The organism is Microbacterium sp. CCNWLW134 (assembly GCF_037083565.1).
Taxonomy (GTDB): Bacteria; Actinomycetota; Actinomycetes; order Actinomycetales; family Microbacteriaceae; genus Microbacterium.
Window position 1 is genome coordinate 1 of the sequence record NZ_JBAOJU010000003.1, and the last position, 56004, is coordinate 56004.

Annotated in this window: 59 protein-coding genes (1 of these 59 only partly in view); 33 read left to right on the top strand and 26 right to left on the bottom strand. The window is 70.2% G+C overall.

Going from position 1 to position 56004, the window contains the following annotated elements:
* The 3 genes from V6S02_RS16245 to V6S02_RS16255 all read left to right on the top strand — a co-directional run.
* Nucleotides 1-783 (top strand): HNH endonuclease signature motif containing protein (locus tag V6S02_RS16245; RefSeq protein ID WP_336401684.1); only part of this gene is annotated, 783 nt, incomplete at its 5' end.
* A 48-nt stretch (nucleotides 784-831) separates the two neighbouring features.
* Nucleotides 832-1734, top strand: a complete 903-nt coding sequence (locus V6S02_RS16250) for a hypothetical protein (RefSeq protein ID WP_336401685.1) — start codon at nucleotides 832-834, stop codon at nucleotides 1732-1734.
* Between the two features lie 118 nt (nucleotides 1735-1852).
* Nucleotides 1853-2965, top strand: coding sequence for a 5-methyltetrahydropteroyltriglutamate--homocysteine S-methyltransferase (locus V6S02_RS16255; RefSeq protein ID WP_336401686.1), 1113 nt, complete (start codon nucleotides 1853-1855; stop codon nucleotides 2963-2965).
* A 12-nt stretch (nucleotides 2966-2977) separates the two neighbouring features.
* On the opposite strand, the gene V6S02_RS16260 is transcribed toward V6S02_RS16255, so the two are convergent.
* From V6S02_RS16260 to V6S02_RS16275, 4 genes are read right to left on the bottom strand one after another with little or no spacing between them, the layout of a single operon-like run.
* A complete protein-coding gene (locus V6S02_RS16260; RefSeq protein WP_336401687.1) occupies nucleotides 2978-3985 on the bottom strand; it encodes a VOC family protein in 1008 nt (335 codons plus the stop codon).
* A gap of 33 nt (nucleotides 3986-4018) precedes the next feature.
* Nucleotides 4019-5095 carry a PrpF domain-containing protein gene (locus V6S02_RS16265; protein ID WP_336401688.1) on the bottom strand — a complete coding sequence of 359 codons (1077 nt, stop codon included), beginning with the start codon at nucleotides 5093-5095 and terminating at the stop codon, nucleotides 4019-4021.
* The gene (locus V6S02_RS16270; protein ID WP_336401689.1) at nucleotides 5082-5795 is read right to left on the bottom strand and encodes a 4-carboxy-4-hydroxy-2-oxoadipate aldolase/oxaloacetate decarboxylase; all 714 of its coding nucleotides are present in this window, start codon (nucleotides 5793-5795) and stop codon (nucleotides 5082-5084) included. The genes V6S02_RS16265 and V6S02_RS16270 overlap by 14 nt, the downstream gene beginning before the upstream one ends.
* Nucleotides 5792-6547 (bottom strand): PIG-L deacetylase family protein, encoded by a 756-nt coding sequence (locus V6S02_RS16275; RefSeq protein WP_336401690.1) that lies wholly within the window; start codon nucleotides 6545-6547, stop codon nucleotides 5792-5794. The genes V6S02_RS16270 and V6S02_RS16275 overlap by 4 nt, the downstream gene beginning before the upstream one ends.
* 143 nt (nucleotides 6548-6690) lie before the next feature.
* On the opposite strand from V6S02_RS16275, the gene ligM (V6S02_RS16280) reads away from it, so the two are divergent.
* On the top strand, nucleotides 6691-8097 hold the full coding sequence (ligM, locus tag V6S02_RS16280) for a vanillate/3-O-methylgallate O-demethylase (RefSeq protein ID WP_336401691.1): 1407 nt from the start codon (nucleotides 6691-6693) through the stop codon (nucleotides 8095-8097).
* Between the two features lie 126 nt (nucleotides 8098-8223).
* Here the strand turns inward: ligM (V6S02_RS16280) and V6S02_RS16285 are convergent, their stop codons facing one another.
* Both V6S02_RS16285 and V6S02_RS16290 read right to left on the bottom strand, forming a co-directional pair.
* A complete protein-coding gene (locus V6S02_RS16285) occupies nucleotides 8224-9015 on the bottom strand; it encodes an NAD(P)-binding domain-containing protein (RefSeq protein ID WP_336401692.1) in 792 nt (263 codons plus the stop codon).
* The gene (locus tag V6S02_RS16290; protein ID WP_336401693.1) at nucleotides 9008-9889 is read right to left on the bottom strand and encodes an IclR family transcriptional regulator; all 882 of its coding nucleotides are present in this window, start codon (nucleotides 9887-9889) and stop codon (nucleotides 9008-9010) included. The genes V6S02_RS16285 and V6S02_RS16290 overlap by 8 nt, the downstream gene beginning before the upstream one ends.
* A gap of 65 nt (nucleotides 9890-9954) precedes the next feature.
* Here V6S02_RS16290 and V6S02_RS16295 point away from each other — a divergent pair, with 65 nt between their 5' ends.
* A complete protein-coding gene (locus V6S02_RS16295; protein WP_336401694.1) occupies nucleotides 9955-10584 on the top strand; it encodes a hypothetical protein in 630 nt (209 codons plus the stop codon).
* A gap of 48 nt (nucleotides 10585-10632) precedes the next feature.
* Nucleotides 10633-11169, top strand: a complete 537-nt coding sequence (locus V6S02_RS16300; protein WP_336401695.1) for a hypothetical protein — start codon at nucleotides 10633-10635, stop codon at nucleotides 11167-11169.
* Between the two features lie 54 nt (nucleotides 11170-11223).
* Here the strand turns inward: V6S02_RS16300 and V6S02_RS16305 are convergent, their stop codons facing one another.
* Both V6S02_RS16305 and V6S02_RS16310 read right to left on the bottom strand, forming a co-directional pair.
* The gene (locus V6S02_RS16305; RefSeq protein ID WP_336401696.1) at nucleotides 11224-11670 is read right to left on the bottom strand and encodes a DUF6069 family protein; all 447 of its coding nucleotides are present in this window, start codon (nucleotides 11668-11670) and stop codon (nucleotides 11224-11226) included.
* Between the two features lie 176 nt (nucleotides 11671-11846).
* The gene (locus tag V6S02_RS16310) at nucleotides 11847-13214 is read right to left on the bottom strand and encodes an aminomethyl transferase family protein (RefSeq protein WP_336401697.1); all 1368 of its coding nucleotides are present in this window, start codon (nucleotides 13212-13214) and stop codon (nucleotides 11847-11849) included.
* Nucleotides 13215-13469: 255 nt separating this feature from the next.
* Here V6S02_RS16310 and V6S02_RS16315 point away from each other — a divergent pair, with 255 nt between their 5' ends.
* Genes V6S02_RS16315 through V6S02_RS16335 form a run of 5 tightly spaced genes read left to right on the top strand, consistent with a single transcriptional unit; the run spans nucleotide 13470 to nucleotide 18167 of the window.
* Nucleotides 13470-14249 (top strand): ABC transporter ATP-binding protein, encoded by a 780-nt coding sequence (locus V6S02_RS16315; protein ID WP_141936496.1) that lies wholly within the window; start codon nucleotides 13470-13472, stop codon nucleotides 14247-14249.
* Nucleotides 14236-14946, top strand: coding sequence for an ABC transporter ATP-binding protein (locus V6S02_RS16320; RefSeq protein ID WP_141936498.1), 711 nt, complete (start codon nucleotides 14236-14238; stop codon nucleotides 14944-14946). Before V6S02_RS16315 ends, V6S02_RS16320 begins: the two co-directional genes overlap by 14 nt.
* A 1-nt stretch (nucleotide 14947) precedes the next feature.
* Nucleotides 14948-15829, top strand: coding sequence for a branched-chain amino acid ABC transporter permease (locus V6S02_RS16325; RefSeq protein WP_141936500.1), 882 nt, complete (start codon nucleotides 14948-14950; stop codon nucleotides 15827-15829).
* The gene (locus V6S02_RS16330; RefSeq protein ID WP_336401698.1) at nucleotides 15829-16887 is read left to right on the top strand and encodes a branched-chain amino acid ABC transporter permease; all 1059 of its coding nucleotides are present in this window, start codon (nucleotides 15829-15831) and stop codon (nucleotides 16885-16887) included. Before V6S02_RS16325 ends, V6S02_RS16330 begins: the two co-directional genes overlap by 1 nt.
* A complete protein-coding gene (locus tag V6S02_RS16335; protein ID WP_336401699.1) occupies nucleotides 16884-18167 on the top strand; it encodes an ABC transporter substrate-binding protein in 1284 nt (427 codons plus the stop codon). The genes V6S02_RS16330 and V6S02_RS16335 overlap by 4 nt, the downstream gene beginning before the upstream one ends.
* A 191-nt stretch (nucleotides 18168-18358) precedes the next feature.
* Here the strand turns inward: V6S02_RS16335 and V6S02_RS16340 are convergent, their stop codons facing one another.
* The 5 genes from V6S02_RS16340 to V6S02_RS16360 form a co-directional block, all read right to left on the bottom strand.
* A complete protein-coding gene (locus V6S02_RS16340; protein ID WP_336401700.1) occupies nucleotides 18359-19012 on the bottom strand; it encodes a GntR family transcriptional regulator in 654 nt (217 codons plus the stop codon).
* Between the two features lie 157 nt (nucleotides 19013-19169).
* Nucleotides 19170-19748, bottom strand: a complete 579-nt coding sequence (locus tag V6S02_RS16345) for a PadR family transcriptional regulator (protein ID WP_336401701.1) — start codon at nucleotides 19746-19748, stop codon at nucleotides 19170-19172.
* Nucleotides 19749-19828: 80 nt separating this feature from the next.
* Nucleotides 19829-21238, bottom strand: a complete 1410-nt coding sequence (ligM, locus tag V6S02_RS16350; RefSeq protein WP_336401702.1) for a vanillate/3-O-methylgallate O-demethylase — start codon at nucleotides 21236-21238, stop codon at nucleotides 19829-19831.
* Between the two features lie 24 nt (nucleotides 21239-21262).
* Nucleotides 21263-22147 (bottom strand): formyltetrahydrofolate deformylase, encoded by an 885-nt coding sequence (gene purU / locus V6S02_RS16355; RefSeq protein ID WP_336401703.1) that lies wholly within the window; start codon nucleotides 22145-22147, stop codon nucleotides 21263-21265.
* Between the two features lie 10 nt (nucleotides 22148-22157).
* A complete protein-coding gene (locus tag V6S02_RS16360; protein ID WP_336401800.1) occupies nucleotides 22158-22964 on the bottom strand; it encodes a methylenetetrahydrofolate reductase in 807 nt (268 codons plus the stop codon).
* 320 nt (nucleotides 22965-23284) lie between these two features.
* On the opposite strand from V6S02_RS16360, the gene V6S02_RS16365 reads away from it, so the two are divergent.
* The 5 genes from V6S02_RS16365 to V6S02_RS16385 all read left to right on the top strand — a co-directional run bounded on the left by V6S02_RS16365 (nucleotide 23285) and on the right by V6S02_RS16385 (nucleotide 27697).
* Complete coding sequence (locus V6S02_RS16365; protein ID WP_336401704.1) at nucleotides 23285-24283, top strand: ABC transporter substrate-binding protein; 999 nt, start codon at nucleotides 23285-23287, stop codon at nucleotides 24281-24283.
* A gap of 67 nt (nucleotides 24284-24350) precedes the next feature.
* On the top strand, nucleotides 24351-25223 hold the full coding sequence (locus V6S02_RS16370; protein WP_336401705.1) for an ABC transporter permease: 873 nt from the start codon (nucleotides 24351-24353) through the stop codon (nucleotides 25221-25223).
* Entirely contained in the window at nucleotides 25220-26044 is an 825-nt protein-coding gene (locus tag V6S02_RS16375) for an ABC transporter permease (protein WP_336401706.1), read from the top strand. Before V6S02_RS16370 ends, V6S02_RS16375 begins: the two co-directional genes overlap by 4 nt.
* Complete coding sequence (locus V6S02_RS16380) at nucleotides 26037-26861, top strand: ABC transporter ATP-binding protein (protein WP_336401707.1); 825 nt, start codon at nucleotides 26037-26039, stop codon at nucleotides 26859-26861. Before V6S02_RS16375 ends, V6S02_RS16380 begins: the two co-directional genes overlap by 8 nt.
* On the top strand, nucleotides 26858-27697 hold the full coding sequence (locus tag V6S02_RS16385) for a PaaX family transcriptional regulator (protein ID WP_336401708.1): 840 nt from the start codon (nucleotides 26858-26860) through the stop codon (nucleotides 27695-27697). The genes V6S02_RS16380 and V6S02_RS16385 overlap by 4 nt, the downstream gene beginning before the upstream one ends.
* 15 nt (nucleotides 27698-27712) lie before the next feature.
* On the opposite strand, the gene V6S02_RS16390 is transcribed toward V6S02_RS16385, so the two are convergent.
* The 12 genes from V6S02_RS16390 to V6S02_RS16445 form a co-directional block, all read right to left on the bottom strand.
* Entirely contained in the window at nucleotides 27713-28369 is a 657-nt protein-coding gene (locus tag V6S02_RS16390; protein ID WP_336401709.1) for a dihydrofolate reductase family protein, read from the bottom strand.
* Nucleotides 28370-28453: 84 nt separating this feature from the next.
* Nucleotides 28454-30007 carry an acyl-CoA synthetase gene (locus tag V6S02_RS16395; protein ID WP_336401710.1) on the bottom strand — a complete coding sequence of 518 codons (1554 nt, stop codon included), beginning with the start codon at nucleotides 30005-30007 and terminating at the stop codon, nucleotides 28454-28456.
* A gap of 48 nt (nucleotides 30008-30055) precedes the next feature.
* Nucleotides 30056-30508, bottom strand: a complete 453-nt coding sequence (locus V6S02_RS16400; RefSeq protein WP_141936525.1) for a MaoC family dehydratase — start codon at nucleotides 30506-30508, stop codon at nucleotides 30056-30058.
* 24 nt (nucleotides 30509-30532) lie between these two features.
* Nucleotides 30533-31726: an acyl-CoA dehydrogenase family protein gene (locus V6S02_RS16405; RefSeq protein WP_336401711.1), complete on the bottom strand. Its 1194-nt coding sequence runs from the start codon at nucleotides 31724-31726 to the stop codon at nucleotides 30533-30535.
* 1 nt (nucleotide 31727) lies between these two features.
* On the bottom strand, nucleotides 31728-32612 hold the full coding sequence (locus V6S02_RS16410) for an amidohydrolase family protein (protein WP_336401712.1): 885 nt from the start codon (nucleotides 32610-32612) through the stop codon (nucleotides 31728-31730).
* A gap of 30 nt (nucleotides 32613-32642) precedes the next feature.
* Complete coding sequence (locus V6S02_RS16415; RefSeq protein ID WP_336401713.1) at nucleotides 32643-33557, bottom strand: SDR family oxidoreductase; 915 nt, start codon at nucleotides 33555-33557, stop codon at nucleotides 32643-32645.
* Nucleotides 33558-33631: 74 nt separating this feature from the next.
* The gene (locus V6S02_RS16420; protein ID WP_336401714.1) at nucleotides 33632-35035 is read right to left on the bottom strand and encodes an NAD(P)/FAD-dependent oxidoreductase; all 1404 of its coding nucleotides are present in this window, start codon (nucleotides 35033-35035) and stop codon (nucleotides 33632-33634) included.
* A gap of 100 nt (nucleotides 35036-35135) precedes the next feature.
* Complete coding sequence (locus V6S02_RS16425; protein ID WP_336401715.1) at nucleotides 35136-35597, bottom strand: MarR family winged helix-turn-helix transcriptional regulator; 462 nt, start codon at nucleotides 35595-35597, stop codon at nucleotides 35136-35138.
* 52 nt (nucleotides 35598-35649) lie between these two features.
* A complete protein-coding gene (locus V6S02_RS16430; RefSeq protein WP_336401716.1) occupies nucleotides 35650-36870 on the bottom strand; it encodes an MFS transporter in 1221 nt (406 codons plus the stop codon).
* 202 nt (nucleotides 36871-37072) lie between these two features.
* The gene (locus V6S02_RS16435; protein ID WP_336401717.1) at nucleotides 37073-38257 is read right to left on the bottom strand and encodes a 4-hydroxybenzoate 3-monooxygenase; all 1185 of its coding nucleotides are present in this window, start codon (nucleotides 38255-38257) and stop codon (nucleotides 37073-37075) included.
* Nucleotides 38258-38371: 114 nt separating this feature from the next.
* Nucleotides 38372-39130, bottom strand: coding sequence for an IclR family transcriptional regulator (locus V6S02_RS16440; protein WP_336401718.1), 759 nt, complete (start codon nucleotides 39128-39130; stop codon nucleotides 38372-38374).
* Between the two features lie 43 nt (nucleotides 39131-39173).
* Nucleotides 39174-39629 (bottom strand): hypothetical protein, encoded by a 456-nt coding sequence (locus tag V6S02_RS16445; protein WP_336401719.1) that lies wholly within the window; start codon nucleotides 39627-39629, stop codon nucleotides 39174-39176.
* A 116-nt stretch (nucleotides 39630-39745) separates the two neighbouring features.
* On the opposite strand from V6S02_RS16445, the gene V6S02_RS16450 reads away from it, so the two are divergent.
* The 17 genes from V6S02_RS16450 (at nucleotide 39746) to V6S02_RS16530 (ending at nucleotide 55652) form a co-directional block, all read left to right on the top strand.
* Entirely contained in the window at nucleotides 39746-40531 is a 786-nt protein-coding gene (locus V6S02_RS16450; protein WP_336401720.1) for an IclR family transcriptional regulator, read from the top strand.
* 88 nt (nucleotides 40532-40619) lie between these two features.
* On the top strand, nucleotides 40620-41447 hold the full coding sequence (gene pcaH / locus V6S02_RS16455; protein ID WP_336401721.1) for a protocatechuate 3,4-dioxygenase subunit beta: 828 nt from the start codon (nucleotides 40620-40622) through the stop codon (nucleotides 41445-41447).
* The gene (gene pcaG, locus V6S02_RS16460; protein ID WP_336401722.1) at nucleotides 41447-42028 is read left to right on the top strand and encodes a protocatechuate 3,4-dioxygenase subunit alpha; all 582 of its coding nucleotides are present in this window, start codon (nucleotides 41447-41449) and stop codon (nucleotides 42026-42028) included. The genes pcaH and pcaG overlap by 1 nt, the downstream gene beginning before the upstream one ends.
* A gap of 19 nt (nucleotides 42029-42047) precedes the next feature.
* Nucleotides 42048-43415, top strand: coding sequence for a lyase family protein (locus V6S02_RS16465; RefSeq protein WP_336401723.1), 1368 nt, complete (start codon nucleotides 42048-42050; stop codon nucleotides 43413-43415).
* On the top strand, nucleotides 43412-44197 hold the full coding sequence (locus V6S02_RS16470) for an alpha/beta fold hydrolase (protein ID WP_336401724.1): 786 nt from the start codon (nucleotides 43412-43414) through the stop codon (nucleotides 44195-44197). Before V6S02_RS16465 ends, V6S02_RS16470 begins: the two co-directional genes overlap by 4 nt.
* Nucleotides 44184-44585, top strand: a complete 402-nt coding sequence (gene pcaC, locus V6S02_RS16475) for a 4-carboxymuconolactone decarboxylase (RefSeq protein ID WP_336401726.1) — start codon at nucleotides 44184-44186, stop codon at nucleotides 44583-44585. The genes V6S02_RS16470 and pcaC overlap by 14 nt, the downstream gene beginning before the upstream one ends.
* 7 nt (nucleotides 44586-44592) lie before the next feature.
* Complete coding sequence (locus tag V6S02_RS16480; RefSeq protein ID WP_336401727.1) at nucleotides 44593-45609, top strand: acyl-CoA thioesterase; 1017 nt, start codon at nucleotides 44593-44595, stop codon at nucleotides 45607-45609.
* A 256-nt stretch (nucleotides 45610-45865) separates the two neighbouring features.
* Entirely contained in the window at nucleotides 45866-46594 is a 729-nt protein-coding gene (locus tag V6S02_RS16485; protein WP_141936552.1) for a 3-oxoacid CoA-transferase subunit A, read from the top strand.
* Nucleotides 46591-47241 (top strand): 3-oxoacid CoA-transferase subunit B, encoded by a 651-nt coding sequence (locus tag V6S02_RS16490; RefSeq protein ID WP_336401728.1) that lies wholly within the window; start codon nucleotides 46591-46593, stop codon nucleotides 47239-47241. Before V6S02_RS16485 ends, V6S02_RS16490 begins: the two co-directional genes overlap by 4 nt.
* 3 nt (nucleotides 47242-47244) lie before the next feature.
* Nucleotides 47245-48414 (top strand): thiolase family protein, encoded by a 1170-nt coding sequence (locus tag V6S02_RS16495; RefSeq protein ID WP_336401729.1) that lies wholly within the window; start codon nucleotides 47245-47247, stop codon nucleotides 48412-48414.
* A complete protein-coding gene (locus V6S02_RS16500) occupies nucleotides 48411-49187 on the top strand; it encodes an IclR family transcriptional regulator domain-containing protein (RefSeq protein WP_336401730.1) in 777 nt (258 codons plus the stop codon). Before V6S02_RS16495 ends, V6S02_RS16500 begins: the two co-directional genes overlap by 4 nt.
* A 139-nt stretch (nucleotides 49188-49326) precedes the next feature.
* Nucleotides 49327-50628, top strand: coding sequence for a C-glycoside deglycosidase beta subunit domain-containing protein (locus tag V6S02_RS16505; protein ID WP_336401732.1), 1302 nt, complete (start codon nucleotides 49327-49329; stop codon nucleotides 50626-50628).
* A 9-nt stretch (nucleotides 50629-50637) separates the two neighbouring features.
* Nucleotides 50638-52113 carry a C-glycoside deglycosidase beta subunit domain-containing protein gene (locus V6S02_RS16510; protein ID WP_336401733.1) on the top strand — a complete coding sequence of 492 codons (1476 nt, stop codon included), beginning with the start codon at nucleotides 50638-50640 and terminating at the stop codon, nucleotides 52111-52113.
* On the top strand, nucleotides 52110-53030 hold the full coding sequence (locus V6S02_RS16515) for an alpha/beta hydrolase (protein WP_336401734.1): 921 nt from the start codon (nucleotides 52110-52112) through the stop codon (nucleotides 53028-53030). The genes V6S02_RS16510 and V6S02_RS16515 overlap by 4 nt, the downstream gene beginning before the upstream one ends.
* On the top strand, nucleotides 53027-53638 hold the full coding sequence (locus tag V6S02_RS16520) for a hypothetical protein (RefSeq protein ID WP_336401735.1): 612 nt from the start codon (nucleotides 53027-53029) through the stop codon (nucleotides 53636-53638). The genes V6S02_RS16515 and V6S02_RS16520 overlap by 4 nt, the downstream gene beginning before the upstream one ends.
* Nucleotides 53542-54192 (top strand): GDSL-type esterase/lipase family protein, encoded by a 651-nt coding sequence (locus tag V6S02_RS16525; RefSeq protein ID WP_336401736.1) that lies wholly within the window; start codon nucleotides 53542-53544, stop codon nucleotides 54190-54192. Before V6S02_RS16520 ends, V6S02_RS16525 begins: the two co-directional genes overlap by 97 nt.
* A complete protein-coding gene (locus V6S02_RS16530) occupies nucleotides 54189-55652 on the top strand; it encodes a family 43 glycosylhydrolase (protein WP_336401737.1) in 1464 nt (487 codons plus the stop codon). The genes V6S02_RS16525 and V6S02_RS16530 overlap by 4 nt, the downstream gene beginning before the upstream one ends.
* Before the next feature lie 7 nt (nucleotides 55653-55659).
* On the opposite strand, the gene V6S02_RS16535 is transcribed toward V6S02_RS16530, so the two are convergent.
* A protein-coding gene (locus V6S02_RS16535) for a LysR family transcriptional regulator (RefSeq protein WP_336401738.1) crosses the window boundary here: on the bottom strand, nucleotides 55660-56004 show its 3' portion. 618 nt of this gene lie beyond the right edge of the window; 345 of the gene's 963 nt are visible here — the last part of the coding sequence; the start codon falls outside the window, past its right edge — the gene reads right to left on this strand; it ends in the stop codon at nucleotides 55660-55662.

Consider the following 56004-nt stretch of genomic DNA (forward strand, 5'->3'; position numbering starts at 1 on the left):
GGCGGGAACGTGTACATCCACGGCGCCTTCAACCGGCTCACCGGGCAGGGCACCACGATCAAGGACGTCGACCGCGCGAAGCGGCGCGAGTACGCGACCGCGCAGGCCGAAGCTGAAGCGAACGGCGGGAGCGGGCGCGGAGACACCGCGGAGCCGTGGTTCGACGATCGGTCGCTGGATGAGATCCGCTGCGACCTCGCCCTCGACATGCTCCTCGCCGGGTCCCCCGTCATCGACCCCACCGACGGGGCGAAGGGTGGGCTCGGGGCGATCACCGCCGAAGTGCAGATCACCCTCCCGATCACCACCCTCACCGGCGTCACCGGCTCGGGGGCGGAACTGAACGGGGTGACACCGGTCGACCCGGACACGGCCCGGCGGATGGCGGGGACGGCACGGGTGTGGGACCGGGTGATGACCGACCCGATCAGCGGGGTGGTGACCGCGGTGGACAGGTACACCCCTCATCCAGCCCAGACCCGGTTTCTCAACGCCAGAGACGTCACCTGCCGAACACCCGGATGCCGAAGGCCCGCGAAACTCTGCGACAAAGACCACTCGAGGGACTTCGCGCTGGGTGGACCGACGTCCAACGACAACCTCTGCAACGAATGCGCCAGGCATCACACGTTGAAACACGCCACGAACTGGCACGTGGAACAGCTCCCCGGCGGGGTGCTGAAGTTCACCAGCCCGGGCGGGAAGATCTACGAGAGCCATCCACCCTCACGCGTCGCCTTCGTCCCCACCGACGACGGCGGATACGCCGTCGCCCCCTTCTGACCCGATTGCGCGTACGCTCGCGCAAGGGGGACGACGATGAAGCGAACAATGGGGTCCACGGGCCTGGCGGCGGTTGCGGCGATGGGGGTGGTGGCGACGGTGGTCGCCGCCACCGTCGGGATGAGTGTGCTCCCGGTGGCGGCGGCCACCGCGGACGATCTCGCGATCACGGTGCCCGACGGGCTGGTGGTGGAGGATCTCGCGAAGCCCGGCCTCGACGGTGACATCCTGATCAGCGGGTGTGCCGCCGGCGACAGCATCGTCGACCTCTCCTATCGGGCACTCGACCGCGATGATGACCCTGGTCCGTCGCTGACGGACCTCACTCTGATCGCCGACGATGATGGCGTGACCCGCCTGCCCGTGGAGACGGTTTCTGCGTGGTTCGTCTCGGTACCGCGCCCGCCGGGCGGCGAGATCGAGATCACGGTCGAGTGCGACGCCGCCGGCGACCGCACGTTCGGACTGGCGACCATCGCCTCGATGCCGCTGAGCGTGGTCGTTCCCGCCGGCGTGACGGTGGGAACGCTTCGCGTCTCCGAGGCGTCGAGCGTGGTGACCATCAACGGATGCACGGGCGGAGCCGTCTCCGCCCGGTTCGCCTACGTATACCCGCTCGGTCCGGGGGTCCCCGAGGCGTCGACACCGATCCTCCTCGTCCCGCCAGTGGAAGCCGTCGACAGCTCCGTCGCGATCCCCCTGACGGCCGTCGGCGTGTGGTTGAGAGAGAACGCGCCCGACGCGACCGAGGGCGAGCGGATCGTCGTCGATGCTCAGTGCGTCGGAAGAGACCGTGCTGAGGGGATCATTCCGTCCGATCTCTCGGTGGCTCCTGAGATCCCTGGTGTCGATCCGTTTCCGAACCCTGAGCCGCTTCCCGGCGCTGGCCCCGTTGCCGGTGGCGCGGGGGGCTCTTCGCCGCAGGGTCGCCCGCTCCCCGCGACGGGCTGAGGTCCGGGTCCGCGTCACCGCCACCCACGGGTCACGTTCTCCGGGTCGTCGGACCCGGTGCACGACCCCGTGTGTCGATGCCCAGGCGCGGCCCGAGACCGATGATTACGCTCGACGCATGTCCACGCCACCGTTCCGCGCCGACATCGTCGGCAGCTTCCTCCGCCCGACCGCGCTCGCCGAGGCGCGAGCGCGGCACGCCGCCGGCGAGCTGGATGCCGAGGGCCTGCGCGTCGCAGAAGACACCGCGATCGCCGAGCTCGTGGTGCAGCAGGCCGACGCGGGACTGAAGCTCGCCACGGACGGCGAGTTCCGACGCTCGTGGTGGCACTTCGACTTCTTCGGGCTCCTCGACGGCGTCGAGATCGTCGAGCTCGACCACGGCATCCAGTTCCAGGGGGTCCAGACCCGCCCGCGGGGCATCGAGATCACCGGACCGATCGGATTCAGCCCGAGTCATCCCTTCGTCGAGCACTACCGCTCGCTCGCCTCGCTGCTGGAGCGCACGACCGGGGCGGTGCCCAAGTTCTCGATCCCCGCGCCGACCGTGCTCGACTTCCGCCTGGAGCCCGATCACATCGACGCCGGCACCTACGGCGGGCGCGACGACATCGTCGATGACCTCGTCACGGCCTATCGCGGCGCGGTGCAGGCGTTCTACGACGCCGGTGCGCGGTACCTGCAGTTCGACGACACCGCGTGGGCCTACCTCTGTTCCGAGGAGGAGCTCGCCAAGGCGGCGAGCCGTGGCATCCGCACCGACGGCATCGCGGAGCGGTACGCCGACCTGCTCAACCGCATCCTCGAGGGCCGGCCCGACGACCTCACCGTCACCACCCATGTGTGTCGAGGCAACTTCCGTTCCACCTGGATCTCATCGGGCGGATACGAGCCGGTCGCCGAGCAGCTGCTGAGCGTCGTCGATTACGACGGCTACTTCCTGGAGTACGACAGTGAGCGCGCAGGCGGATTCGAGCCGCTGCGGTTCCTCCCGGAGGGCGACAAGACCGTGGTGCTCGGGCTCGTCACGACCAAGAGCGGAGATCTCGAGGACCCGGATGTGCTCCGTCGCCGCATCGACGAAGCCGCCACATTCGCACCGCTCGAGCAGCTGGCGCTCAGTCCGCAGTGCGGATTCGCCTCGACCGAGGAGGGCAACCTCCTCACAGAGGGAGAGCAGTGGGCGAAGATCCGCGAGGTCGTCGCCGTCGCCGACGCCGTCTGGGGCTGACCCGCCTCAAGGTCAGGGCTTCTTGTAAGGCTCGCCCCGCATCGCGGCAGCGTCGATCTCCTCCTGGTTCTCCACGAACGGGGTGCCATGCGTGTGGAAGGTGGGAACGGTCTTCGCCCCCCAGGCCTGACCCTTCGCCCGCTCGGCCTGACTCCACTCCACGACCGGCCAGTCGGGGTCGAGGATGAGGCGCGCGCCGGCGTTCGCCAGCTCGATGCGATTGCCGCCCGGCTCCCACACGTAGATGAAGAACGTCTGGTTGATGGCGTGCTTGTAGGGCCCGAACTCGATGTGCACGCCGTTCTCGAGGAAGATGTCGGCGGCCTTCAGAATGTCTTCACGGGTGTCGGGCGCGAAGGCGAAGTGGTGGAACCGCCCCCGCTCGCCCGTCCAGTCGTCGGAGTAGACGACGTCGTACGACTTCTGCTGGAACCGGAACCACCAGGCCCCGTAGCGGCCGTCGTCCAGGCGCACCCGCTCCGATTCGCGTGAGCGCATGACGTCGCGCCAGAACTCGCCCGAGGCGTTGACGTCGGAGGCGAGGTAGTTGATGTGATCCATCCGGCGGGCATTGACCCCGCGACCGGGGAACGCCGAGGCCTGGTTCTTCAGCGCCGGCCGATCCTCGTCATCCGAGATGTAGTGCTCGGTGTCGTAGTAGAGCGCCATGAGGTGGCCGTCGGGATCCTCGAACTCGTACGACCTACCCACACCCACCTCGGGCTCACGCCAGCCGTGACCGAGGCCGGTCGCCTCGACCGCGGCCACGCGGCGCTCGAGCGCCTCGGGGCTGGTGGTGCGGAAAAGGGTGCGTCCGATGCCGTTGGTGTCGGACGCGGTGAGCTTCAGCGTGTACAGCTGATACTCGTCCCAGCACCGCAGATAGACGGAGTCGCCGTGTTCGGCGACGACCCGCATCGCCAGCAGGTCGCGGAAGAAGTGCAGGCTCTCGTCGAACCTGGGGGTGTACAGCTCGACGCCGCCGATGTGGGCGAGGTCGAAGTTCTCGCTGCTGGCCATGGTCGGTCCTCTCTGACGCGGGTGGGTCGGGTTTCAACGGCGTGGGCGCGGGAAAACGGTGCCGTCGAAGATCTTGCGGGCGGTGCGAAGGGATGCGGATGTGGCGTGCCAGACGCCCTGGTCATCGACCGCGACCCGCACCCGGGAGGTGAGGATGCCGCTCGGATGCTCGACGTCGATCGAGAGACCGGCATCCGGCTCGCCCTCCGGAAGACGCGCGGCATCCGCGCCGACCGCTCCGGGAACGCAGACGCCGGCGGCGACCGACGCCGCCATCAGGACCCCGATCGACGAATGGACGCGGTGAGGGATGAAGGCACGCGTCGCCACGGCGCCGCCCGCGGTCGGGGGCGACACGAGGATCATCTTCGGGACGGTCTGGTCCGTCACGTCGCCGAGCCCCATCACGGGGCCTGCGTGGCGCCGCACCTCTTCGACGGCGGCGCGCACCGCCGCGTCGGATTCGAGCGCCTCGGGGGTTTCTCGCCCGGTCGCCCCGACGTCTTCGGGGCGCAGGAGCACAACCGGCATCCCGTTGTCGACGAGGGTGACGGTGCGGCCGGCCACGAGGTCGGTCACGTTCCCCGTGGGGAAGAGAGGACGGATGCCGCCCGACTCGAGCTCGATCGGAGCGGCCGTCCCGGGCACGCCGTCGATCGAGGCCTCGCCGTCGTAGCGGGGCATGCCGTTCTCGAGGGGGAAGGTCGCCGTCGCGACATCCCCGGTGTTGACCAGCCGTATGCGAATGACGGCATGATCACCCTCGGCCTCGACGAGACCGCGTTCCACGGCGAACGGACCGACGCCGGCGAGCAGGTTGCCGCAGGTCTGAGTCGTCGCCACGGTGGCCTTCTCGACGCCGATCTGCAGGAAGAGGTAGTCGACGTCGACATCAGGCTCGGTCGACCGGCGGACGATGGCGACCTTTGACGTCAACGGGTGGGCACCGCCGAGTCCGTCGATCTGCCGGGCATCGGGGGTGCCCATGATCCGCAGCAGGAGGTCGTCGCGGGTCTCGGCGTCGGCCGGAACGTCATCGGCGACGAAGTACGCACCCTTCGAGGTGCCGCCGCGCAGCAGCATGCACCGGATGCCGTCACTGCTGCCCACGCTGATATTCCTCCTGCGTCATGTACGTGACGCCGAGGTCGGCGAGGAGGGCGCGAAGCCCCTTGCGGTCAAGGCTCAGCTCCGTGCCCGCCGCGTAGGCGTCGCGGTCTGCCGCCTCCTTGGCCACGCGCGCGTCGGCGGCGGCCAGCGCCGCGGCGGCGTCGGCGCGCGGCACCACCACGACGCCGTCATCGTCGGCGATGACCACGTCGCCCGGATGGACGACCGCGCCGGCCACGACCACCGGCACGTTCACCGAGCCCGGCGTCGCCTTGACCGTGCCCTGCGCGTGCACGCCGTTCGACCACACCGGGAAGCCCATGGCGCGCAGGTCGGCGATGTCGCGCACGCCGGTCGTGGTGACCAGGCCCCGCACGCCGCGGGCCTGCAGAGCGGTGGCGAACAGGTCGCCGAACGCGCCGTCGGAGGACGCCGAGGTCGTGGTCACGACGAGGAGATCACCGGCCCGGCACTGCTCGATCGCCGCATGGATCATGAGGTTGTCACCCGGTGCCCCGACGACGGTGACGGCGCTGCCGGCCACGCGCGCAGCATCCTGGATCGGACGGATCCCCGGCCCGACGAGCCCGGTGCGTCCCATCGCCTCGTGCACCGTCGCCACCCCGTGGGCGGCCAGCGCATCGATCACGGCCGGGTCTGCCCGTGCGATGTCGGTGACGATGACGGGGCGGGCGGTCACGACAGGACGCTCGTCACCTGGGGGAGGTAGCGCATGTACGCCTCGCCCATCGTGTCGTGCGCAAGCCCGAGGTTGGGTCCGGCGTTGCGCTTGACCTGCACGCCGCGGCGCACGGCGAGATCGGTGTAGTACGACCACATGTGCTTCTGGGCGGGGAGGCACTCCATCGCTGCGCGCTTACGGGGGAAGGCGTCGGTGATGTCGAGCAGGACGTTCGGGGTGAAAGCGCACTGCTCGGGCTGATGCGGCTCGAAGAAGAACACCGGCGGCGCGCCGATGATCTGCTCCGTCGTCGGCGTCGAGCCATCGCCGTTCGGGACGCCGATGGCCTGGGCGAGGATCCGCGCCTCCAGCGCCATCCGCGCCGCGGCGGGGTGGTCGCCGTTGTAGGGGTCGTGCAGGGTGTGGGTGAGGACGACGGTGGGCTGCACGCGCCGGTAGAGGTCGACGAGCTTCACGACGGCCTCGCGCGATTCGACGAGGGGGTAGTCGCCGAGGTCGAGGAACTCGATCTCGGCGCCGAGAGCGGATGCCGCGGCCTCGGCCTCTTCGCGGCGGATCGCCTTGATCTCGTCGAGGCCCTTCCCCTGCAGCCATTGGCTGGCCGACTCGCCGCGCTCGCCGTAGGAGAGGCAGGCCACCACGGCACGATCACCGCGCATCGCGGCGGACGCGATCGCGCCTCCGGCGCGCCACACGAAGTCGCCCGCGTGGGCGCTGACCACCAGCAGTGTGCCCTGAGCCTCTGACATGCCGTAAGGGAACCACACCCCTAGCGGAATGGTCAAGATATTGTCTACAATCTCGGCTACCGGATCCCTTCGCTCGTAGGGATGTCGCCCATAGACGCCGCCGTTCGCGGACGCCGTGCTGACAAGGAAGTCGAGGACGCCCCATGGCCGCCACCCTCCAGGAACTGCTCGATGAGCGCGGGAACACCGTGGACATGCTCCGCAACTCCCGCCTCGGCACCTACATCTACCCGGTGGTGCCGGCCGAGTTCACCAACTGGCGACGCGAGCAGAAGGCCTGGCGCGAGACCGCGGTGCTCTACGACCAGTCGCACCACATGGTGAACTTCTTCATGTCGGGCCCGGGTGCGCTGCAGCTGCTCTCGGACACGGGCATCAACAGCTTCGCCAACTTCCCGGTCAACGTCGCCAAGCAGTTCGTCCCGACCGCCTCCAACGGCGGCGTGATCGGCGACGGCATCCTCTTCCACGAGGCCGAGAACGACTACGTCTACGTCGGCCGCGCGCCCGCGGCGAACTGGCTGCAGTTCCACGCCGAGACCGGCGGGTACGACGTCGAGACCCGCTACGACGACCGTTCGCCGTCGCGCCCCTACGGCGCCGCGGTGCACCGGGAGTACTACCGGTTCCAGATCCAGGGCCCCCACGCCTGGGCGATCATCGAGAAGCTCGCCGGCGGCGAGGTCGAGAAGGTCAAGTTCTTCCACATGGGCGAGATGACCATCGCCGGCGAGAACGTCCGCACCCTGCGGCACGGCATGGCCGGCGCCCCGGGCCTGGAGCTGTGGGGGCCGTACGCGCAACACGGGAAGATCCGCGACGCGATCCTCGAGGCGGGCGCCGAGTTCGGCATCGAGCCGTGCGGCTCACGTGCGTACTCGTCCAACACTCTCGAGTCGGGGTGGATCCCCTCGCCGCTTCCGGCGATCTACACCGGCGGCGACGTCGAGCGTCGATACCGCGAGTGGCTGCCCGCGAACAGCTACGAGGCGATCAACGCCCTCGCCGGCTCGTTCGTCTCCGACAGCATCGACGACTACTACCTGAACCCCTGGGAGCTCGGATACGGCTCGTTCGTGAAGTTCGACCATGACTTCATCGGCCGCGAGGCGCTCGAGCAGGTCGACCCCGAGCGCCAGCGCAAGAAGGTCACGCTCGCCTGGAACGATGACGACCTCGCGAAGATCCTCGCGTCGCCCCTGGACCGCGAAGGCCCTGGGTACCAGTTCTTCGATCTGCCGAACGCCAACTACGGCTCGTCGAACTACGACGCGGTCATCGACGCCGACGGCAACACCGTCGGGCTGTCGCTGTTCACCGGCGTCACGGCGAACGAGAAGCGCGGCCTGTCGCTGGCGACGGTCGACCGCGATGTGCCGATCGGCGCCGAGGTGCGCGTGGTGTGGGGTGAGCCCGACGGCGGGTCGGGAAAGACCACCGTCGAGCCCCACGAGCAGATCGCGGTACGTGCCGTGGTGAGCCCGGTGCCGTACGCCGAGACCGCCCGAACCGAGTACCACGGCGGCTGGCGCACCACCGGCCAGGCCTGATCGCCGCGGAGTCGCCGCGCTCGATCCTTCGGAGAATCGCGCGAGCTTCGGAGCGTCCGGCGGGATGGCTCCGAAGCAGGGCCGTTTCTCCGAAGTCCGGGCGCGCACTGGGCGTTCACGCGGCCCTCAGTCCGCCGCGCCTGCGGCGCGGAGCCGCGCAAGCCACGCCAGCGTGGCCCGGGTCATGTCGGTCGGGGCGCCGAGGGCTTCGAGCTCGGTGAGCGCATCGTGCATCTCCTGCTCGCGCCGCGCGGCGTGGATGCGGGTGCCGTCGACGAGGCGCGTGACCCGCTGGTGGCCCTGTCCGTCGACGTCGAGCTCGGCGGCGATGTGATCGCGCATCCACGCCTCGGCGTCGGCGGCGCGCGCCGCGTCGAGGCTCTCGAGCACGACTGCGGCGAGCCCCTTCATGAACACGCTCCGCAGGAGCTTGCGCTCGGCGGCTGCTCCGGCGGGCGCATCGACGACCTCGACCGGCACGCCGAGCGGTGACATGATCGCCGCGAACGACGCCGCACCGTCTCCCGAGGCGAGGAGCGGCGTGGCGTGGCCGGCCCGCGGCACCGGGGCGAGCACCGCGACATCCGCCATCGACACCCCGCGGTCGGCCGCCAGCTGCGCGACCGCCCGCATCGCGTCGGGTGAGGCGGCGTTGAGGTCGGCGTACACCGTGGTTGCGGCGACGTGGGGGAGGAGGCTCGAGGCGACCTCGACCGCGAGCCTGCCGTGCACGAGGCTCAGCACCAGGTCGGTGCCGGCGACCGCGGCGGCGGCGCTGTCGGCGTGGACCACGCCCGGAAGTTCGGGCGCGTGATGCGGATCGAACCCGCGCACCCGGGCGCCGGCCGACGCGAGCCCCGCGGCGTAGCGGCTGCCCGCCTCGCCGAGCCCGATGACGGCGATCGTCGGTTCACTCACCGTGCACCACGATCCCGGCGTCATGGGGGTCGCTCGTGAGCTGTTCGAAGTACTCCAGTGATCGCGCCGAGCCGCGCACCAGGGAGCGGATGCCGAGCGGATGCTCCTCCACGTCAGCCCGGTAGGCCTCGGCCAGGTCTTTCTCGATGCCCGCCGCGGCCCGGCGCAGGAGTCCGATGTACGGATGCGGCGACGCGCCGTCGTTGGGGACGACGACCCCGACTGCGGCGTACACCGATCCGTCGGGCCCGGAGACCGGCACGGCGATCCCGCGGGACTCGGCGTGGATGTGGCCGTCGTTGACGGCGAACCCGTCGGCGCGCACCTGCCGGAGGCGTGCGCGCAGGTCCTTCTCGGTGCGGAGGGTGTGCTCGGTGTAGACCCGGAGGCCCTGCCGGACCACTTCGGTGACGAGGGCGGGATCGGCGAAAGCGAGGAGCACCAGTCCGCTGGACGACGCGTGCAGCGGCATCCGTCCGCCGATGAGGGTGGCGTTGAGGACCGCGTCGCGCATCGAGAGGCGCTCGATGAAGAGCACGTCGGTGCCGCTGAGCACCCCCAGCTGCGTGTGCTGGCGCACCCGCTCGTGCACGGCGCCGAGCCAGGGCCGCGCGATCTCTCGGAGGCCCAGGGCCCCGGGGGTGCGGCTGGCGAACTCCCACAGCCTCACGCCGAGTCGGTAGGTGCGGTCGGGGAGACGCTCCAGCAGCCCCTCCCGTTCGAGCTCGGACACGAGGCGGTGAGCACTCGAGCGCGGCAGCCCCGAGGCATCCGCGATCTCACTGAGCGTCAGGAAGGGATGCCACGCGTCGAAGGTCTCCAGGATGCGGAGGTGTTTGTGGAGCACCGACTCCCCCGCGGATCCGCGTGCCATGCCCACCTCCCTCGGTGCCGCCATGTTAGCCGCGCGCGCACGCGGCCCGTTCCATCATGGTTGTCATGGTCGTGCCCTTCCTGCTCTCCGGGCGCGAGATCGCGGACGGCGACGAGGTGCACCTGCTCCCCACCGGCAACGCCACACTGCTTCTCACGCCCGACACGGCGGTCGAGCCCCACCGGCTCGTCCTCCCGCACCGGAACGTCATCCGGGCACGGGGGCCTGCCGCCCTCGCTGCGCTGTCGCCGAACGTCGTGAAATGCCTGCTCGGCGAGCCGCGCCGGCATCTCGAGCGCACGATCGCCGTGACTGACCACCCCCTGCTGCTCCCGTTCGCGAATGCCGACGGGATGCCGCAGGTCGCCGACCTGCTGCACGATCTCCGCGACAGCCTCACCGTCACCCCCGACGAGCACGACTTCCTCACCCTCTGGGAGACGGCGGTGCGCGGCGAGGAGCTTCCGACCGGCGATCGGCGGGTGCAGCGACTGGCGCTCCGGTACGCCGGCCGCTCGCCGCTGGCCCTCAACACCATCGCGCGGCTCGCGCGCACTCTCGATGCCGACACCCGCACCGGCGGGCACAACTCGCTCGGGGCCTTCGCCGACTCCTCGCACTACGTCCGCATCTGCCGGTCGCATACGGGCCGGACCCCCACCGCGTGGCGGAACATGTCGCAGACGTTCTATTGAGGACGCACCCCACTGGCTAGCGTCGATCGCAGGACCGAGGAGGATCACATGGCACTGGGCCCCAAGGCGATGGGCGAGGCGATCATCGCGAACCTGAAGTCGAAGACGGGAAAGGATCTGGCCGCGTGGCAGGCCGAGCTGGCGGAGGCGGGCGTGGCGGATGCGGCGGCGGCCAAGCGGCTGCTCATCGAGCGCGGCCTCGGACAGTTCCAGGCCGCCTCGGTGGCGGAGTACACCTTCGGCGACGACCACTACGCCGACGCCGAACGTCTCGTCGACGACCAGTTCAGGCGGTACCCCGAGCAGCGCGCGCTCTACGATCACGCCCTCGACCGGCTCACGGGGCCCGAGTTCACGCCCAAGCCGTGTCGCACCTACCTGCCCGTCTACCGGGACGGGCGGATCGCGGTGTCGTTCAAGGCGACGCCGCGTGGGCTGTACGCGGCGCTCACCCTTCCCGACCCTGCTGCGGTGCCGGGACGCGTGGACCACAAGCCGTCGCTCGGGGGCAGCCCCCGGCTCAAGGACGGCGTCTACCTCACCTCGATCGACGATGTCGACCGCGTGGTCGGACAGGTGGGGTGAGGTGGAGCTCGTCCACCCCCGTCGTCGCCTGGGTGGCGGCGGCAGCCGTCTTCGTCACATGGGGGTGACGGCGCTTCGCCGCGCATCGCGGCGGGCGCGCAGCGCGAGGAGCGCGGCGACGGTGAACGGGACCATCGCGAGGTGGCAGAGCGCGAGGGCGACCGTGCTTCCGGTGTCGAAGTCGGCGGGGATCGTCAGGGCGAAGATCGTTCCCACCTCGAGCACCACCGCCACGACCAGAGCGACGAGGAAGACCCAGCGCCACCAGTGGCCGACGATCGCCGCCACGGTCAGCCCGACGAGGAGCGGGACGGCGGTGAACTGGATCAGCACGGGGGGCAGCACCTGGAGCGGGCCGCCCGCGGCGGTGAACCAGAACTCCACGCCTGCGAGGCGGGCGATGCCGTAGATGGCCAGGTTCGCCAGTACGGCGCCCAGCACCGCGATGAGGATGATCCAGACCGATCTCAGCCCCGCATACCGGGTCATCACGCCGCGCATGCTCGCACGCTACCCGACATCCACTCCTCTCAGAGCGAGATGCGCGCCGTCCCATTCGCGCTCATGAGGAGATCCAGGCTCCTGCGGGCCGATCGAGCGGAACGGCACCGCAGGAGCGCGAATCTCCGTGCGAAGGGTGAGACGGGAGTCGCGACGAGCGAGCCGCCGAATGCGCCTCAGCTGTTCGCGCGATAGACCGTGCGCGCGTACTCGTGGTACGGCGCCGGCGCGACCGTCGCGCGGATGCGCACCTGGCGGTGCTGCTGGTCGACGGAGTGCTTGCGCGAAATCGGGTCCTCGCCCCAGAGCACCTCGACCTCAGCGCCCTCGGGCACCTCGTTGTCGAGGGTCGCGAGCGACATGTAGAGCTGGTCGTACGCGACGTAGCCGGCATCGGTCGAGATGCCGACACGGCGGCCGTCCTGCTGGACCTCGTCCATCTGATAGAAGCCGTACCGGGCCTTGGGGAAGTCGAGATACTTCGCGGGCACGCCCGGCTCGACCTGCGAGCGGACGACGTCGGCGACGTCGGAGGAGTTCCAGATGAGGGTGACCTTGCGACGCGCCGGCGCCTCGGCGATCTTCTCCAGCGCCTCCCGGCCGTGGAAGTCGTGGTCGAAGCGCACCGACCGGCCGAGACCGAGATCGAACGGCGTCATGTAGAAGTCGTGGATGTCGGCCGAAGAGAGCGATCCGCCGATCGACCCGATGCGTGCGGCGGGGAGCCAGTCGCGGTACTCGGCGAAGTCGTCGTCGAAGATGGCCGGGAACGGCGTGGGGACCCACCCCGATTCCAGCGGCGACGACGAGTACGCCTTCGCACCCACGCGGCGGATGTCGAACTCCTCCCCGGCCTCCATGATCGCGTCGAGCACGATCTCGTTGTCCTCCCAAGGGCCGTAGAACTCGAAGCCCGGCTGCCCCGCCATGCCGTGGCGGAGCGCTTTGACGGGCCTGCCGGCGATCTCGACGTCGCCGATGTGGAAGAACTTGATCGCCGGCGGCGGGCCGCCGAAGATCTTCTCCATCACCCGGTCGGCGTGCGGGCCCTGCAGCTCGTAGCGGTAGAAGGTCGGCGGACCCTGGCGCATGTGCGAGTTCGGGTCGAGGCGATACCGCACGTCCTTGCCGGCGGCCTGAGCCTTCTCGATGTTGAACCGCACCCAGTCGATGAGGATGTGGTGCCCCACCAGCACGATGCCGTCGGGTCCCTCGTGGTTGTAGAAGAGGATGCCGTCGCCGATGAGGTAGCCGTCTTTGTTCACCGAGATGAGCTGCTTGGCCACGCCCGGCCGGAACGTCGCGAAGGTGTTCGGCGAGATGCCCTGCAGCAGCGGGATCAGATCGGCGCCGTCCATGAACAGCTGCGTCATGTGGTGCGACTGATCCATCAGCGCCACCGAGGTGTTCCATGCGCGCTGCTCGTCGCGCCAGTTGGTGAACTCCGGCGCCACCGGGAAGGTGAACGCGGGCCAGTTCTGGTTCCGCAGCAGCTCCACCGGGCTTCCTTCGCGGGCGATCGCCTGGGCCAGTGTTTCGGTCATCGTCGACCCTCCATTCGTCGGCGTCACACTATGCGCTGCGCTGGGGGGTGATCGGCGTTGTTCCGTTGAACGGAAATCACCCACACCGCCTCGTCGACGCGCGCCACGATCGGACCACGGGGTCACGAATGAGCCACAGTCATCCAATCTGCGCACCAAAATCGTTGACAATTTCTACGATGATCGCGTAGCGTCCCCTCCACGGGATGACTCGATCCCTGGTCAGAGCAGAGACGCGACGACGGAAGGCGGGCAATGGGTGCTCGATTGACGGTGTCGGACGTCAACCTCCACTTCGGCGGTGTCCGCGTGCTCGAGGACGTCTCGTTCACCGTGGAACCCGGAAGCATCGCGGGGCTGGTCGGACCGAACGGAGCCGGCAAGACGTCGCTGTTCAACTGCATCAGCGGCCACTACAAGCCTTCGAGCGGATCCATCACGATCGACGGATCCGAGGTCCTGGGCTCGTCGCCCGCGAGCCTGGCCAAGCACGGCCTCGCCCGCACCTTCCAGCATCCTGCCCTTCAGCTTCGCGAGACGGTCCTCGAGAACGTGCTCCTCGGTGCCCACGGACGCCTTCCCGGCGGAGCCCTGGAGTGGTCGATCCGGATGCCGCGGACCCGCCGCACCGAGAAGGAGCTGCGTGCCGAGGCGCTCGCCCTGCTCGAGCGCAACGGTCTCGGCTGGACCGCCTACGTCCGTGCCGACGAGCTGTCGCACGGTCTTCACAAGGGCATCGAACTGTGTCGCGCGCTGATGAGCCGCCCGACGCTCCTGCTCCTGGATGAGCCTGCGGCGGGGCTGCCGCACAACGAGGTGGAGCAGCTGATCGAGACCGTCCGGCGGGTGCGCGACGACGGCATCACCGTCGTCGTGGTCGAACACAACATGGGCCTCATCGCCGCGCTGACCGACCACGTCGTCGTCCTCGACCACGGCCGGAAGCTCATGGAGGGCACCGCCGCCGAAGCGCAGTCCGATCCCCGGGTGATCGAGGCGTACATCGGAAAGGATGCCGCCGATGACGCTGCTTGAGCTGAAGGACGTCACCGCCTTCTACGGACCCGTCCAGGTGCTGGAGGGCGTCTCGCTGACCGTGCCCGACGGCGGGGCGGTCGGCATCCTCGGCGCCAACGGCGCCGGAAAGACGACCACCCTCCGCGCGATCAGCGGAACCGTCCGGGCCGGGGGCAGCATCCTCTTCGAGGGCAAGGACATCCGCGGCTCGAAGCCCGAGAAGGTCGCGGCGATGGGGATCGCGCACGTCCCCGAGGGCCGTGGCACCCTGGGCGGGCTCACGGTCCGCGAGAACCTCCGTGTCGGCGCCTACCTGCGGCGCGACCGCAAGGGGATCGAGAGCGACATCGAGTACTGCCTCGATCTCTTCCCGCAGCTGCGCGACCGCATTCGCTCGAACGGCTCGGCCCTGTCGGGCGGCGAGCAGCAGATGCTCGCTGTCGCCCGCGCGATCATGGCCAAGCCCCGCCTCATGCTCCTCGACGAGGCTTCGCTGGGTCTCGCGCCCTCCACCGCGAAGTCCGTCTACGAGGCGATCGGGCGCCTGCGACGTGAATCGGGCATCGCGATGCTCGTCGTGGAGCAGAACGCCAACCTCGCCTTCACCCTCGTCGACAGCGCCACGGTGCTCGAAACGGGACACAACGCCATCACCGGCTCGACCGCGGAGCTGCGGGGCATGGACGAGATCCGCCGCGCATACCTGGGAGGCTGACGTGCAGACCTTCATCCAACTCGTCGTCGACGGTCTGTCGACCGGGTCGATCTACGCCGCGCTCGCCCTCGCGATCGTCCTGGTCAATCAGGCCACCGGCCTGATCAACTTCGCCCAGGGCGGCATCGCGGTGCTCTCGGCCTACATCGCCTACCAGTTCACCGTGTGGGGACTCCCGCTGATCCTGGCGATCCTCGCCTCGGTGGTGGTGTCGTTCTTCATCGGGGCGTTCATCGAGCGCTACCTGATGCGCCGCTTCGAGAAGGGCGACCCCGACACCGCCGTCGTGGTGACGATCGGCCTTCTGACCCTCATCACCGGCATCTGCGCGTGGATCTGGAGCTACAACAACCTGCAGTTCCCCTCGCTCTTCCCGCTGGACACCGTGACGATTTTCGGGGCCGTCGTCAGTGTCCGCTCCCTCGGCACGATCTTCGTCATCGTCGTGATCATGCTGATCCTGCAGGGGCTGTTCCTTGGCACGAAGCTGGGCCTGGCTCTCCGGGCCGTAGCGATCAACCCCGAGTCGGCGTCGTTCTCCGGTCTGAAGGTCGGCCGGCTCCTCATGGTCGGATGGGGACTGGCCGCCGCCCTCGGCGCCGTCGCCGGCGCGATGGTCGCCCCGCAGCTCACCCTCACCCCCGGGATGATGGACGGCGCCCTCGTCTACGCGCTCGCCGCCGTGATCATCGGCGGCCTCTCCAGCCCCCTGGGGGCGGTGGTCGCCGCGTGGCTCATCGGGGTTCTGGAGAACCTCGCCGCGGTCTACGTGCCCTTCATCGGCTACGACCTCCGGATCGCGGTGCCCTTCATCCTCCTCTTCATCGTCCTCATCCTGAGGCCCCAGGGCCTGTTCGGCCGGAAAGTCGTGGTGCGGGTGTGATGACAACGGCAACCGGCATCCTCCAGCGTCCCTGGGTCAGGTGGGCGGGGCTCGCGCTCGGCGTCATCCTCGCCATCGTGCTGCCGCTCGTCTTCGACGCGGGCACCAACTCCACCCTCGCCCGCATCGGCGTCTTCGCCGTCGCCGTCCTCGGGCTGAACGTGATCATGGGATACACCGGCCAGGTCATGCTCGGCCAGATCTTCTTCGTCGGCCTCGGCGCCTACATCACCGCCTACGGGGTGTCGCAGGAGTGGAACATCATCCTGGTGTTCATCCTCGCCCTCGCCCTGACCGCGCTCGTCGGGCTCGTGATCGCGCTGGCCGCCGCCCGCCTCGGCGGTCTCGCGATCGCGATGGTGACCATCGCCCTCCCCATCGTGGGCGTCCCGCTCGCCCGACGCCTGGGGGAGTTCACCGGTGGATCGCAGGGGCTCTCGGCGCGGTTCTCCGGCGCCCCCGACTGGGCGCCGCTGTACGACGACCAGTGGCAGCTGTACCTCGTGCTGCTGATCGGCGGCATCACCTTCCTCCTCACGCGCAACCTCGTGCGGGGGAAGTACGGACGCGCGTTCGCCATCGTGAAGGAGAACGAGGCGGTCGCGGCATCCATGGGCATATCGCCCTACAAGTACAAGGTGCTCGCCTTCACCATCGCCGCCCTCATCGGCGGGGTGAGCGGGTTCCTCTACATGGTCGTGATCCAATACACCTCGCCCGAGACGCTGAGCTTCGGTCACTCGATCGAGCTCGTCATCTCGATGGTCGTCGGTGGCGCGGGAAGCATCGTCGGGTCGATCCTCGGCGGTGCCTACTACGTCCTGGTCCCGCAGCTGACGAACATCATCGACCCGAACCTGACCGCGATGCTGCAGGGCGCCATCCTGCTGCTCGTGCTGTTCCTCCTCCCCGGCGGGCTCGTCTCGCTTCCCCGGGTCATCCGGCGGCTCATCCGCCGCGGTGATCGGGGTGGAGGGCCCGGCACGCGGTCCCAGGCGGCGACGCCGCAGCCGGTCGCCGCATCCCACCCATCCACCGAGAGAGAGCAAGACACATGAGCGAGTTCCACACGAAGACGTGGGGACGCCGGGCGCGGGTGACGACCGTCGTCGCCGGCATCGGCATCCTCGCCCTGGTGGCCACGGGCTGCGCCCGCGGCGCGAACACCGGGGACGGCGACGCCTCGGGCGACGCCGTCGCATCGAGCCCCGGCATCACCGACGACAGCATCACGCTCGGCATCACCACTCCGCTGTCGGGTCCGACCGCCGGTCCCGGCACCTGCACGGTGGCGGGCCTCGAGGCGTACTTCGGTGCCGCCAACGCCGCGGGCGGCATCGAGTTCGGTGACGGCAACACCCGCACCGTCGAGATCCAGGCCCTGGATGACGCCTACGACCCGCAGCAGGCCGCGGCGAACTTCGAGCAGCTGAAGGACAGCGTGTTCGCCATGACCTCGGGTCTCGGCACACCGACGAACCGTGCATGGCGCGAGGCGGCCATCGACGATGAGGTGCCCCAGGTGCTCATCATGACCGGCGACCCGCTGTTCTCCAACACCCAGGAGAGCCCCTGGCAGCTCGGATTCGTGCCGATCTACCAGAACGAGGGTGCCGCCTTCGGTGAACTGCTGGCCGCGTCGGGTGAAGACCACAAGGTCGCGATCCTGGCGCAGAACGACGACTACGGCGAGGGCTACGTCGAGGGCTTCAAAGAAGCCATCGAGGGCGCCGACAACGTCGAGATCGTCGAGGAGCTCACCTACGAGGCCACCGACACCTCGGTCGACGCGCAGCTGACCGAGCTCGCCGCCTCCGGCGCCGACGTCTTCTTCAACGCGATGTCGATCACCCCGCTGGTGATCTCCTCGCTGCAGAAGGCGCAGGAGCTCGGTTGGCTCCCGTCGTGGTTCCTGCCCTCGAACACCTCCAGCCCCACCGCGATCCTCGAGCCGGGCGGGGCGACGGCCTTCCCGGGGGTGTACTCGGTGTCCTTCGCCAAGGCGCCCGCGAGCCCCGCGTACGCCGAGGACGAGGATGTGCAGAACTTCCTCACCAACCTCGCCGAGTACGCCGACTACCCCGACATGCCGGCGTTCCCCCACTGCATGTGGAGCTACATGATCGGCGGCACGCTCGAGCAGGTGTTCGCCGAGATGACCGAGCCGACCCGCGAGAACTTCATGGAGGCGCTGCGGACGGTCTCCGATTATCAGGCGCCGCTCATGCTCGAGGGCACGGCCGTCGACACGACCGAAGACGGCCAGCCCGCCGTCTCCAGCGTCGTGGTGCAGAAGTACAACGGCCGCGGCTACGACACGGTGGAGGCGTTCGAGTAACCCGCGATCCCTTCGAGAGGCGCGTCGTCCCCACGGGTCGGCGCGCCTCCTCGTGCGCCCCGCGTTCCGCGAGGTGCGCGATCCGTCACAGAATGCGGCTCGCTCCGCCCGAAGGCCGCAGTTTCTGACGGGTCGTGCGCGTTCTGACGGGTCGTGCGGGGCGGGGTGGGGGCGGTGGCGGAGGCGGGCTGTCAGCCGAGCGCGCGCAGGACTCCGACGATGCCGTTCAGGTGAGCCCGGGTGGCGGCCTCGGCCGCGTCGGGGTCGCGGGCGAGCACGGCGTCGATGATCGCGATGTGCTCCGGGGCCGACTGCGAAGCCCGCCCGGGGTGGAAGGCCAGGCGGAACTGGTGCCTGGCCGACTGGGCACGCAGGCGCTCGAGCAGCTGCGTCGCCGTCACGTGGCCGCTCTCCTCGCGGAGGCACCGGTCCATCTCCTGGTTCAGTCGCGCGTACTCCATGAGGTTGCCGGTGGCGATGGCCTCCTCGATGCCGTCGCGGATGGCGCGGAGGTCGGCCTCGCCCTGGGCGGTGAGGTTCTCGGCGGCCTTCCGGGCGCAGAGGGATTCCAGGCCCACCCGCACCTCGACGATCTCGACGGCTTCGTCGACACTGATGGCGCGCACACGGGCGCCCCGGTTGGGCAGCCGCTCCACAAGCCCCTCGCCGGCGAGGTTCAGCAGCGCGTTGCGCACCGACGCCCGCGACGCCTCGAAGCGTTCGCTGAGGTCGGCCTCGATGAGCCGCTGGTGCGGTGCGAACTCGGCGTTGAGGATCGCGTCGCGGATGCGCTGGGTGAGGTCCGGACGCGCGGGCGCGTCATTCAGAACGTCCGTGTCGGTCATCCGCTCCACCTCTCCATCGACGTCGACCGGGCGTGCGGCCATCGCCGAGGACGAGGATCGCCGAGCACGCTCCGAGCGTACTCCGAATCGGTGATTGACGACGAGATCGCCGCGGATTCTGTCGCCAATCGACGGCGGGGAGGAGAAGAGTGCGACGTCAGCCCACCCGGTCGACGAGGTCGAGCCCGCGACGGGCCCACTCGATCTCGCCGCGAGCCCGCTCCACGAGACCCTCGTAGGCGAAGCGCTTGTACGCGATCGTACGCTCGCGGTCCTCCTCGGCGGTGACGGCGAGGCGCCGGACGAGCATCGGGTTGCTCAGGGCGTCGATGCGCGCCAGCTCCCCCTCCCACTGCGCCAGTTCGGCCGACCAGGCCGTGATGTGACGCTCGAGGAAGTGCCGCGCGGCGTCGGGGGTCGTGGTCTCGAGGTAGGCGGCCCGCAGATGCGCGGGGTCGCGCACGCGCTGGTAGTCCAGCGGTGAGGTCATCCAGTCCAGGAACGCCCGATCACCGGCATCCGTCACGTGATAGAGCCGCCGGCGGCCGCGCTCGCCGCGCGTCTGCTCCTCCGCCTCGACGAGTCCCTCCTGTTCCATCTTGCGCAGCTCGGGATAGATCTGCGAGTCGGGCGCGTGCCAGACATGGCCGACCGAGAGGGAGAACTGCTTCTGCAGGTCGTAGCCCGACAGTGCGCCGACGCGGAGGATCGCCAGCAGGGCGTATCGCAGACTCATGGGCCTCCTTGCCGAAGCATCGGGGTGAGATTAGCAAAGGGGCCCGGGCGAGAAGTGCCCGAGCCCCTTCGCCTTCGCGTTCAGTCGTTCTTGTAGCCGGTGCGCCATCCGCCCTGGTAGGTCTGGCGGGCGACCGTGGAGTACGGCACCGGAGAGACCACGACGCGCACCTCGGTCTGCTCGTGCGGCTCGACCGACGCCTTAGACGAGCCGCCGTTCGGCTCGCCCCAGACGACCTTGAGCTCGGTGCCCTCGGGAACGTCGGGGTCGACGGTTCCGAGCGACAGACCGCGCTTCTCGTTGGCGCTGTAGCCGGTGAACATCGAGAACCCGACGACCGTGCCGTCGGCGTCGACGACGGAGTCGTAATTCGCCGAGCCGTAGTTGGCCAGGGGCAGGTCGAAGAACTTGTAGCTCGGGCCGTCGACATCCAGGAGCGACGACCACACCCGGCCGAGGTCCTCGGCGTTCCAGGCGAGCGTGACCTTCTTGCGCTGGGTGGCGGGGTCGATCTTCTCGAGGGCGTCGCGGCCGATGAAGTCGTGGTCGAACTTCACGAACGAGCCGTAGCCGAGCTCCCACGGGGTGAGGTAGTAGTCCTCGATGTTGTCGGACACGAACGATCCGGCGAGCGTTCCGGTCGCCTCGTAGCTGTCGACGCCGAGCCACTCGCGGTACGCGCGCTCTTCTTCGCCGGTGTAGATGGCGGGGAGGGGCGAGGGGATCCAGCCCGACTCCAGCGTGTTCGACGGGTAGGCCCGCGAGCCCACCGGCACGAGGCCGAACTCGGCGCCGGCCTCGACGATGATGTCGCGGACGCGGTGGTGGTCGGCGTAGGGGCCCCAGATCTCCAGGCCCGGAGCGCCGGCCATGCCGTGACGGAGGGTGCGGACGTTCATGCCCTCGATGTTCATCGTCGACATGGCGAAGAATCGCAGCTGCTCGAGCGGTCCGCCGTTGAGCTTCTCGATGACCTTCCAGGCGGCGGGGCCCTGGATCTGGAAGCGGTAGTAGCGCCGCGAGACCGCGTCGCCGTAGGGACGCGAGGGGGAGCGGCGGTCGACCTCGATCTCGAGGTTCTTATAGCCGCCGGTCTCACCGTGGAACATCAGCCAGTTCGATGCGGGCGCGCGCCCGACGTAGACGTACTGGTCCTCCTCCTCGTGGAAGAGGATGCCGTCGCCGATGACGTGACCAGACGCGGTGGTCGGCACGTACTGCTTCGCGCGGTTGACGGGGAAGACCTCCACCGAGTTGATCGCGGTGTCGCGGATCAGGTTGATCGCGTCGGAGCCGCGGAGGAACACATTGTCCATGTGGTGCGACTGGTCGTACAGGACGGCGGTGTCGCGCCAGGCCTTCTGCTCCTTGATCCAGTTCTGGAAGTCGGCGGGGACGACGGGGTAGATGTAGGACCCGATCTGGGAGTTGCGGAGCAACTCGACCGGGCTTCCCTTCTCGTCGAGCAGGGCTTGCAGATTGTCTGCCATGGGTGGAACCTCTCTGTTCGGTGGTTATGGTCGGTCGCTGAAGACGATCGTGTGATTGCCGTGACGGATGACGCGGTCTTCGGCATGCCACTGCACGGCACGAGACAGCACGGCCCGCTCGACGTAGGCGCCACGGGCCTGGAGGTCGGCCGCCGTCATCCGGTGGTCGACGCGCGCGACGTCCTGCTCGATGATCGGCCCCTCGTCGAGGTCGGCGGTGACGTAGTGGCTCGTCGCCCCGATGAGCTTCACGCCCCGCTCCTTGGCCTTCTTGTACGGCGCCGCGCCGATGAAGGCGGGGAGGAAGGAGTGGTGGATGTTGATGACCGGCACGCCGATCTTCGCGAGGAACTCCTCGGAGAGGATCTGCATGTACCGCGCCAGCACGACGAAGTCGACGTTGCCGTCCAGGAGCTTGAGGATCTCCGCCTCGGCGGCGGACTTGTCGGGCCCCTGCGAGTGCACGTGCACGAACGGGATGCCGAACGAGCGGACGTCCTCAGCGGTGTTGGTGTGGTTGGAGATGACCATCGGGATGGTCACGGGAAGCTCGCCGCGGCGGTGGCGCCACAGCAGCTCGAGCAGGCAGTGGTCGCTCGTCGAGGCGAGGATCGCCATGCGCTTGGGCACCGACTGATCGGTGAGCACCCAGGTCATGCCGAGCGGTGCGAGCGTCTTCTCGAGGTCGGCCTCGATGGCGGGCATGGTCGCGGTGAGGTCGGGGCGGTGGAAGACCACGCGCTGGAAGAACTCCCCGCCCTCAGGGTTGTCGGAGTACTGGTCGAGCGTGACGATGTTCCCGTGATTGCGGGCGATCAGCGACGACACGGCCGCGACGATCCCGGGCTGGTCGGGGCCGTGGACGATCAGGCAGGCGTGGTCGCGCCGGGAATCGGTGTGCAGCGTCATGCGGAACTCCTCAGGATTGCGGGGCGCGGAAATCGCGCACCCACTCCGAGGTCGCGCGCAGGCCGCCGAATGTGTAGAAGTGCAGTCTGACACTCCCGAGGGTGCCGTCCTGGGCGAGCAGGTCGGCGAGGTCGGTGACGAAGCGGTCGGGGCCCGCGGTGCCCATCAGGTTGGTCAACGAGAACCCGTACTTCTTGACGATCATCGCGTTCGCGCCGATCCCGAAGCGGCGGGCGAAGCCCAGCAGGCGCTTAATGCCCGCGGGACCGGGCGTGCCGATCCGGATCTCGGCGGTGATGCCGCGTCGGCGGACCTCCTGGATCCATGCCATGACGGGGTCGGTGTCGAAGGCGAACTGCGTGAGGATGACCGCGTCGAGGCCCTGCTTGGTGAGAGCGGCGATCTTGTCTTCGAGGTGGCGCCACAGGATGTCGTCGGCGATGTCGGGGTGACCCTCGGGGTACCCCGCGATGCTGACCTCCTTGACGCCGTACTGCTGCAGGATGCCGGAGCGGATCACCGAGAGCGAGTCCTCATAGGGGCCCTCGGGCTCGGCCGGGTCACCGCCGACGGAGAAGACGTGCTCGCTGGCGCCGACCTCCTGGAGGCGGGCGAGGAACTCCTGGAGCTGCTCTGCGGACGTCAGGCGCCGCGCGGAGATGTGCGGGACGGGGATGAATCCGGCCTCCTTCACCGCCTTCGACGCGGCCACCCGCATCTCGAGGTCTTCGTTGCCGAGGAACGTCACGTTCACCTTTGTGCCGGCGGGGATCGAGTCCTGCGCCTCCTGCAGACCCGGGATGTCCTTCCCGGTCATCTCCAGCGAGTAATCCTGAACGAGCGCGCGAGCGGCGGCGGAATGTTCGGAGGTGGTGCGTGCCACGTCGAGGTCCTTTCCTCTGCGATGAGCATCGGTGCTCTGGAGGCCACAATAACTATCAGCATAGGTAATGGCAAGAGGCATCCGGTGGGGGCAGATTCAACAATTCAGTGACGCTCGTCACAAAAGTCTTGACAAGCGGATGCCACCTGCCGGACCATGAAGGCGTCAGGCCACGAGGATGTGACGACCCGACGCCGCACCGACGTCACGCCTCGAGGACCGGCTCCACTCCGACACCAACGAGAGGCCCGTCAATGAAGAAGAGGCTCGCCGCGCTCGGCCTGATGGCCGCAGCCGCACTCGCCCTCGCCGGTTGCACCGACTCCGCAGCCGGCCCCACCGCCGACCCCAGTGACAGCGCCGATGCCGGCGGCGGGACGACCGAAGAGGTTCGCGACGTCCGCGTGGCTGCGCTCCCGATCGCGGAGTCCGGGGCCCTGTGGGCCGCGATCGACGAGGGGATCTTCGAGGAGTACGGGCTGAACGTCGAAGTCGTGCCCGCGCAGGGCGGCGCCCAGGCGATCCCCGCCCTGCTGAGCGGCGACATCGACTTCGCGATCGGTCAGCCCTTCGGCCCCATCCGCGCCGATCTCCAGGACCTCGGCGTCGTCGTCTTCAGCAACTACGCCTCGTCCCTCGCCGACGGCGAGGATGTCAACTCCGTCGTCGCCCTGGGCGACTCCGGCATCGCCGGCCCCGCCGACCTCGCCGGCAAGCGCGTCTCGGTCAACAGCCTCGGCGCCGCGGGCGACCTCACGATCCGCAAGGCGGTCGACGACGCCGGCGGCGACTCCTCGACGATCGAATTCGTCGAGGTCGCCTTCCCCGATGCACAGGCCCAGCTCGAGGCCGGCAACATCGACGCCGCGTGGGTTCCCGACCCGTTCCGGGGCATCATCGTCGGTGCCGGCGGCGTCGACGTCGTCTCGCCCTACCAGGCGACGATCCCGGGCCTGACGGTGCTGACGAACTTCACCACCCAGGCGAAGATCGACGAAGACCCCGAGCTCGTGGCCGACTACGCAGCGGCGATGTCTGACGCGCTGGAATTCGCCTCGCAGAACGAGGACGCCGTCCGAGCCGCCATCGCCTCGAACCTCGAGATCCCCGAAGAAGCCGCCGCCGCGATCGTGCTGCCCGACTTCACCCCCGACCTCGGCAGCGCCGGGATCGAGGACCTCGCCGCCCTCGCGCTCGAGTACGACTACATCGACGCCGAGCCGGACTTCTCGCGGCTCATCCAGCAGCAGTAGTCCCGCGCGGAGCGGGCGGCCGCGTTCGCCGCGCGCCGCCCGCTTCCGCCGCCGAGAGGATTCCCCCGTGTCTGATTCCGTGGTGATGTCATCACCGAAGTCCACCGAGGCGCCGCGCCCGTCCCGTGAGGGGCCATCGAACCGCCTGCGATCGGCGCGCCGCGCCCGCGCGTTCCGCAAGGTCGCGCTCGGGGCGCTCGGCATCGCCGGGTTCCTCATCACGTGGCAGCTGATCCCGACGCTGGGGATCCTCGACGCGCGGTTCTTCCCGCCGCCCACCGAGGTGCTCGCCCGCCTGGCCACCGATGTCCGCGACCTCGAGTTCTGGCGGAACGTCGGGCGCACCATGACGGCGTGGGGCATCGGTCTCGCGATCGCGACGGTGCTCGCGGTCATCCTCGGCACCGTCATCGGGCTCGTGCCGTTCCTTCGGAAGGCGACCCACACGACGGTGGAGTTCCTCCGCCCGATCCCGTCGGTGGCGCTCATCCCCCTGGCGATCCTGATGTTCGGCATCCAGCTGCAGGCGGCGCTCGTCATCATCGTCTTCGCCAGCTTCTGGCAGATCTTCGTCCAGGTGCTCTACGGCGTCGCCGACGTCGACGCCGTCGCCCGCGACACCGCCAAGAGCTTCGGACTGCCGCGCGCGCAGCGCATCCGCTACCTCGTCCTGCCCACCGCGCTGCCGTACCTCATGACCGGGCTCCGCCTCGGCGCGACGGTGGCGCTGATCCTCGCCGTCACCGCCGAGATGACGATCGGCAACCCGGGCCTCGGCAGCGCCATCGTGCTGGCCCAGTCGGCCGGCGACTACGTCCGCGTCTACGCCCTGGTCATCGTCACCGGGCTCCTCGGCCTCGTGGTCAACCTCGTCTTCCGCCTCATCGAGCGGCGGTCGCTCGCGTGGCATCAGTCGGTGCGGGGGGAGGAAGTGCTGTGACCCTCTACACCAGCACCGTGGTCACGCCGCGGCCCCGCTCGCGGCGGTGGGCGAGCGTCGGCTCGGGCATCGGGTACGCCCTCGGTTTCCCCCTCCTTCTCCTCATCCTGTGGGGGATCTGGTCGTCCTTCTCGACGACCCCGTTCTTCCCGAGCCCCCTCGTCATCGCCGAGGCGTTCGTGGAGACCTGGGTGGGTCCGGCGTTCTTCACCGATGTGCTCCCGAGCCTCGGACGCCTGGTCGTCGGAGCGGCGCTGTCGATCCTCATCGGCGTCGTCGCCGGACTGGTCATCGGGCTCACCCGGTGGCTCAGCGAGCTGCTCGAGCCGATCCTGGAGTTCTTCCGTGCCATCCCGCCGCCCGTGCTCATCCCGATCATCGCGGTGCTCCTCGGCCCCACCGACTCGATGAAGATCGTCGTCATCGTCGCCGGGTCGCTCTGGCCGGTGCTGCTGAACACCATCGACGGCGTGCGGGCGACAGACAGCGTGATGACCGAGACCGCCCGTTCGTTCGCACTGACGCCGGGCGAACGCATCCGCTATCTCGTCCTGCCCGCTGCGAGCCCGCGCATCATGACCGGGGTGCGGCAGGCGCTGTCGATCGCCCTGATCCTCATGGTCATCTCCGAGATGTTCTACTCGTCGTCGGGGCTCGGCTATCGGATCGTCTTCTTCCAGCGCAATTACCTCATCGCCGAGATGTGGAGCGGCATCGTGCTGCTCGGACTCATCGGGGTGCTGCTCGCCACGGTCTTCGGTTTCGTCGAGCGGCGGGTGCTGCGCTGGTACCACGGAATCAAGGAGGTGGAGCGTGCCTGAGACGCTCGCGAACACGGACGCGCTGCTCGAGGTCCAGAACCTCAAGAAGGTCTACGAGTCGGCGACCGGCAACGTCGAGGCGATCGGCGACATCAGTTTCCGGATGAAGGCCGGAGAGCTGGTCTGCATCGTCGGCCCGTCGGGCTGCGGCAAGACGACCCTGCTGAAGTGCATCGCAGGGCTCCTGCGCCCCACGGCCGGCTCGGTCGAGCTGGACGGTCAGGCGGTGACCGCCCCGCCGGAGCGCATGGCGCTGGTCTTCCAGGAGTACGGCCGGTCGCTGTACCCGTGGTTGACAGTGCGCGGGAACGTCGAGCTGCCGTTGAAGCACAAGCGGATGTCGCGGGCCGATCGCGATCGCCTCGTCGACGACGCTCTGAAGGCCGTCGGCCTCGATCACGCCGACAAGAGCTACCCCTGGCAGCTGTCGGGCGGGATGCAGCAGCGCGTCGCCATCGCCCGAGCCGTCGCCTATCAGCCCGAGGTGCTGATCATGGACGAGCCCTTCGCCGCCGTCGACGCTCAGACCCGTGCCGACCTCGAGGATCTCGTGCGCACGCTCCACCGCGAGCGCGGGATGTCGATCCTCTTCGTCACGCACGACATCGACGAGTCGGTGTACCTCGGCGAGCGCGTCGTGGTGCTTTCGAAGTCGCCCACCTGGGTGCAGGAGGATCTGGCGATCGACCTGCCGCCGGCGCGCGACCAGATCACGACGCGGGCGATGCCCCGGTTCACCGAGCTCCGGACGCACGTGTACGAGCAGATCCAGCGCGCCAAGCGCGGCGAGGCCGTGAGGCCGGGCGCGGTGGCGTGACCTCCCTCGTCCTCCGGTCGGCGTCGCCCGACCGCACCCTCCTCACGCGCAAGCCGCGCCAGCTGCTGCTGGCGTTCTTCGGTGAGTACGTCTGCGACCGTTATTTCGAGCCGCTGCGGGCGAGCGTGCTGCTGAGCGTGCTGGAGGGGGCGGGGGTCGCGGGCCCCGCGGTGCGGACGAACCTCGACCGGATGGTCTACAGCGGCCTCGTCGAGCGCCGGCGGCTCGGCCGCGAGATCGGCTTCGTCCTCACCGCGCACGGCAGCGACGTGCTGCGCGAGGCCTCGCACCGCGTGCACAGCCCCAGCCCGTTCGCGCGGGAGGGGGAGGGGTGGACGCTGGTGACCTTCAGCGTCCCCGAGCATCAGCGCACGCTCCGCCATCGCCTACGCGCGGCCCTCACCTGGTCGGGATTCGCACCGCTGCGCGACGGCCTGTGGATCGCCCCGGGGGAGGTCGACCTCGCTGCGGCGCTCGCCGCCATCATCCCGGATCTGAAGCCCGGCTCGGTGACGGCGTTCGCCGCGAGCCAGCTCGAGGGCTTCCCGATGGGGGAGGCGGTGCGCACCGCGTGGGACATCGCATCGATCCGGCGCGCGCACCACGAGTTCCTGTCGCAGTGGGACGACGACGTCGACCCGGATGCTCCCGGAGCACTCGCCACCCGCATCCTGCTCGTGGCCGACTGGCTCGCTCTCCTGCGCGCCGACCCGGCGCTGCCGGCGCAGTACATGGACGACGACTGGCCGGCGGAGCGCTCGCTGGAGCTGTTCACGCGCCGCCACCGCGAGCTGGCCTTCCCCGCGGTGCGGGAGTTCGCAGCGCTCGTCGGGTGATCGTCGAGGCGGGGGTCAGGTCTCGCTGGTGCGCGTGAACGTGACGTGGACGACACCGCTCGCGGACACCTCCGACGCCACCTCGTAGTCGCGGTCGAGGCCCCGCAGCTCGTCCCAGAGGCGGATGCCCTTGTCGAGGATGATCGGGGCGATACCGACGTGGAGCACATCGACGAGTCCCGCGCGGAGGTACTCGCGGGCCATCGTCGGTCCGCCGCCGATACGGACGTCCCTGTCGCCCGCCGCCTCGCGGGCCAGGGCCAGAGCCTCGGTCGGCGAAGCCTCGATGAAGGTGAACGTGGTGCCGCCCTGCATCTGCAGGGGTGGGCGAGGAGTGTGGGTGAGGACGAACACGGGGGTGTGGAAGGGCGGGTCCTCGCCCCACCAGCCGCGCCAGTCCGGGTCATCCGGGTGGGCGTGCAGGCCGAACTTGCCGGCGCCCATGATCTCGGCGCCGATGCCGTCGAAGTAGCCTCGGGCGTAGGCGTCATCGAGCCCGGTCGTCCCCGCGCCGCTGGTGTCGTGGAGCACCTGCTCGCGGAAGGTGCGGGTCTGGGTGTAGGCCTCGACGAGCCGGCCCCAGTCTTCGCCGAACGGGTTGTCGGGGGTCTGGTCGGCCGTCGCGGCGATGCCGTCGAGGGAGATGTTGAGGTCCATGCGAACGCGACTCATGCGCCGACCCTGCCACGGCGGCGGAGGCGGGTTCAAGAGGAGCGTGACGGCGCGGGCGGCGGCGACGTCGTCCGCGACGTGGATTCAGCGTGCGGGCGTCCCCTCCCCGCCGAACCGCGCACGAAGCTCGGCCTTGCGCACTTTCCCCGACGCGGTGCGGGGGAGCTCGTCGACCATCACGACGTTCTTCGGGATCTTGTACCGCGCGATCCGCCCCTCGAGGTGGGCGCGGACGTCGTCGAGCGACACCTCTGTTCCCGGTGCCACGGTGACGATCGCCCACGGCACCTCGCCCCAGCGCTCGTCGGGCACGCCGATCACGGCGACTCCCGTCACGCCGGCGACGTCGCTGATGAGGTTCTCGACCTCGGCGGGGTAGATGTTCTCACCCCCCGAGATGATCATGTCCTTCAGCCGATCGGCGATGAAGAGGTATCCGTCGGCGTCGAGGTAGCCGAGGTCGCCGGAGCGGAACCAGCCGTCGGCGGTGAACGCTGCGGCGGTGGCATCCGGCAGGTTCAGGTAGCCCGCGAAGACGTTCGGTCCTGAGATCTCGATCTCACCCACGGTGCCGCGCGGCACCATCGCCCCCGACTCGTCGGCGATCCGCACCTCGGTGAAGAAGTGCGGCAGCCCCACGCTCCCCTGCTTCTCGCGTGTCTTCTCGGGCGAGAGCGAGGTCGCCCCCGGCGAGGTCTCGGTCATGCCGTACCCCTGCGAGAACGACATCCCGCGCTCTTCGTAAGCATTGAGGATGCGGGTGGGAACGGCCGAGCCGCCACAGGTGAGCTTTCGCAGGCTCGACAGATCGGTGCCGGCCCAATCGCGATGATCGGCCATCAGCTGATAGGTGGTGGGGACACCGCTCAGCATCGTCACCCGGTGCTGCGCGATGAGGGCGAGCGCCCGGCCCGGATCGAAGCCCTTCTCGAGCACCAGCGTGCCGCCCTTGAGGAACACCGGCAACGCACCCATCCCGAGCGACGCGACGTGGAAGAGCGGCGAGATCATCAGCGCGATGTCGGTCGAGACCACGTCGTAGTCGATGATGCAGTTCAGCGCCACCCACGTGAGGTTGCCGTGGGTGAGCACCGCGCCCTTGGCCTTCCCCGTCGTGCCGGAGGTGTAGATGATCGCCACCGGGTGATCGGGCGCCACGTCGTCGGGGCCCACCTTCTCGTCGGCGTGGCCGCCGGATGCGCCCCGGATGAGCAGATCCAAGCCCGGATGCTGCGCGTCACCCTCGCCGGTCGGGATGACGTCTGAGATGCGGGCCTGCTCGATCCCCGGCTGCGCGCGCTCGCGGAGCGCCGGGTCGACGATCACCACACGCGCTCCCGAATCGGCCAGCACATGGGCGACCTCGGGCGGGGCGAGCCGGGTGTTCACCGGCACGAACACGGCACCCAGCTGCGCCGCGGCGAACATCACCTCGAGGAACTCGGGGCAGTTCTCACCGATGTAGGCCACCGCGTCGCCGCGACCGAGCCCGCGATGACGGAGCACCGACGAGATGCGGTCGACCTGATCGGCGAACTGCCGGTAGGTCACCTGCACATCTCCGGCGACGATCGCCACCTTGTCGGGGCTCTTGCGGCGACGCGTCGCCGCCCACGCCCCGATGCCGTGGTTGTGCATGCACTTCTCCTTCGAAGTCGGATGCCGGGACTCGCCGCCGGACGGCGCTCAGGCGTAGAAGCGGTACAGGCCCCGCGCGACGACGGCGGGCTTCTCGGCGCCGTCGATCTCGATCGTCTGGTCGACGGCGAACTGGTAGCCGCCCCGCACCTCGGTGACCTCGGCGATGACGGCGGTCATGCGCACGCGCGCGCCGACCTTCACCGGCGAGACGAAGCGCACCTTGTCGAGGCCGTAGTTGACGCGGGTGCTGACGCCGGTCACGTCGAACAGCTCCGACCAGAACTTCACCGTCAGCGACAGCGAGAGGAAGCCGTGCGCGATCGGCGCGCCGAACGGGCCCTCCGCGGCGCGGGCGGGGTCGACGTGGATCCACTGGTGGTCGTCGGTGGCGTCGGCGAAGAGATTCACCCGGTCCTGGGTGACCTCGAGCCAGTCGGTGTAGCCGAGGTCGGTGCCGGCCAGGCCCGCGACGTCGTCGTAGCTGACGGTGGTGGTCATGGGATGTCTCCTTCGGTGGATGGATCAGGTGAAGGCCGAGGTGCCGGTAAGTGCGCGCCCGACGATGAGGGCGTTGATCTCGTGCGTGCCCTCGTAGGAGTACACGGCCTCGGCATCGGTGAAGAACCGCGCGACGTCGTGTGCGAGCAGGATGCCGTTGCCGCCGAGCACCTCGCGGCCGAGGGCGGCGGTCTCGCGTGCCAGGCGCGCGGTCTGCATCTTCGCCAGCGCCGAGTTCTCGTCGGCGAAGACGCCCGAGGCGTCCTGGTGGAGCGACAGCTCCACGACGAGGGAGAGGGAGGCGACGGCGTTGCCGAGCATGCGGGCGAGCTTGTCCTGCACGAGCTGGAATCCGCCGAGCGGCCGATCGAACTGGCGCCGCTCCCGCGTGTAGCGGACGGCGGCGTCGAGCGCGCCGGCCTGGAGGCCGGCGGCGATCCAGGCGACATCCGATCTCATGGCCCGAAGGATCCGGGCGACGTCGCGCCAGCCGTCGACGCGGTGGAGTCGATCGGTCTCTCCCACGCGCACGCCGTCGAGCGTGATGAGGGCGTTCTGCATCGGCCGGAGCGAGACCTTGCCGGTGATCGGGGCCATGCTGACCCCGGGCGCATCGGTCGGCACGAGGAAGGCTTTGACGGCGGCGTCGGCGACGTCGCGGGCGAAGACCACCAGGAGGTCGGATGCCGCGGCCCCGCCGATCCAGGTCTTCGCACCGTCGATCACCCAGGCGTCGCCGTCCCGGCGCGCGGTGGTCGACAGGCCCCCGGCGATGTCGGAGCCGTGGTCGGGCTCGGTGAGGGCGAACACGCCGGTGACGTCGAAGCTCCGCACGCGCGGATCGAGCTCCGCCGCCTGCTCGGGGGAGCCCCCGAGCGCCACGGCCGAGCGGAAGAGCCCCGACTGGGCGTTGTACAGGGTCGCGACCGACACGTCGGTGCGGGCGAGGACGTAGTTGCGGAAGCCGGAGAACATCGTCGAGCGCGCCTCGGCGGCATCCATCCCCGGCGGCTGCATGAGATCGAGCGGGATCAGCGCCTGCAGGATCGCCGCGGGCATCACCGCCCGCTCCCACGCGTCGGCGAGGAGCGGACGCACCTCGCGCTCGAGCGTCGACTGGAGGCGCGTGAGCGCTTCTCGCGCGGCCGGGCTCAGGTGCCGCGCGGCGATCGCGTACGGATCGAACCCGAACACCTCGTCCGCTTCGAGCGCGGGCATGTCAGCGTCCGAGGCCGAGCAGCCGCACGGCGTTGTCCTTCAGGATGCCGGGCATCACCTCGGGCTTGAGCGCCGTCTCGGCCACGTCGCGCTGCCAGCGATCGGGGGTGAGCAGGGGGAAGTCCGACCCGAACAGCACGCGCTTCTTCAGGTAGGAGTTCGCCGCGCGCACCAGCGAGTCGGGGAAGTACTTCGGGCTCCACCCCGACAGGTCGATCCAGGTGTTGTGCTTGTGGGTCGCCACCGACAGCGCCTCGTCCTGCCAGGGCACGGAGGGGTGGGCCATGATGATCTGCAGGTCGGGGAAGTCGGCGGCGACGGGGTCGAGGAGCATCGGGTTGGACAGGCCGAGGCGCATGCCGCGACCGCCCGGAAGACCCGCACCGATGCCGGTCTGGCCGGTGTGGAAGAGGGCGACGACACCGGCATCCTGCAGGATCGCGTAGAGCGGATAACAGCGCTCATCCGAGGGGTCGAACCCCTGCACCGTCGGGTGGAACTTGAACCCGCGCACCCCGGAGTCGTCGATGAGGGCGCGCATGCGGTCGGCGGCGTCGGAGCGGTGCGGATCGACCGAGCCGAACGGGATGAGGACGTCGTTGTGGCGGGCGGCGCCCGCGGCGACCTCGGCGCTGGAGATCGGCGGATGCCCGAGCGTGTGCTCGGCGTCGACGGTGAACACCACGGCGGCCGTCCTCCGTTCGCGGTAGTAGTCCGCGACGGAGTCGAGGTCGGGGCGGGGGCCGTCGGCCGAGAAGTACCGGGATGCGGCGGCGACGAGGTCGTCGGGCAGGGAGTGGTGTCCGTGCCCGTCGACCTCGATGTGCACGTGGACGTCGACGGCGGTGATCGCATCGACGTCGATCGCGGGCTCGTACCGGGTCATGGCTGCGTCGGAGTCATCGTGTCGCGCGGGTCAGCGCTGCAGATCCTCGGGAAGCGGCGGGAACGTCTCGCCGACCGTCTGCAGGTCGCCGACGGCGTCGCCGAAGCCCTCGATCAGCGCGTCATAGGTCCAGCCCCCCTCGCGGTAGGCGGTCGCGACAGCCTCGGGGTGCGACCACAGCTGCAGGCGGTCGCCGCCGATGCCGATCGCCTGGCCCGAGATGCCGGCTGCGGCGTCGGAGGCGAGGAAGGCGATGAGCCCCGCGACGTCGTCGGAGGTGCCGAATCCGAGGTCGTGGCGGAAGAACGCCGGCATCGACTCGCCCTTCTCCTCGGCCTCGACGGCGGCGGCGAAGTAGGGCACGGTCGCCGTCATTGCGGTCGCCGCGACCGGGATCACCGCGTTCGTGGTGATGCCGGCCTTCTTCAGCTCCAGCGCCCAGGTGCGCACCATCCCGACGATGCCGGCCTTGGCGGCGGCGTAGTTGGTCTGGCCGAAGTTGCCGCGCTGACCGGTGGGGGAGCCGATGCAGACGATCCGCCCCGCGATCTCGTTCGCACGCATGTAGGTCGCCGCGGCGCGGACGCAGGTGAAGGTGCCGCGGAGGTGCACATCGATGACGGTGTCGAAGTCGTCGTCGCTCATCTTCCACAGCACGGTGTCGCGAAGCACACCGGCGTTGGTGACGAGGATGTCGAGGCGCCCGAAGGTGTCGACGGCCGTCTGGACGAGCTGCTCAGCGGTCTCGGTCGGGCCGACCGGGGCGACCACGGCGACGGCGGATCCCCCGGCGTCGGTGATGGTCTTCACGGCCGCATCGGCGGTTGCGACGTCGACGTCGTTGATGACGACCGAGGCGCCCTGCCGCGCGAGTTCCTGGGCGTAGGCCAGGCCCAGGCCGCGGCCCGAACCGGTGACGACGGCGACTTTGCCTTCGAGTGACATGACAGCTCCTTCGGTCATCGCCCATTGAATCGGACGATGATTGAAGTTGTCAACTATTCAGGCGCGGGGCTGCCTCAGGAGTCGAACCCCATCCCGACCGCGTCGAGCGTACGCAGCAGGACGTTCCGCCGACCCTGGTTGTGGTCGGCGCGATCGAGTGACCACTTGGTGAGGGTGACCCCGAGGGCAGCCACCGGCTCGGGCAGGAAGGGGATGGGCTTGTCCTTGACCATCTTCAGCTCGGTGCGCTCGGTGGGCGTCCCGGCCAGCAGGTCGAGCATGACGTCGGCGGCGAACCGCGTGGCGCCGACCCCGAGTCCTGTGAAGCCGGCCGCATAGGCGACGGTGCCGCCACGAGCGACGCCGTAGAAGGCGCAGAACCGGGAACACGTGTCGATGGGGCCCGACCAGCGGTGGGAGAAGCGGAGCCCCTCGAGCTGCGGGAAGGTGGTGAAGAAGTGCGACGCCAGGGTGCGGTAGCTCGAGGCGCGCTCCTCGTAGGCGGGACGCACCTTGCGGCCGTAGTGGTAGATCGCGTCGTATCCGCCGAAGAGGATGCGGTCATCGCGCGTGAGCCGGTAGTAGTGGAACTGGTTGGCGAGGTCGGCGATGCCCTGGCGCCCCTCCCACCCGATGGCGGCCTTCTGCTGCGCGGTGAGCGGCTCGGTCATGAGGACGTAGTCGTAGACCGGCACCGTGTAGAGCCGCGTGCGGGTCAGCAGTGACGGGAAGACGTTCGTCGCGAGCGCCACCTTGGCGGCCCGGACGGCGCCGTCGGAGGTGCGGACGATCGGCCGGCTTCCGGCCTCGGAATCGATGTCGACCACCCGGGAGTGCTCGAAGATCTCCACCCCCGCCTCCACGGCCACCCGCGCGAGCTCGGCGGCGAGCTTGCCGGGGTGGACGAGCGCGGTCTCCTCGCGCTCCCAGGCGCCGGCGAGATAGGTGGGGGAGTCGACGAGGGCGCGGGTGGCCGCGGCATCCAGGAACCCCTCCTCCTCGGCCAGCCATTCGATCTGGTGGGGTTCGACGGCGACCGAGAGGGTGCCCGTGCGCTCGAACTCGGCATCCATGCCGTAGCGGGTGACGGTCTCGCCGATGGCATCGAGGTTCTCGCGCCCCAGTTCGTCGAGGCGGTCGATCTCGTCGGGCCAGCGGGTGGCGCCGTTGTCGTGGCCGTGGGTGAGGCTCGCCTCGCAGAAGCCGCCGTTGCGGCCGGAGGCCGCCCAGCCGACGGTACGGGCCTCGACGACGATCACCCGCCGTGCCGGATCGCGTTCCTTGGCGCGCAGCGCCGTCCACAGCCCCGCGTAGCCGGCGCCGACCACGACGAGGTCGGCGAGGTGCGTGCCGACCAGTCGCGGGTACGAGGGCGGGGTGATGTCGTCGAGCCAGAACACGCTGTGGCGGGTCGCGCTCAGCGCATGATCGATCACCGAGGCCGCGGGTGGGCGGCGTTCGAAGACGGTGGTGTGCATCGGGTCCTCCTCGAGCGTGGCGAAGGCCGCTCAGCACCACTGTGCACATCGGCGGCGCGATTCGCCAGTGCCGCGGGTCGAGTCGGGGGAACGTGTCCGGTCAGGAGGCGAACGCGAGACGGCGGAGGAGGGCCATGAGGATGCGGCGCTCGTCGGCGTCGAGGTCGCCGTGCACCGCTTCCTCCGCTCGGCGGGCGGTCTGCTGCGCGTCGCGGGCGAGCTCCTGACCGGCGACGGTGGCGACCACGGCGTTCGCGCGCCGGTCGTTGGGGTCGGCGCGGCGCTCGACGAGGCCCCGCTGCTCCAGCTGGTCGATGAGGGCCACTACCTGGCTGGGATCCAGGCGCAGGAAGTCGGCCAGCTCACGCTGCGACGGCGGCGGGGTGGCGCAGGCCGCCACGAGCACGGCGTACGAGCGGGCCTTCAGATCGTGGGCGGCGAGGGCGGCGTTACCGGCGCTCAACGATAGGGCGTTGGCCCGGGCGAGGAGGAAGCTGAGGTCGTCGCCGAGGACGGATGCCGCAAGCCCGGCGGTCGCGGTGGCATCGTCCGTTGTCGGCATGCCGCCGATCGTAGCGCCGAATCGTTGAGTTTCCCAACGATTCGTGCCGGGTTCACCCCCGCACGAATCGCGGGCGTCCCGCGAAGACGCCCACCACGCTCTGACCGACGAGGACGAGCAGCAGCAGAGCGAGCGGCCACAGCCACGACCCCGTCGCGGAGTACAGCGCGCCGAACACGATCGGTCCGGCTGCGGCGACGAGGTATCCGACCGACTGCGCCATCCCCGACAGCGCAGACGAGGCGACGTGGTCGCGGGCGCGCACCGCCATGAGCGTCAGCGACATGCCGAGCGACGCCCCCGACGACAGTCCGATGAGCACCACCCAGCCGGTGATGAGGTCGGGCGCGGCCATGAGCCCGACGGTGCCGACCACGGCGAGCACCGGCACGGCCGCCGGGGCCCAGCGCTCGAATCGGCCGCGCAGCAGCAGCGGGAGCACCAGGGCCCCGGCGGTGGAGAAGAGCTGGTAGAGCATCACGTCGACGCCCGCGGCGACTTCGCTCCGCCCCGTTGAGACCGAGATCGCGGCGAACCAGGTGACACTCATGTAGAACATCGCCGACTGCAGTCCCATGTAGGCCGCGACGAGCCAGGCGACCCGGTCGCGCCAGATCCCGGTGCTCCGCCGGGGCGGCCGCGCCGTGGCATCCGCGCCCTTCCGCCGCGATGCCGCGGCCCAGCCTGCGATCGCCGGGGGGATGAGCACGCCGCCGACGAGCACCAGTGCCCACCGCCAGCCGAGCTCGCCGCCGGCGGTCGACAGGTGTGACAGCGGCACGACGACACCCGACGCGAGGGCGCCGAAGCCGCCGAGGAGCGCGGTGTAGACCGCCATCATCAGCGGAACGCGGGCGGGGAAGTCGCGCTTGACCACCGCAGGCATGAGGACGTTCACGACGGCGAGCGCCATGCCGATGAGGGCCGTGCCGATCCACAGCAGAGCGACGGGACCCGGAAGCGATCGGACGACGGCGCCGGCGAGCAGCAGCCCGAGTGCCCCGAGGATCGCGCCGCCGAGGCCGAAGCGCCGCGCGACCTCGTGCGCGAGGGGCGAGAACAGCGCCCAGGCGGCGAGGGGCACCGCGGCGAGCACGCCCAGCGCGGCGATCGAGAGGCCGGTGTCGGCGCCGATCTGGTCGATCACCGGGCCGAGCGCGGTGATCGTCGGGCGCATGTTGGCCGCCACCAGGCACACCGCGACGACCAGGATGACGGTGAGCCGCGTCGTGCGCGATGTGCTGCCCGCCGTGGCCCGCGCCGGTGAGGTCATGAGCACCGAACCTAGCCCAGCCCCGCGCCCGGTCGGCCCCGCCGCTCACTCACCGGGACCGCGAGGGTGCACTCCCTCCCCGCGAAGGTGCACCGGCTCCCCGCGAGGGTGCACTCCCTCCCCGCGAGGGTGCACTCCCTCCCGCGCGAGCCTGGGCGGGATGCGGCCATCACCGCCGGATGCCGCGCGGCCCGGCGACGGCTCAGCCCGCCTGCGGCAGCGGCCAGCCGGTGTAGGCCTCCGCCAGGTAGGTCTTGCCCGCCTCGGACTCGACGACGGAGCGCAGTTCGCCGATCTGCCGCCGCCGGTCGAAGTCGCTGGCGTCGGGGGCGACGTGGAGCATGCTCGTCATCCACCACGAGAAGTGCTGAGCCTTCCAGATGCGGGCGAGCGCCGTCTCGGGGAAGGCCTCGAGGAGTCGCACGTCGTTCTCGAGCAGCAGCGCGCGCAGCGCCCGCTCGAGAACGATCACATCGGCGACGGCGAGGTTCATCCCCTTCGCCCCCGTCGGCGGCACGGTGTGGGCGGCGTCGCCGATGAGGGCGACCCGGCCTCGCAGCAGCTCGTGGGCGACGAAACTGCGGAACCGCAACACGTCGCGCTGAAAGATCGGACCCTGGTTCAGGGTCGTCCCGGGCACCCGCACCTGGAGCTCGTGCCAGAGCTGCTCCTCGCTGTAGGAGGCGGGGTCGACCTCGGGGTCGCACTGGAAGTACATCCGCTGCACGGTGGCGTTCCGCTGGCTGATCAGGGCGAAGCCGTCGGGGGAGTTGGAGTAGATCAGCTCCTCCGAGCTCGGCGATGCCTCGCAGAGGATTCCGAACCACGCGAACGGGTACTCGCGGAAGTAGCCGCCGGTCGCCGATCCGGTGACAGCGGGGCGCACCACGCTGCGGGAGCCGTCGGAGCCCACGACGAAGTCGGCTTCGATCTCGAGCCGCTGACCGTCGGCATCGACGGCGATGACGCGGGGATGATCCGTCTCGGCGTCTTCGACCCGCTCGGCGGTGACCCCGAGGCGCAGGTCCTGTCCTTCGGCGAGGCGCACCGCCACCAGGTCCTTCAGTACCTCGTGCTGCGGGTACAGCCACACCGCGCGGCCCGTGACCGACGGGAAGTCGATGCGGTGCCCATCGCCCTCGAAGCGCAGCTCGATTCCGTCGTGGCGGTTGCCGACGGTGCGCACCCGCGAGGACGCGCCGCTGGATTCGAGGATGTCGACGGTCCCCTGTTCGAGGATGCCCGCGCGGATGGTCGTCTCGATCTCCTCGCGCGTGCGCTGGTCGATGACCACCGACTCGATACCGGCCTTGGCGAGCAGGTGCGACAGCAGCAGGCCGGCGGGCCCGGCGCCCACGATCGCGACGCGGGTGCGGATGCGGGTCATGACGTCTCCTTCGACGGATGTCGGTGCACGGCGACGGATGTCGGTGCGCGGCGTTTTGGCGCCCGTGCGACCAGTGTGCCGGGCGCCGCTCGCGCAGCATCCGGCATCTCCCGTTCAATGAGAACTGGATCGCAACGCGCGCTCGACTCCCGCCGCCGCCGACCGCAGCTCGTCGAGCGCCCCGGCGGTGGGCGCGTCGCGGGGGAGGACGACCGAGAGCGCCGCGACGACCGGTCCCGTCCGGCCCTCGCGGATCGGCACGGCCACGCCCGTCGACACCGCCTCGACCGTGCCGGCGGCGACGACGAAGCGCTCGCGGCGGATCCGGGCGAGGAGGCGCCGGAGCTCCGCGGCATCCGTCACCGTCTCCGGAGCGAGGGCGGTCAGCGGGCTCGACAGCACGCGCTCCTGCACCGCCTGATCGGCGAAGGCGAGGAGCACGAGACCCGATGAGGAGGCGTGCAGCGGGAGCCGCCCCGCGACGCGGGTGATGTTTGCTCCCGCCTGCGGGTGGCTGAGGCGTTCGAGGAACAGCGCCTCGCCCTGCTCCAGCACGGCGAGCTGGGTGTGCTCGCGCACCCGCGCCTGCACCCTCTCCATGTGCGGGAGGGCGGCTTGGCGCAGGCGCAGAGCGAGCGACCCGCGTTCGGCGAGCTCCCACAGCCGCAGGCCCAGGCGCACCCGATGATCCTCGTCGCGCTCGAGCAGCCCCGCGGCGACGAGGTCGCCGACGAGACGGTGCGCGGTCGAGGGCGGAAGGCCCGCGCGGCGCCCGATCTCCGACGCCGTCTGCAGCGTGCGGTCGGCGTCGAAGGTCTCGAGCACCCGCACCAGGCGGTCCAGACCCGAGTCGCCGGAGGGCGAGTTGGCCATGGTGACACCATCTCACGGGCGCCCCCCTTCACGGCGTTCGCCCTCACTCGAGGTGGTCGTCGGCGGTCAGCTGCCGAAGGCCCCCGTCGTGAAGCACGAATTGGGCGCGGAGGTCGACGCCCTCCGCCCCGCACTCGGCGGCCATCGCCCCGGCCCACGCGCGCTCGTCGGTGGTGAATTCCCGTGAGCCCGGGCGCTCCCAGACGATCACCACCTGGGCGGCGTCGATCGCCGAGAGCATCCCTCGCATCCGTACCGCCAGCACCTCGGCGAAGGGGGCGACTCCGAGGTCGGTGGTCTCGAACTCTCCGTACGGATCGAGCGGGTAGTCGTCGCAGGGCATGATCGGACCGGTCAGACGCAGGTCGGCATCCAGGAACAGCAACCACATCTGCCGGGGGTTCAGTGCCCGGTCCAGGAGCAGTTCGAGCACCTCCTCCAGGTCGCTGTCGTGGCGGAGCACGCGGTCGTGGTCGAGGCGGGGATCCATCGTCGTCATGCCCCCACGCTGGCCGATCGGGTGATGCGCTCGAGGCCCGCCGCTGCATCTGGGGACAGCCCGCCTCGCCGGGGCGCCTGTGCAGGAGTGGTTGCGGGGACCGTAATGTCGGATGGGTGCGCGAAGATGCCGAACAGCGGGACGACCGAGCCCCCTCGGGGGAGGGCCTGCTCGATCGCGCGCTGCGCGTCTTCGGCGCCTTCACGGAGGATCAGCCGGCGCTCACGGCCGCCGAGCTCGGCTCCCGCGCGACCCTGTCGTCCTCCACCCTGCACCGGCTGCTCGCCCGCCTCGTCGATCAGGGTCTCCTCGTGCGGCTTCCCGACCGTCGCTACGCGATCGGGCCGCGGCTGTGGGAGCTCGGCGAACTCTCGCCCCTCGCCCTGAGGCTGCGCGAGACGGCCCTTCCGCACATGCTGCGCCTCTACGAGGCCACCGGCGAGAACGTGCATCTCGCCGTGCTCGACGGCCCGAACCCGGAAGGCTCGGCGGCGCTCTACGTCGGCCGGGTCACCGGGCGCCATTCGATCCCGACCCTCAGCCGTATGGGCGGCCGCGGGCCGCTGCACACCACCGGTGTCGGCAAGGCGCTGCTGATGACGAGGGATGACGCGTGGCTGGCGCGCTACTTCACCGCTCCGCTCGAGCGCGAGACCGTCCACTCGCTCACCGACGAGAACGCCCTGCGGGCCGACCTCTCCCGCGCTCGCGCGCGGGGCTTCGCCACGACGCGGGAGGAGATGACGCTCGGAAACGTGTCGGTCGCGGCGCCCCTCCCACGCCTCGACGGTCTGCCGCCCGCGGCGATCGGACTCGTCGTGCACCTCGAGCGCGCCGACGAGCGGCGCCTCGGTCCGCTGGTGATCCAGACCGCCCGCGAACTGGCCGACGACCTCCGCTGACTCCTCCCACTCACCGGGAGCCTCGACCGCTCCCGTGGCCGCGCGGTGTCACCCTGGACGCACCCGGACCCGTCGAAGGAGACCGCCGATGACACTCGCGGACCAGGCGCCCACGCCACCCGCCGCCCCCGAATCGCTGCTTGCGACCCCGGTGCAGGTGAGCCAAGCCGAGATCACCCAGGAGATCCGCGATCTCCACGCCGAGTACGACCGGCGCGAGGCCGCAGGCGAGGTGCTTCCCGCCACGATGTGGGATTTTCCGCCCTACCGTTCGAGCATCCTGCGTCATCCGACGAAGAACCCCAAGCTCGTCGACCCCGAGACGATCGAGCTGCTCTCCCCGGCGTTCGGCCAGCGTGACGTGGCCGCGATCGAGTCCGACCTCACGCTGCAGCACTCGGGCGAGCCGATGGGGGAGCGCATCACCGTCCGCGGTCGCCTGCTGGACTCGTGGGGTCGCCCGATCGCGAATCAGCTGATCGAGATCTGGCAGGCCAATGCCGCCGGGCGATACATCCACCAGCGCGACCAGCACCCGGCCCCGCTCGACCCGAACTTCACCGGTGCCGGACGCACGGTGACGAACGATGAGGGCGAGTACCTCTTCACCACGATCAAGCCCGGGCCCTACCCCTGGAAGAACCACACCAACGCCTGGCGCCCGGCGCACATCCACTTCTCGGTGTTCGGCAGCGCGTTCACGCAGCGCATCGTCACCCAGATGTACTTCCCGGGCGACCCCCTGTTCGCCCTCGATCCGATCTACAACACCATCCGCCGCCAGCGCGACCGCGATGCCCTGATCAGCATCTACGACCACGACCTCACCGTGCCGGAGTTCTCGATGGGCTACCGATTCGACATCGTCGTGGACGGCCCCGACGCCACCTGGTTCGAGCACGAGGAAGAGCACTGATGCCCCGCCCCACCGGTCCGAAGACCCTCACCCCGTCCGCCGGCCAGACGGTCGGTCCGTTCTTCCACTACGGCGTGACCTACGACGCCATGCATCAGGTGGTCTTCCCGCACTCGCCGGGGGCGATCGTGCTGTCGGGCACCGTCACCGACGGCGCGGGCGCGCCGATCCCCGACGCGCTCGTCGAGGTCTGGTCGGCCGACAGCGACGGCACCGTCTCGCGCGCCCGCGGCGCGCTCCGCCGCGACGGCCACACCTTCACCGGGTACGGCCGTTCGGCGACGACCGACGACGGCCACTACGAGTTCTGGACGCGCAATCCGGGGGCCGAGGCAGGCAAGGCACCGTTGTTCGCGGTGATCGTCTACGCCCGGGGCCTGCCGAACAAACTGCACACCCGCATCTACCTGCCCGATGACGAAGCGCTCCTCGCCGCCGACCCGCTGCTGTCGTCACTCGACGCCGACGAGCGCGCTACGCTCATCGCGACGCGCACCCCCGACGGCCATCTGCGTCACGACATCCGGCTGCAGGGAGAGAAGGAGACCGTGTTCCTTGCCTTCCCCGACGCCCCCGCCTGACACGTCTGACGACTCCGGAGTGATCGACGTCGGCCTGCTGAGCCCCGTGTCCGTCGGTCACGACGCCGGGGTCTCGGATGCCGCCGTGCTCGACGCCCTCGTGACGGCCGAGGTCGCCCTCACCCGCGCCTATGCCCGGGTGGGCGCGGCGCCCAAAAGCGCCGTCGCCGAGGTGGCGTCGATCTTCGGCTGGCAGGACGAGCAGAGCGGATGCCGCGGCCACGGCGTCGCGCTCGGTGAGCTCGTCGCGGCATCGGTCGCCGGCGGGAACCCCGTCATCCCGCTCGTCGGCGCGCTGAGATCGCGGGTCTCGGCCGGGGCGGCGGTGTGGATCCACCGCGGGGCGACGAGCCAGGACATCCTCGATACCGCACTCGTCCTCGTCGCGCGAGACGCCGCCGCCGAGGTCGCCCGCTCCCTCGCGGCGACCTCGCGGTCCCTCGCGCATCTGGCACGTGCGCACCGTGATGAGGTCGCCGCCGCCCGCACGCTCACCCAGCACGCCGTTCCGACGACGGTCGGCGCCCGCGTCGCGGGCTGGCTGCGTGGGGTCGACCGCGCCCGGGCGCGGCTCGACGACGCGCGCGCCGCGCTTCCGGTCCAGCTCGGCGGCGCAGCAGGCACCGCCGCCGCGTTCGCGGAGCACCTCGGTTCACCCGAGGCCGCCACCGAGCTCATCGACGCCTACGCCGCCGAGCTCGGCCTCGCGGCCCCCGACGCGCCGTGGCACACCGAGCGCTGGCCGATCACCGAGCTCGGCGACGCGCTCGTGCAGGCGATCGATGCGGTCGGAAAGCTCGCCACCGACGTCGCCACCCTCAGCCGCACCGAGATCGGCGAGGTCGCCGAGGGTGCAGCCGGCGGATCGTCGGCGATGCCGCAGAAGCAGAACCCGGCAGCATCCGTCCTCATCCGGTCCGCGGCGCTTCGCGCTCCGCAGCTGGGGGCGACGCTGCACCTGGCCGCTGCGCTCGCCGCCGACGAGCGCCCCGACGGCGCGTGGCACGCCGAGTGGCCGACGCTGCGCGACCTCCTCCGCCTCGCCCTCGGGGCGGCTGCCAACGCCGCACGTCTGGCGGGCGGCCTGAGGGTCGATGCCGCCGCCGTCGCCGGCAACCTCGCGACGACCGGCGGCCTCCTCGTCTCGGAGCGCCTCTCGATCGCCCTCACCCCCCTCATCGGCGCGGCACGCGTGCGCGACCTCGTCGCCGCCGCGGCACGGGGCGATGACCTCGGCTCTCTGCTGCGCTCCCTGCCCGAGCTCGAGGGGACGGATGTCGCGACCCTCCTCGATCCCGCCGCCTACACCGGCCTCGCCGGCACCTTCGTCGACCGCTCCGTCGCCGCGTCGCCGTCCGCTCCCGATCTCGCGGAGGATTCCCCGTGAACCGTCCTGTGCTGACCCTGTCCGACGCCGGTGGCCCCCCGGGCGCCCCGCTCGTCGTCCTCGGCAACTCCCTCGGCACCTCGACGATCCTGTGGGAGCAGGTCGTTCCGGCCCTTCGGGCCCGGTTCCGGGTGCGCGCCTTCGACCTCCCCGGCCACGGCGCCTCTCCTGCGGCGACCGACCCGTTCACCGTCGCCGACCTCGCCGACGCCCTCGTCGCCGAAATCGACGAGCCCTTCCACTACGCCGGGGTGTCGCTCGGGGGCGCCATCGGGTTGGAGCTGGACCTGCGGCATCCCTCCCTCGTCCGCTCCGCGACGATCATCGCCTCCGGTGCGAAGATCGGCACCGCCGAGGGATGGCACGAGCGCGCCGCGCAGGTGCGGCACCAGTCGACGTCGTCGCTCATCATCGCCTCGGCCGGGCGGTGGTTCGCCCCCGACACGATCGCCGAGAACCCCGACCTCACCGGGCGGCTCCTGCACTCCCTGCGCGATGCCGACGCCGAGAGCTACGCCCGCTGCTGCGAGGCGCTCGCCGCGCACGACGTGCGCGACCGGCTGGGCGAGATCACCGTGCCCGTGCTGGCGGTCTGGGGCGTTTACGACGAGGTCACCCCCGAGAGCCTCGCCCGCGAGATCGCCGACGGCGTCGCCCACGGTCGCGCCACCGGCATCCCGCGGGCCGCGCACCTGCCGCCCGTCGACGATCCGTTCGCCACCGCGGCCGTGATCGCCGACTTCGTCGACGAGATCGAGAGGACACCGGATGACCCGGCCTGACGGCGAAGGACTGACCGACCAGGAGCGCTACGACCAAGGGATGGCGGTGCGCCGCGAGGTGCTCTCGGACGCCCACGTCGACCGCGCGATCGCGGGAACGTCTCCGCTGACGGCGGACTTCCAGGACTTCATCACCCGGGTCGCCTGGGGCGACGTGTGGTCGCGCCCGGGCCTTGATCGTCGCGCCCGCTCGGTGGCGGTGCTGACCGCCCTCATCGCGCTCGGCCACCACGAGGAGCTGGCGATGCACCTGCGGGCGGCCCTTCGTAACGGGCTCACCGTCGACGAGGTGCGCGAGGTCATCCTGCAGTCGGCGGTGTACTGCGGGGTGCCCGCGGCCAACACCGCGTTCCGCATCGCTGCAGAGGTCTACGTCGACGCACCATGATGTGAGCATGACCGCAGAGCCGCCGGCGACCGAGACCACCGAACCGCCGATGACGGATGCCGCAGCCGCCGCCGATCGGGTGACGATGCGCTTTCTGGCGCTGCCCCACGATGCCGCCGCCGGCGGCCTGACCGTCGCCGCGGGAAGCGTGATGGAGTGGATCGACCAGGCGGGCTACGCCTGCGCGGTCGGCTGGAGCGGGCGCTACTGCGTCACGGCGTACGTCGGGAACGTGCAGCACACCCGCCCGATCGCGCCCGGATCGCTCGTGGCCGTGCACGCCCGCGTCGTGCACACCGGCCGGTCGAGCGTCCACGTCGCCGTGACCGTCGAGGCCGCGGACATCCGATCCCGTCAGTACGAACCGGCGACCACCTGCATGCTCGTCTTCGTCGCCGTCGATGACGACCGCCGCCCCGCGTCGGTGCCGGAGTGGACGCCGCGCACCGACGCCGACCGGGCCCTCGGGGCGATCGCGACCTCGCGGATCGCCGCCCGCGACACCATCAAGAAGGCCATGCTCGGCCAGGTCTACACCGAAGACACCGCGGCGCCCCGGTCGCAGATGCGTTTCCTCGCGCCGCCGAGCGCGGTGAACTTCGGCGGCGCCGCGCACGGCGGCACGGTGATGGGCTGGATCGATGAGGCCGCCTACGCGTGCGCGGCCGCGTGGTCTTCCGACAAGGCCGTCGCGGTGTACTCCGGGGGCATCCACTTCCTCGCGCCGGTGCGCATCGGGCACCTCGTCGAGCTCGACGCCCGCCTCATCTACACCGGCCCCCGCAGCATGCACATCGTCGTGCGGGTGCTCTCGGCCGACCCCCGAACCCCCGCTGAGAAGACCCTCACCACGCAGTGCATCATGGTCTTCGTCGACCCCGGCACCGACGGCCGCGCCCGGCCGGTTCCGCGGTGGGAGCCCGAACTCGCCGAGGATGTGCGGCTCGTGCGCCACGCCGTGGAACTCATCCACGAGCGCGAGCGCATCGTGCCGATCCCCGCCGCGCTGACGCTGCAGGACTGACCGCGCCGCGCCGCGCCCGCCGCGCGGCACCGCGTTACCCGGGCACTTCCGTCCCCAATTCCTGCAGAACGGCCCGCTCCCGGGTCCCCGCGGCGGGTTGTGGCGCGATCGGCGCCGATCTGCAGGAGTTGGGGACACGACCGCGGCGCGCGCCGTGACGGAGGGTCGCGCCGACGGGCCTTTCCGCGTACCATAGGTACGCCATACGTACAGGCGTACGTATCGCGAACATTTTGCGAGTTAGGCAGGAGCCGGTGTGATCGACAAGACCGTGGCGGGCGTCGCAGACGCCGTCGCCGACATCCCTGACGGCGCGACCGTCATGATCGGCGGGTTCGGCCGTGCCGGTCAGCCCGTCGAGCTCATCGACGCCCTTATCGCGCAGGGCGCGACCGACCTGACGATCGTCAACAACAACGCCGGCAACGGCGATGTCGGGCTCGCGGCCCTCCTCGCCAAGCGGCGGGTACGCAAGATCATCTGCTCGTTCCCCCGGCAGAGCGACTCGTGGGTCTTCGACGGCCTGTACCGCGACGGCGACATCGAGCTCGAGCTCGTCCCGCAGGGCAACCTCGCCGAGCGCATCCGCGCCGCCGGCGCCGGGATCGGCGCCTTCTTCTCGCCGACCGGGGTGGGCACGGAGCTCGCCGAGGGCAAGGAGGCCCGCGAGATCGATGGACGCGCCTACGTGCTGGAGTATCCGATCACGGCCGACGTCGCCCTGATCAGCGCGCTGAAGGGCGACCGGTGGGGCAACCTCGTCTTCCGCGAGACGGCCCGGAACTTCGGCCCGATCATGGCCACAGCCGCGACCCGGACGATCGCCCAGGTCGACCAGATCGTGCCGCTGGGAAGCCTCGACCCCGAGACGGTGGTGACCCCCGGCATCTTCGTCGACCGCGTCGTCGCCGTCGGCGAGCGCCCCTGGCTGAACAACGGTGCCTTCGTGGGCGGCGTCGACCTGGAAGGACGGCCCGTCCGATGAGCACCCGCATCTCGCGCGGCGACCTCGCCCGCCGCATCGCCGCCGACATCCCCGAGGGCGCGTACGTCAACCTCGGCATCGGCGCCCCCACGCTCGTGGCGAACTTCCTCCCCGCCGACCTCGAGATCATCCTCCACACCGAGAACGGGCTCCTGGGCATGGGGCCGGCCCCCGAGGCCGGCGCCGTCGACCCCGACCTCATCAACGCCGGCAAGCAGGCCGTCACCGCCCTCCCGGGCGCGGCCTACTTCCACCACGCCGACTCCTTCGGCATGATGCGCGGCGGACACCTGGATGTCTGCGTGCTCGGGGCGTTCCAGGTCTCCGAGACCGGCGACCTGGCGAACTGGTCGACGGGGGCGCCCGGCGCGATCCCCGCCGTCGGCGGGGCGATGGACCTCGCCATCGGCGCGAAGGACGTCTTCGTCATGACCGACCTGCTTACCAAAACCGGGGAGTCCAAGCTCGTCACGGCCTGCACCTACCCGCTGACCGGCGTCGGCTGCGTCACCCGCGTCTACACCGACCACGCCATCTTCGACGTGACCCCGGGCGGCTTCACGGTGCGAGAGGCCTTCGGCGACAACACCGTCGCCTCGCTCGAAGAACTCACGGGCCTCAGCCTGGCCCCTGCGGAAGGACACTGACCCATGCCCGCGACCTACATCTACGACGCCGTCCGCACGCCCTTCGGCCGCGCCGGCGGCGCGCTGTCGGGGGTGCGTCCCGACGACCTGGCCGCCGTGGCGATGAAGGCCGTCGTCGAGCGGACGGGCCTGGACCCCGCCCGCATCGACGACGTGATCTTCGGCGACGCCAACCAGGCCGGTGAGGACAACCGCAACGTCGCGCGTTTCGGCGCCCTGCTCGCAGGATTTCCCACCACGGTGCCGGGCGCGACCGTCAACCGCCTCTGCGGTTCGAGCATGGAGGCCGTCATCCAGGGGGCGCGGGCGATCGAGTCCGGCGATGCCGACGTCATCCTCGCCGGCGGCGTGGAGTCGATGAGCCGCGCGCCGTTCGTGGTGGAGAAGTCGCCGAAGCCGTGGCCGGCCACCGGCAACCAGACGATGTGGAACACCTCGATCGGCTGGCGCATGACGAACAAGGCGCTGCCGAAGGAGTGGACGATCTCCAACGGCGAGTCCGCCGAGAAGCTCGCGTCGATCTACGGGATCTCCCGAGAAGAACAGGATGCCTTCGCTCTGCGCAGTCACGAGCGCGCCGCCCGGGCGTGGGCGGACGGCGTTTTCGGCGGCGAGATCGTCCAGGTCGCCGGCGCCGAGCTCACCCGCGACGAGGGAATCCGCGCCGACACGACTCTCGACAAGCTCGCAGGCCTGCGGGCGCTGTTCGCCGCCGACGGCACGGTGACCGCCGGCAACTCGTCGTCGATCAACGACGGTGCCGCGGCGATTCTTCTCGGCGCCGAGGGCGCCCTCGAGGGCGAGCCGCTGGCGCGGATCACCGGTCGCGCGGCCTTCGGCAACGACCCCGATGTCTTCGGGGTCGCCCCCGTGGAGGCGGCGAACCGGGCCCTGGCCCGTGCGGGCCGGACGTGGGCCGACGTCGACGTCATGGAGCTGAACGAGGCGTTCGCGTCGCAGAGCCTCGCGTGCCTGAAGCTGTGGACCGAGCTCGACCCCGAGAAGGCGAACGTCCACGGCGGTGCGATCGCCATCGGCCACCCGCTCGGCGCCTCGGGGGCCCGCGTGATCGGGCGTGCCGCGCACGAGCTCGCCCGTCGCGGCTCGGGTGTCGCCGTCGCCGCGCTCTGCATCGGCGTCGGTCAGGGGCTCGCGGTGGTCCTCGAGCGGTGAGCGCCGATCCCGAACCGTCGAGCGAATTCGTCCAATCCCTGGCGCGCGGGCTCGGGGTGATCCGCGCGTTCGATGCCGAGCACCCCTCGCTCAGCCTCAGCGACGTCGCGCGGCGCACCGACCTCACCCGCGCGGCAGCGCGGCGGTTCCTGCACACCCTGCAGACCCTCGGCTACGTCCGCAGCGACGGTCGCGCGTTCGCGCTGACGCCGAAGGTGCTCGAGCTCGGCTTCAGCTACCTGTCCGCGCTGTCGCTGCCCGAGGTCGTGCAACCCCACCTCGAGGCGCTTTCGCGCGAGGTCGACGAGAGCGTCTCGGCGGCGGTCCTCGCCGGTGCCGAGGTCGTGTATGTCGCCCGTGTGCCCACGCGCCGCATCATGAGCGTCCGCATCACGATCGGAACACGGTTCCCCGCTTACGCCACCTCGATGGGGCGGGTGCTGCTGGCCGCCCTGCCGGAGGCGGCGGTCGCCGACATCCTCGCCCTCCTCCCTCCCGAGCCCCTCACCGAGCGCACCCTCGTCGACCCCGAGGCGCTCGCCGCCGAGATCGCGCAGGTGCGCACGCACGGGTGGTCGCTCGTCGACGGCGAGCTCGAGTCCGGCCTCCGCTCGGTCGCCGCACCCGTCAGGGATCGCACCGGCACCGTCGTGGCCGCCGTCAACATCTCCACCAGCGCCACACGCGACACCGTCGACCGGGTGCGCGAGACCTACCTCCCCGCGCTCCTGGCGACGACCCGCGCGATCGAGGCGGACCTGCGGCTGGTGTAGGGGCATCCGTTCCCTCAATGTGGATATCCGTCGTTCTTATGAGTAAAAGCGACTAATCGCGCTAGCCTGGGAATGGGCCTGTCGAGGCCTCGTGCCGGCGTCGCCGCCGCGCCGGACCATCCCGACGAAGTGAGCATCGATGCTTCTCGAACGAGACATCCTCCAGTCCATCGGCTTCCGCAACGTCCGAGAGGGCGACCGCGTGACCGGCTTCCAGATCCGCCTGCGCATGCCGTCGTACCGCGGCATGGCCGCTTCGCTCATCGACGGGGTCTCGGTGCGCGTCGGCGACCTCGTCGATGTCGCTCCTGACGTCCCACGCTGGACGCTGCAGGGCCGCACGTACACCCTCCAGGAGCTGTGGGACTCCGAGGGTGTGCGGTGGCCGCTGGAGGATGCCGCGGTGATCACCGTGCCGTTCGACGGCGGTCTTCCCGAGGGCACCCATGAGGTCTCGATCGAGCTGCGGCTGCGGATGTCGTACATCCCGGTCGAGCACCAGCCCTCGACCTACCGCGAGACCCGGCTTATCACGCTGACCTCCGACCTCGACGGCGGGCCCTTCAAGTACAGCGTCTCGCTCTACAGCTTCATGCACGACTTCGGCACGGTGCTCGACCTCGAGTCGGCGCTCGCGCACGTCGCCGACGTCGGCGCCACCGGGGTCGAGATTCTCGGCGAGGGGCACATCGCGGGGTACCCCGAGCCTTCCACGGCGTGGATCGACACGTGGTTCGCCCTGCTGGAGAAATACCGGCTCGAGCCGACGAACTACGGCTCATGGATCGACACGCGTCTGCACTCCAGCGGCGCGAACGCCCGCGACCTCACCGCCGCCGAGGGCGCGGCCATGCTTCAGCGCGACCTGCGGCTCGCCCGTCGCCTGGGGTTCGGGTTCGTCCGGCCGAAGATCGGGGTGGTCTCGAGCGACCTCGTTCCGCACCCGACGTGGACCGAGGCCGTGGAGCGGAGCCTCGACCTCGCCGCCGAGCTCGACGTGATCATCTGCCCAGAGATCCACTCGCCCACCCCCATCACGCACGAGGTCGTCGACGACTACATCGGTCTCATCCAGCGCACCGGGACGAAGCACTTCGGGCTGCTGCTGGACACCGGCATCTTCCAGGACCGGCCGATTCCGCTCCGACCCGGCGAGCTCCCCGGTCAGCGCCCGGCCTTCCTCGACGGCATCGGGGTCGACCCCGCCGACATCGCCGGCATCGCCGAGTACGTCGTGTTCATCCAGGCGAAGTTCCACGACATCGATGAGAACCAGGTCGATCAGCAGATCCCGTGGGAGCCGGTGCTCCGCGCCCTGAAGGATGCCGGGTATACCGGCTACCTCTCCAGCGAATACGAGGGCGACCGCGCACCGTGGCGCTCGATCGAGCAGGTGCGTCGCCAGCACAGCCTCATCCGCCGCATCGCCTCGAGCCTCTAGGGGGATCCCATGCCCAACGGACTCATCGCCGACGACAGCCTCCGTCGCCATCCCGACGGACTGGCGCTCCGCCTGACCCTCCCGTGGTACCGCAGCCTCTGGCTGTCGTCGGTGTCGACGCTGGGCGTCACCATCGACGGCGCGGAGGTGGCGGCATCCGATCTGTCCTTCGAGCTCGCCGGGCGCCGGTACGCGATCGAGGAGCTGCCCGCCCAGAGCGAGACGCTGTGGTTCCTGCAGGCGCATCCGCTGCTGATCGTCCGCCGCGACGAGAAGGTCGCCGTCGGCGACACCCATGGGGTCACGGTGCACGGCGAGCTGCGTCTGCCGTACATGCAGATCGCGCCCGGGGCAGACGGCGGCCCCGGCCTGTACGTGCCCAATGTCGTCCATCAGACGCTCACCCTCACGGCCACCGACGTCGACGCACTGCCTCCGGCGCTCGTGCGCGACGTCGCACCGCCGCCTCCGGCAACCGACAGCGACCCGTTCCAGCTGGGACTGACCCTGTACTCGGCGAGTGCGGAGTTCCGTGCCGGCTGGTACGACTTCGACGGACTGCTCGACCGGGTCGCCGAGCTCGGCATCGGCCCCGGCATCGAGATCGTCGCGTCGCAGATGGTGCCCACCTACCCGGTCGTCTCGGATGACTTCGTGCGCACGTGGCGAGACGCGTTCGACCGGCACGGGTTCGCCGAGAGCTCCTTCGGCGCGAACCTCGACATGGGCCGGCGCCGCGATCGCGACATGACGCCCGACGAGGAGTTCGCCTTCACCCTCGAGATGTTCCGGGGCGCGAAGAAGCTGGGGTTCCCCCTCGTGCGCATCCAATCGGCCAAACCCGCGCTGCTGCGCCGCCTCCTCCCCGTCGCCGAAGACCTCGAGCTGAAGCTCGCCTACGAGATCCATGCGCCGCTCGGCCCGAACGCGCCCGAGATCCTGAGGGTGCGCGACACGTATGCCGAGCTCGATTCGCCCCTCCTCGGCTTCGTGGCCGACTTCTCCTCGACGATGCACGCGATGTCGCCGACCCTCCTGCGCGCGGTGCGGCGGGCGGGTCTCGATGATGAAGCGGTCGACAGGCTGCAGGAGATCTGGGCGACCGACGCGTCGATGCGCGACCGTCAGCAGGAGTTCATCGCCTACCTGACGGGCAGGGACTTCGACCCCGGCCGCCTCGGTGCCTTCGCCCACCTCGCCTTCAACATGCACGGCCACGTCGACCCGGCGGAGTGGGCCGACATCATGCCGCAGATCCTCCACGTGCACGCGAAGTTCTACGACATCGACGAGTCCGGCCAGGAGCCGGCGATCGACTACCCCGCTCTGGTGGAGGTGTTCGTCGACGGTGGGTATCGCGGGTACTGGTCCAGCGAGTGGGAGGGTCACGCCTTCGCCGAGCTCGGCGAGGTCGATCCGCTGCTCCTCGTCCGGCGTCAGCACGACCTGATCCGCGCGGCGATGCGAGAGCGGGAGACGGTGTGACCGACGGCACGACCGAGGCCGCCGACCTCCGTCGGCTGCCGATCGCGGAGGCCATCCGCCGGCTCGCTGAGCACGGCGAGCCGGCGGACCCGAGACCCGACATAGACACCGCGGCGCTCAGGCGCCGCTTCCCCCACCTGGCCGGCGTCGAGACCTCCGACGTCCGCATCGACGGACCGTACGGCCGGCCGGTTCCGGCGCGGCTGTACCGCGACGCCGCGGCAGCGACGACCGGCCGCGCCCTGGTGTGGGTGCACGGCGGGGCATTCATCGGCGGGTACCTCGACATGCCCGAGGCGAACTGGGTCTCTCTCGAGATCGCGTCGCGCGGCACCCCGGTCCTCTCGGTCGACTACGTCAAGTGCCTCGGCGAGACGCACTTCCCCGAGCCCACCGACGAGGTGCGCGCCGCGTTCGCGCACGCGGTCGCGCACGCTACGGAGCTCTTTGGCGTCGACCCTGGGGCTGTGCTCCTGGGCGGTGCGAGCGCGGGCGGCAACCTCACGGCGGGCGCGGTGGCGCAGCTGCAGGATGCCGGTGAGCCGGTGCCGGCCGGGCTCGTGCTGGTCTACCCCGTCGTGCACCCCAATGCACCGGAGGCGTCGAGCTCGGTCGACCTCGCGTCGCCGCACGGGCAGCTGTCGCTGAACTTCGCGGGATCGCAGGAGGCGCTCGCCGACCCTCACGCCTTCGCCGCGCTCGGCCGCGTGGACGGCTTTCCCCGGACACTCGTCGTCGTGTGCGAGAAGGATGCACTCCGCCCCTCGGGCGAAGCCTTCGCCCGTCAGCTCGCCGAAGCCGGCGTCGACGTGCAGCTGCGCGTCGAGCCGGGTGCCGACCACGGTCACATCAACGAGCCTGCGGATCCGACGGCATCGCCGACGGTCGAGGCCATCGCGGAGTGGATCGGCGCGTGAATCGCGCGACGCTCGAACTGCTGCGCGCCGGTCTGCGCGGGGTGGCGGACATCAGCGTCAGCGCGACCGGCGTCACACCGATGCGCCTGCCGGCGTGGGCGAGGAGCCAGACGGATTCGGACTGGATGCTCATCGCCTCGGAACAGGCCTCGGGGGTTCGCTTGGAGCTGCAGACGGCGGCCACGTGGCTCGAACTGACCGTCCACACCACCGGTCTGTACCTGCCGTGGATCCCCGACCACGTCCGATGGGCGGTGTTCTCTGCGAGGGTCGACGGCGAGCCGGTCGGCGACGCCCGGGTGACCGGCGGATCGGAACGGCACCTCGCCGAGCCGGGGGGACCGCGGTTCGTCAGGGATGAGCCGGCCGTCGCGCGGTTCGATCTCGGCGGCACCGGCCTCGAGGAGCGCAGGGTCGTGGTGTGGCTGTCGCAGAACGAGTCCGTGGAGATCCTGGATGTGCGCGCGGACGCGGCCCTGTCACCCGCCGAGCCGCTCGGCCGGCTGCGCTGGTGGCATCACGGCAGCTCCATCAGCCACTGCATGAGGCGGAGACGCCCCGCGGGGTGTGGCCGGTCGCCGCTGCCGACCAGCTCGATCTGGACGTGACCAATCTCGGCTTCGCCGCGAACGCGCACCTGGACCCGTTCACGGCGCGCGCGATGCGCGACTCCGGCGCGGACCTGTTCAGCCTCAAGGTCGGCATCAACATCGTCGGTGGCGACACCATGAAGCGACGGACCTTCGTTCCGGCGGTGCATGGATTCCTCGACACGATCCGCGAGGGCGCTCCTACGGCCCCGATCCTCGTCATCTCGCCGATCCTGTGCCCGATGCACGAGGATACGCCCGGCCCGACCGTCACCGATCCGGAGACGGGCGAGCGCCGCGGCACGCCCCCCATGGTGCCCGATCCGCTGGAACCTCCGCTCACTCTCCGTTCGGTGCGCGAGATCCTGCGGGGCATCGTGGCGGCGCGCGCCGTGGCGGACACGAGGATGTTCTTCCTCGACGGGCTCGACCTGTTCGGCGCTGACGACATCGACGAGTTGCCCGACGGGCTCCACCCGAGCCCGGCCGGCTATCTGCGGATCGCCGACCGATTCGCCGCGGCGCCGGTCGTGTCCGCGTGGATCGACGCAGCCGAGCCGGAGCCGCGATGACGACCTTCACCAACCCGATCCTCGGGGGAGACCGGCCCGACCCCGCCGTCATCCGAGTAGGCGACGAGTACTGGCTGACCTATTCCTCCTTCGAGGCGGCACCCGGACTCCTCCTGTTCCGTTCGACCGACCTCGTGAACTGGGTGTACGAGGGGTCCGCGCTCGCCGAGCCGATCGGCAACACCTTCGCCGTCGACATCGCCGAGCATGACGGCCGGTTCTTCATCTACATCCCCTTCATCCCGACTCCTTGGTCGGCACTCGATGCTCCAGCGATCTTCGTGATCCACGCCGATTCGATGGAGGGCCCGTGGTCCGAACCGATCGACCTGGGCATCCGCGGTGCGATCGATCCGGGGCACGTCGTCGGGGAGGACGGAAAGAGATACCTGTTCGTCAACGGCATCCGGCGCATCCCGCTCACGGACGACGGCCTCGCCACCGCCGGCGACCTCGAGCACGTCTACGACGGCTGGCGCTACCCGGACGACTGGGTCACCGAGGCCTACGCCCTCGAGGGGCCGAAGCTGTTCTGGCGCGATGGCTGGCTCTACCTCGTGAGCGCCGTCGGCGGGACGGCGGGCCCACCCACCGGCCACATGGTGATCGTCGCGCGTTCGCGCTCGGTCAACGGACCCTGGGAGAACCACCCGCACAACCCCATCGCGCGGACGACGAGCGCCGACGAGAAGTGGTGGTCGCGGGGGCACGCAACGATCCTCGAGGGCCCGGGGGACGAGTGGTACATGGTGTCGCACGGCTACGAGAACGGCTATCGCACGCTCGGTCGGCAGATCCTGCTCGAGCCGATCGCGTGGACGGAGGACGGATGGCCCGTGGCCGCCGCGTCGGACATCGGCGGCGCCCTCTCCGCACCGGCGGGAGCGGCGCCGCAGAGGCGACCCGAATCGCCGACGGAGGAGATCACCGGGTTCCGGCTGGGAGAGCGATGGAATTTCCATGCCCCCTCACGTGGCGAGCTCCGACGACTCACCGTGGAAGATGACCGGCTGGTCCTCCAGGGGAAGGGGACGGGACCGGCCGATTCGTCGCCCCTGGCGCTCGTCACGGGCGACCACGCCTATGAGGTGGAGGCTGATGTCGAGCTCGATGGCGACGGCGAAGCCGGGTTGCTGCTGTTCTTCAACGCGCGACTCTTCTGCGGCATGGGGATCGACGGTTCCGGCATGCGCAGCTATACCGGCGGCATCCGCACCCACTGGCGTGAGCCCGCTCCGGCCACCCGCCGACTCGCGTTGCGGCTGCAGAACGATCGTCACATCGTGACGGGCTGGTGGCGCGAGCCGGGGGGTGAGTGGACGCGGCACGCCGTCCGATATGAGACATCCGGCTTCCACGCCAACACGATCGGCGACCTGCTGAGCCTCCGCCCCGCGGTCTACGCCGCCGGTTCAGGCGCGGCCCGGTTCCGCGACCTGCGGTATCGCCCGCTCGCCTGACGTGCGATCAGCGAGCCACGGCCTCGGGAATCGACGCGACGTGTGCGCCGGAGTCGACGATCCGCCCGGCCTCGACGAAGAGATCCCTCATCCAGGCGTGCTCGGGGTCGCGCCCGTGGACGGGGTGCCACCACAGCGCGTTCGTCAAAGGGGTGGGTTCGAACGGCAGCCCGACGGCCCGCACACCCCCGGCACGGGTCGCGAGGTGCGCGATCGCCTTCTGGATGACGCCGATGCGACGCGTGCCGGCGATGAAATGGCTCATCGCGAGGAAGCTCTCCACGATCGCCTCGATGCGGGGCTCGATCCCGAGCTGCTGCACCTGCCGGCCCGCTGAGGTGAACGCAGAGCG

Coding starts and splice junctions, on each gene's coding strand:
- V6S02_RS16335 (WP_336401699.1), top strand. CDS start 16,884: ATGAGCGAGTTCCACACGAAGACGTGGGGACGCCGGGCGCGGGTGACG.
- V6S02_RS16415 (WP_336401713.1), bottom strand. CDS start 33,557: ATGTCACTCGAAGGCAAAGTCGCCGTCGTCACCGGTTCGGGCCGCGGC.
- V6S02_RS16250 (WP_336401685.1), top strand. CDS start 832: ATGGGGTCCACGGGCCTGGCGGCGGTTGCGGCGATGGGGGTGGTGGCG.
- pcaG (WP_336401722.1), top strand. CDS start 41,447: ATGCCCCGCCCCACCGGTCCGAAGACCCTCACCCCGTCCGCCGGCCAG.
- ligM (WP_336401691.1), top strand. CDS start 6,691: ATGGCCGCCACCCTCCAGGAACTGCTCGATGAGCGCGGGAACACCGTG.
- pcaH (WP_336401721.1), top strand. CDS start 40,620: ATGACACTCGCGGACCAGGCGCCCACGCCACCCGCCGCCCCCGAATCG.
- V6S02_RS16310 (WP_336401697.1), bottom strand. CDS start 13,214: ATGACCGAAACACTGGCCCAGGCGATCGCCCGCGAAGGAAGCCCGGTG.
- V6S02_RS16510 (WP_336401733.1), top strand. CDS start 50,638: ATGCCCAACGGACTCATCGCCGACGACAGCCTCCGTCGCCATCCCGAC.
- V6S02_RS16435 (WP_336401717.1), bottom strand. CDS start 38,257: ATGACCCGCATCCGCACCCGCGTCGCGATCGTGGGCGCCGGGCCCGCC.
- V6S02_RS16290 (WP_336401693.1), bottom strand. CDS start 9,889: ATGGCACGCGGATCCGCGGGGGAGTCGGTGCTCCACAAACACCTCCGC.
- V6S02_RS16365 (WP_336401704.1), top strand. CDS start 23,285: ATGAAGAAGAGGCTCGCCGCGCTCGGCCTGATGGCCGCAGCCGCACTC.
- V6S02_RS16495 (WP_336401729.1), top strand. CDS start 47,245: ATGCCCGCGACCTACATCTACGACGCCGTCCGCACGCCCTTCGGCCGC.
- V6S02_RS16410 (WP_336401712.1), bottom strand. CDS start 32,612: ATGACCCGGTACGAGCCCGCGATCGACGTCGATGCGATCACCGCCGTC.
- V6S02_RS16260 (WP_336401687.1), bottom strand. CDS start 3,985: ATGGCCAGCAGCGAGAACTTCGACCTCGCCCACATCGGCGGCGTCGAG.
- V6S02_RS16295 (WP_336401694.1), top strand. CDS start 9,955: ATGGTCGTGCCCTTCCTGCTCTCCGGGCGCGAGATCGCGGACGGCGAC.
- V6S02_RS16405 (WP_336401711.1), bottom strand. CDS start 31,726: ATGCCCGCGCTCGAAGCGGACGAGGTGTTCGGGTTCGATCCGTACGCG.
- V6S02_RS16275 (WP_336401690.1), bottom strand. CDS start 6,547: ATGTCAGAGGCTCAGGGCACACTGCTGGTGGTCAGCGCCCACGCGGGC.
- V6S02_RS16340 (WP_336401700.1), bottom strand. CDS start 19,012: ATGACCGACACGGACGTTCTGAATGACGCGCCCGCGCGTCCGGACCTC.
- V6S02_RS16480 (WP_336401727.1), top strand. CDS start 44,593: ATGACCGCAGAGCCGCCGGCGACCGAGACCACCGAACCGCCGATGACG.
- V6S02_RS16530 (WP_336401737.1), top strand. CDS start 54,189: ATGACGACCTTCACCAACCCGATCCTCGGGGGAGACCGGCCCGACCCC.
- V6S02_RS16395 (WP_336401710.1), bottom strand. CDS start 30,007: ATGCACAACCACGGCATCGGGGCGTGGGCGGCGACGCGTCGCCGCAAG.
- V6S02_RS16255 (WP_336401686.1), top strand. CDS start 1,853: ATGTCCACGCCACCGTTCCGCGCCGACATCGTCGGCAGCTTCCTCCGC.
- V6S02_RS16400 (WP_141936525.1), bottom strand. CDS start 30,508: ATGACCACCACCGTCAGCTACGACGACGTCGCGGGCCTGGCCGGCACC.
- V6S02_RS16320 (WP_141936498.1), top strand. CDS start 14,236: ATGACGCTGCTTGAGCTGAAGGACGTCACCGCCTTCTACGGACCCGTC.
- V6S02_RS16505 (WP_336401732.1), top strand. CDS start 49,327: ATGCTTCTCGAACGAGACATCCTCCAGTCCATCGGCTTCCGCAACGTC.
- V6S02_RS16390 (WP_336401709.1), bottom strand. CDS start 28,369: ATGAGTCGCGTTCGCATGGACCTCAACATCTCCCTCGACGGCATCGCC.
- V6S02_RS16330 (WP_336401698.1), top strand. CDS start 15,829: ATGACAACGGCAACCGGCATCCTCCAGCGTCCCTGGGTCAGGTGGGCG.
- V6S02_RS16430 (WP_336401716.1), bottom strand. CDS start 36,870: ATGACCTCACCGGCGCGGGCCACGGCGGGCAGCACATCGCGCACGACG.
- purU (WP_336401703.1), bottom strand. CDS start 22,147: ATGACGCTGCACACCGATTCCCGGCGCGACCACGCCTGCCTGATCGTC.
- ligM (WP_336401702.1), bottom strand. CDS start 21,238: ATGGCAGACAATCTGCAAGCCCTGCTCGACGAGAAGGGAAGCCCGGTC.
- V6S02_RS16420 (WP_336401714.1), bottom strand. CDS start 35,035: ATGCACACCACCGTCTTCGAACGCCGCCCACCCGCGGCCTCGGTGATC.
- V6S02_RS16440 (WP_336401718.1), bottom strand. CDS start 39,130: ATGGCCAACTCGCCCTCCGGCGACTCGGGTCTGGACCGCCTGGTGCGG.
- V6S02_RS16345 (WP_336401701.1), bottom strand. CDS start 19,748: ATGAGTCTGCGATACGCCCTGCTGGCGATCCTCCGCGTCGGCGCACTG.
- V6S02_RS16305 (WP_336401696.1), bottom strand. CDS start 11,670: ATGCGCGGCGTGATGACCCGGTATGCGGGGCTGAGATCGGTCTGGATC.
- V6S02_RS16425 (WP_336401715.1), bottom strand. CDS start 35,597: ATGCCGACAACGGACGATGCCACCGCGACCGCCGGGCTTGCGGCATCC.
- V6S02_RS16315 (WP_141936496.1), top strand. CDS start 13,470: ATGGGTGCTCGATTGACGGTGTCGGACGTCAACCTCCACTTCGGCGGT.
- pcaC (WP_336401726.1), top strand. CDS start 44,184: ATGACCCGGCCTGACGGCGAAGGACTGACCGACCAGGAGCGCTACGAC.
- V6S02_RS16490 (WP_336401728.1), top strand. CDS start 46,591: ATGAGCACCCGCATCTCGCGCGGCGACCTCGCCCGCCGCATCGCCGCC.
- V6S02_RS16300 (WP_336401695.1), top strand. CDS start 10,633: ATGGCACTGGGCCCCAAGGCGATGGGCGAGGCGATCATCGCGAACCTG.
- V6S02_RS16360 (WP_336401800.1), bottom strand. CDS start 22,964: ATGACCGGGAAGGACATCCCGGGTCTGCAGGAGGCGCAGGACTCGATC.
- V6S02_RS16445 (WP_336401719.1), bottom strand. CDS start 39,629: ATGACGACGATGGATCCCCGCCTCGACCACGACCGCGTGCTCCGCCAC.